48 protein-coding genes (1 of these 48 running past the window's edge) are annotated in these 57,436 nt (G+C 72.4%); 19 read left to right on the top strand and 29 right to left on the bottom strand.

The features are described from left to right. Positions 1 to 468: 468 nt before the first annotated feature. Positions 469 to 1,200, bottom strand: a complete 732-nt coding sequence (locus ACIBST_RS30360) for a hypothetical protein (RefSeq protein WP_397176595.1) — start codon at positions 1,198 to 1,200, stop codon at positions 469 to 471. A gap of 222 nt (positions 1,201 to 1,422) precedes the next feature. On the opposite strand from ACIBST_RS30360, the gene ACIBST_RS30355 reads away from it, so the two are divergent. Together ACIBST_RS30355 and ACIBST_RS30350 are read left to right on the top strand one after the other, a co-directional pair. Beyond that, the gene (locus ACIBST_RS30355; RefSeq protein ID WP_397176593.1) at positions 1,423 to 2,673 is read left to right on the top strand and encodes a Scr1 family TA system antitoxin-like transcriptional regulator; all 1,251 of its coding nucleotides are present in this window, start codon (positions 1,423 to 1,425) and stop codon (positions 2,671 to 2,673) included. 189 nt (positions 2,674 to 2,862) lie between these two features. After that, positions 2,863 to 3,672: an SAM-dependent methyltransferase gene (locus ACIBST_RS30350; protein ID WP_397176591.1), complete on the top strand. Its 810-nt coding sequence runs from the start codon at positions 2,863 to 2,865 to the stop codon at positions 3,670 to 3,672. Positions 3,673 to 3,720: 48 nt separating this feature from the next. On the opposite strand, the gene ACIBST_RS30345 is transcribed toward ACIBST_RS30350, so the two are convergent. The 4 genes from ACIBST_RS30345 to ACIBST_RS30330 are packed head-to-tail and all read right to left on the bottom strand — an operon-like array spanning position 3,721 to position 8,184. Next, positions 3,721 to 5,328, bottom strand: coding sequence for an MFS transporter (locus ACIBST_RS30345; RefSeq protein WP_397176589.1), 1,608 nt, complete (start codon positions 5,326 to 5,328; stop codon positions 3,721 to 3,723). Between the two features lie 50 nt (positions 5,329 to 5,378). After that, positions 5,379 to 5,798: a hypothetical protein gene (locus tag ACIBST_RS30340; RefSeq protein WP_364328875.1), complete on the bottom strand. Its 420-nt coding sequence runs from the start codon at positions 5,796 to 5,798 to the stop codon at positions 5,379 to 5,381. Further along, entirely contained in the window at positions 5,795 to 7,312 is a 1,518-nt protein-coding gene (locus ACIBST_RS30335; protein ID WP_397176587.1) for a hypothetical protein, read from the bottom strand. The genes ACIBST_RS30340 and ACIBST_RS30335 overlap by 4 nt, the downstream gene beginning before the upstream one ends. A gap of 53 nt (positions 7,313 to 7,365) precedes the next feature. After that, positions 7,366 to 8,184 (bottom strand): DUF4253 domain-containing protein, encoded by an 819-nt coding sequence (locus tag ACIBST_RS30330; protein WP_397176585.1) that lies wholly within the window; start codon positions 8,182 to 8,184, stop codon positions 7,366 to 7,368. 117 nt (positions 8,185 to 8,301) lie between these two features. Between ACIBST_RS30330 and ACIBST_RS30325 the strand changes: the two genes are divergently transcribed. Next, the gene (locus ACIBST_RS30325; protein ID WP_397176583.1) at positions 8,302 to 8,895 is read left to right on the top strand and encodes an HAD family hydrolase; all 594 of its coding nucleotides are present in this window, start codon (positions 8,302 to 8,304) and stop codon (positions 8,893 to 8,895) included. 126 nt (positions 8,896 to 9,021) lie between these two features. Here ACIBST_RS30325 and ACIBST_RS30320 read toward each other — a convergent pair whose 3' ends face one another. After that, positions 9,022 to 9,381: a hypothetical protein gene (locus ACIBST_RS30320; RefSeq protein ID WP_357965343.1), complete on the bottom strand. Its 360-nt coding sequence runs from the start codon at positions 9,379 to 9,381 to the stop codon at positions 9,022 to 9,024. A gap of 228 nt (positions 9,382 to 9,609) precedes the next feature. Next, on the bottom strand, positions 9,610 to 10,731 hold the full coding sequence (locus tag ACIBST_RS30315; protein WP_397176581.1) for a TIGR03118 family protein: 1,122 nt from the start codon (positions 10,729 to 10,731) through the stop codon (positions 9,610 to 9,612). 119 nt (positions 10,732 to 10,850) lie between these two features. On the opposite strand from ACIBST_RS30315, the gene ppgK reads away from it, so the two are divergent. The 3 genes from ppgK (at position 10,851) to ACIBST_RS30300 (ending at position 16,263) form a co-directional block, all read left to right on the top strand. After that, a complete protein-coding gene (gene ppgK / locus ACIBST_RS30310) occupies positions 10,851 to 11,582 on the top strand; it encodes a polyphosphate--glucose phosphotransferase (protein WP_397176579.1) in 732 nt (243 codons plus the stop codon). A gap of 111 nt (positions 11,583 to 11,693) precedes the next feature. Beyond that, entirely contained in the window at positions 11,694 to 15,566 is a 3,873-nt protein-coding gene (hrpA, locus tag ACIBST_RS30305; RefSeq protein WP_397176577.1) for an ATP-dependent RNA helicase HrpA, read from the top strand. A 34-nt stretch (positions 15,567 to 15,600) separates the two neighbouring features. Further along, complete coding sequence (locus ACIBST_RS30300) at positions 15,601 to 16,263, top strand: HAD family hydrolase (RefSeq protein ID WP_397176575.1); 663 nt, start codon at positions 15,601 to 15,603, stop codon at positions 16,261 to 16,263. 103 nt (positions 16,264 to 16,366) lie between these two features. On the opposite strand, the gene ACIBST_RS30295 is transcribed toward ACIBST_RS30300, so the two are convergent. The 4 genes from ACIBST_RS30295 to ACIBST_RS30280 all read right to left on the bottom strand — a co-directional run bounded on the left by ACIBST_RS30295 (position 16,367) and on the right by ACIBST_RS30280 (position 21,460). After that, on the bottom strand, positions 16,367 to 16,693 hold the full coding sequence (locus ACIBST_RS30295; RefSeq protein ID WP_397176573.1) for a DUF5709 domain-containing protein: 327 nt from the start codon (positions 16,691 to 16,693) through the stop codon (positions 16,367 to 16,369). 82 nt (positions 16,694 to 16,775) lie between these two features. After that, positions 16,776 to 18,329, bottom strand: a complete 1,554-nt coding sequence (locus tag ACIBST_RS30290; RefSeq protein ID WP_397176572.1) for a gamma-glutamyltransferase family protein — start codon at positions 18,327 to 18,329, stop codon at positions 16,776 to 16,778. Positions 18,330 to 18,338: 9 nt separating this feature from the next. Next, entirely contained in the window at positions 18,339 to 19,607 is a 1,269-nt protein-coding gene (locus ACIBST_RS30285; RefSeq protein WP_397176570.1) for an MFS transporter, read from the bottom strand. 119 nt (positions 19,608 to 19,726) lie between these two features. Beyond that, the gene (locus tag ACIBST_RS30280; protein ID WP_397176568.1) at positions 19,727 to 21,460 is read right to left on the bottom strand and encodes an ABC transporter ATP-binding protein; all 1,734 of its coding nucleotides are present in this window, start codon (positions 21,458 to 21,460) and stop codon (positions 19,727 to 19,729) included. 71 nt (positions 21,461 to 21,531) lie between these two features. Here ACIBST_RS30280 and ACIBST_RS30275 point away from each other — a divergent pair, with 71 nt between their 5' ends. Next, a complete protein-coding gene (locus ACIBST_RS30275; protein ID WP_397176566.1) occupies positions 21,532 to 21,951 on the top strand; it encodes a MarR family winged helix-turn-helix transcriptional regulator in 420 nt (139 codons plus the stop codon). Between the two features lie 38 nt (positions 21,952 to 21,989). Here ACIBST_RS30275 and ACIBST_RS30270 read toward each other — a convergent pair whose 3' ends face one another. Further along, positions 21,990 to 23,117: a hypothetical protein gene (locus ACIBST_RS30270; protein WP_397176564.1), complete on the bottom strand. Its 1,128-nt coding sequence runs from the start codon at positions 23,115 to 23,117 to the stop codon at positions 21,990 to 21,992. Positions 23,118 to 23,246: 129 nt separating this feature from the next. Then, a complete protein-coding gene (locus tag ACIBST_RS30265; protein WP_397176562.1) occupies positions 23,247 to 24,401 on the bottom strand; it encodes a PucR family transcriptional regulator in 1,155 nt (384 codons plus the stop codon). 110 nt (positions 24,402 to 24,511) lie between these two features. On the opposite strand from ACIBST_RS30265, the gene ACIBST_RS30260 reads away from it, so the two are divergent. Together ACIBST_RS30260 and ACIBST_RS30255 are read left to right on the top strand one after the other, a co-directional pair. Next, entirely contained in the window at positions 24,512 to 26,623 is a 2,112-nt protein-coding gene (locus ACIBST_RS30260; protein ID WP_397176561.1) for a M6 family metalloprotease domain-containing protein, read from the top strand. Positions 26,624 to 26,733: 110 nt separating this feature from the next. Further along, positions 26,734 to 29,217 (top strand): ATP-binding protein, encoded by a 2,484-nt coding sequence (locus tag ACIBST_RS30255; protein ID WP_397176559.1) that lies wholly within the window; start codon positions 26,734 to 26,736, stop codon positions 29,215 to 29,217. A gap of 39 nt (positions 29,218 to 29,256) precedes the next feature. Here the strand turns inward: ACIBST_RS30255 and ACIBST_RS30250 are convergent, their stop codons facing one another. After that, positions 29,257 to 30,231, bottom strand: a complete 975-nt coding sequence (locus tag ACIBST_RS30250; protein ID WP_397176557.1) for a hypothetical protein — start codon at positions 30,229 to 30,231, stop codon at positions 29,257 to 29,259. Positions 30,232 to 30,304: 73 nt separating this feature from the next. Between ACIBST_RS30250 and ACIBST_RS30245 the strand changes: the two genes are divergently transcribed. Beyond that, positions 30,305 to 31,087 (top strand): tyrosine-protein phosphatase, encoded by a 783-nt coding sequence (locus ACIBST_RS30245; RefSeq protein WP_397176556.1) that lies wholly within the window; start codon positions 30,305 to 30,307, stop codon positions 31,085 to 31,087. Between the two features lie 45 nt (positions 31,088 to 31,132). On the opposite strand, the gene ACIBST_RS30240 is transcribed toward ACIBST_RS30245, so the two are convergent. Together ACIBST_RS30240 and ACIBST_RS30235 are read right to left on the bottom strand one after the other, a co-directional pair. Continuing rightward, a complete protein-coding gene (locus ACIBST_RS30240) occupies positions 31,133 to 32,173 on the bottom strand; it encodes a Gfo/Idh/MocA family oxidoreductase (RefSeq protein ID WP_397176554.1) in 1,041 nt (346 codons plus the stop codon). Between the two features lie 134 nt (positions 32,174 to 32,307). After that, positions 32,308 to 33,207, bottom strand: a complete 900-nt coding sequence (locus ACIBST_RS30235; RefSeq protein WP_397176552.1) for a proteasome assembly chaperone family protein — start codon at positions 33,205 to 33,207, stop codon at positions 32,308 to 32,310. A 617-nt stretch (positions 33,208 to 33,824) separates the two neighbouring features. On the opposite strand from ACIBST_RS30235, the gene ACIBST_RS30230 reads away from it, so the two are divergent. Then, positions 33,825 to 34,745 carry a hypothetical protein gene (locus tag ACIBST_RS30230; protein WP_397176550.1) on the top strand — a complete coding sequence of 307 codons (921 nt, stop codon included), beginning with the start codon at positions 33,825 to 33,827 and terminating at the stop codon, positions 34,743 to 34,745. A gap of 10 nt (positions 34,746 to 34,755) precedes the next feature. Here the strand turns inward: ACIBST_RS30230 and ACIBST_RS30225 are convergent, their stop codons facing one another. Next, the gene (locus ACIBST_RS30225) at positions 34,756 to 36,804 is read right to left on the bottom strand and encodes an ATP-binding protein (protein ID WP_397176548.1); all 2,049 of its coding nucleotides are present in this window, start codon (positions 36,802 to 36,804) and stop codon (positions 34,756 to 34,758) included. Positions 36,805 to 37,322: 518 nt separating this feature from the next. After that, positions 37,323 to 37,607: a nuclear transport factor 2 family protein gene (locus ACIBST_RS30220; protein WP_397176615.1), complete on the bottom strand. Its 285-nt coding sequence runs from the start codon at positions 37,605 to 37,607 to the stop codon at positions 37,323 to 37,325. Positions 37,608 to 37,893: 286 nt separating this feature from the next. Here ACIBST_RS30220 and ACIBST_RS30215 point away from each other — a divergent pair, with 286 nt between their 5' ends. Beyond that, positions 37,894 to 38,163, top strand: coding sequence for a hypothetical protein (locus ACIBST_RS30215; RefSeq protein ID WP_397176547.1), 270 nt, complete (start codon positions 37,894 to 37,896; stop codon positions 38,161 to 38,163). Between the two features lie 146 nt (positions 38,164 to 38,309). Next, the gene (locus ACIBST_RS30210; protein ID WP_397176546.1) at positions 38,310 to 38,786 is read left to right on the top strand and encodes a VOC family protein; all 477 of its coding nucleotides are present in this window, start codon (positions 38,310 to 38,312) and stop codon (positions 38,784 to 38,786) included. Here the strand turns inward: ACIBST_RS30210 and ACIBST_RS30205 are convergent. The 3 genes from ACIBST_RS30205 to ACIBST_RS30195 all read right to left on the bottom strand — a co-directional run bounded on the left by ACIBST_RS30205 (position 38,779) and on the right by ACIBST_RS30195 (position 42,746). Next, positions 38,779 to 39,627: an ABC transporter permease subunit gene (locus ACIBST_RS30205; RefSeq protein ID WP_352359061.1), complete on the bottom strand. Its 849-nt coding sequence runs from the start codon at positions 39,625 to 39,627 to the stop codon at positions 38,779 to 38,781. The genes ACIBST_RS30210 and ACIBST_RS30205 overlap by 8 nt on opposite strands. Then, entirely contained in the window at positions 39,624 to 42,275 is a 2,652-nt protein-coding gene (locus tag ACIBST_RS30200) for a CocE/NonD family hydrolase (RefSeq protein ID WP_397176544.1), read from the bottom strand. The genes ACIBST_RS30205 and ACIBST_RS30200 overlap by 4 nt, the downstream gene beginning before the upstream one ends. A gap of 63 nt (positions 42,276 to 42,338) precedes the next feature. Further along, positions 42,339 to 42,746 carry a PaaI family thioesterase gene (locus ACIBST_RS30195; protein WP_352321529.1) on the bottom strand — a complete coding sequence of 136 codons (408 nt, stop codon included), beginning with the start codon at positions 42,744 to 42,746 and terminating at the stop codon, positions 42,339 to 42,341. A gap of 25 nt (positions 42,747 to 42,771) precedes the next feature. Between ACIBST_RS30195 and ACIBST_RS30190 the strand changes: the two genes are divergently transcribed. Continuing rightward, positions 42,772 to 44,085, top strand: a complete 1,314-nt coding sequence (locus ACIBST_RS30190; RefSeq protein WP_397176542.1) for a cytochrome P450 — start codon at positions 42,772 to 42,774, stop codon at positions 44,083 to 44,085. A 69-nt stretch (positions 44,086 to 44,154) separates the two neighbouring features. Next, positions 44,155 to 45,339, top strand: a complete 1,185-nt coding sequence (locus ACIBST_RS30185; protein ID WP_397176540.1) for a hypothetical protein — start codon at positions 44,155 to 44,157, stop codon at positions 45,337 to 45,339. Here ACIBST_RS30185 and ACIBST_RS30180 read toward each other — a convergent pair. Together ACIBST_RS30180 and ACIBST_RS30175 are read right to left on the bottom strand one after the other, a co-directional pair. Continuing rightward, complete coding sequence (locus ACIBST_RS30180; protein WP_397176539.1) at positions 45,297 to 46,331, bottom strand: CopD family protein; 1,035 nt, start codon at positions 46,329 to 46,331, stop codon at positions 45,297 to 45,299. The two genes, ACIBST_RS30185 and ACIBST_RS30180, sit on opposite strands and share 43 nt — an antisense overlap. Then, positions 46,328 to 46,927 (bottom strand): copper resistance protein CopC, encoded by a 600-nt coding sequence (locus tag ACIBST_RS30175; RefSeq protein ID WP_397176537.1) that lies wholly within the window; start codon positions 46,925 to 46,927, stop codon positions 46,328 to 46,330. The genes ACIBST_RS30180 and ACIBST_RS30175 overlap by 4 nt, the downstream gene beginning before the upstream one ends. A 51-nt stretch (positions 46,928 to 46,978) precedes the next feature. Between ACIBST_RS30175 and ACIBST_RS30170 the strand changes: the two genes are divergently transcribed. Further along, positions 46,979 to 47,758 (top strand): class I SAM-dependent methyltransferase, encoded by a 780-nt coding sequence (locus tag ACIBST_RS30170; protein ID WP_397176535.1) that lies wholly within the window; start codon positions 46,979 to 46,981, stop codon positions 47,756 to 47,758. Between the two features lie 14 nt (positions 47,759 to 47,772). Here ACIBST_RS30170 and ACIBST_RS30165 read toward each other — a convergent pair whose 3' ends face one another. From ACIBST_RS30165 to ACIBST_RS30150, 4 genes are all read right to left on the bottom strand, one after another. Next, positions 47,773 to 48,570, bottom strand: coding sequence for an SDR family NAD(P)-dependent oxidoreductase (locus ACIBST_RS30165; protein WP_397176533.1), 798 nt, complete (start codon positions 48,568 to 48,570; stop codon positions 47,773 to 47,775). Continuing rightward, positions 48,567 to 49,544, bottom strand: coding sequence for a diiron oxygenase (locus ACIBST_RS30160; RefSeq protein WP_397176531.1), 978 nt, complete (start codon positions 49,542 to 49,544; stop codon positions 48,567 to 48,569). Before ACIBST_RS30160 ends, ACIBST_RS30165 begins: the two co-directional genes overlap by 4 nt. A gap of 69 nt (positions 49,545 to 49,613) precedes the next feature. After that, positions 49,614 to 50,213 carry a TetR/AcrR family transcriptional regulator gene (locus ACIBST_RS30155; RefSeq protein ID WP_397176529.1) on the bottom strand — a complete coding sequence of 200 codons (600 nt, stop codon included), beginning with the start codon at positions 50,211 to 50,213 and terminating at the stop codon, positions 49,614 to 49,616. An 11-nt stretch (positions 50,214 to 50,224) separates the two neighbouring features. After that, positions 50,225 to 51,574, bottom strand: a complete 1,350-nt coding sequence (locus ACIBST_RS30150) for an ATP-binding protein (RefSeq protein ID WP_397176527.1) — start codon at positions 51,572 to 51,574, stop codon at positions 50,225 to 50,227. 164 nt (positions 51,575 to 51,738) lie between these two features. Here ACIBST_RS30150 and ACIBST_RS30145 point away from each other — a divergent pair, with 164 nt between their 5' ends. From ACIBST_RS30145 to ACIBST_RS30135, 3 genes are read left to right on the top strand one after another with little or no spacing between them, the layout of a single operon-like run. Next, the gene (locus tag ACIBST_RS30145; RefSeq protein WP_397176525.1) at positions 51,739 to 52,905 is read left to right on the top strand and encodes an acyl-CoA dehydrogenase family protein; all 1,167 of its coding nucleotides are present in this window, start codon (positions 51,739 to 51,741) and stop codon (positions 52,903 to 52,905) included. Beyond that, on the top strand, positions 52,902 to 53,933 hold the full coding sequence (locus ACIBST_RS30140; protein ID WP_397176524.1) for an acyl-CoA dehydrogenase family protein: 1,032 nt from the start codon (positions 52,902 to 52,904) through the stop codon (positions 53,931 to 53,933). Before ACIBST_RS30145 ends, ACIBST_RS30140 begins: the two co-directional genes overlap by 4 nt. Then, a complete protein-coding gene (locus ACIBST_RS30135) occupies positions 53,934 to 55,442 on the top strand; it encodes an AMP-binding protein (protein WP_397176522.1) in 1,509 nt (502 codons plus the stop codon). On the opposite strand, the gene ACIBST_RS30130 is transcribed toward ACIBST_RS30135, so the two are convergent. After that, a complete protein-coding gene (locus ACIBST_RS30130) occupies positions 55,403 to 56,524 on the bottom strand; it encodes a C45 family autoproteolytic acyltransferase/hydolase (RefSeq protein ID WP_397176520.1) in 1,122 nt (373 codons plus the stop codon). The two genes, ACIBST_RS30135 and ACIBST_RS30130, sit on opposite strands and share 40 nt — an antisense overlap. Before the next feature lie 67 nt (positions 56,525 to 56,591). Then, on the bottom strand, positions 56,592 to 57,436 hold the 3' portion of the coding sequence (locus ACIBST_RS30125) for an Nramp family divalent metal transporter (protein WP_397176518.1). The gene runs 592 nt beyond the window's last position; 845 of the gene's 1,437 nt are visible here — the last part of the coding sequence; its start codon lies off the right edge, out of view; its stop codon occupies positions 56,592 to 56,594.

Below are 57,436 nucleotides of genomic sequence, written 5' to 3'. Positions count from 1 at the left end.
TGTACACCCCCCTCTTCAAAACCTACGCGCTCCCCGGTCTGTTTCCGAGTTTTTTGGGTCGGTTGGGGCCCCCCGCGGGCCCCGCCCCCCTGTGGGGGCGGTCTAACAGTGTGGGGGCGCCCTAAACGCCGACGGCCCCGCCGGGCGGCGCCGCCGTGCGGGTGGCCCCGGCCGGGGAGCCGGGCGGGCCCGCCTCCCCGGCCGGGGAGGCCGCCGCCCGATCACGGGCGGACGGCCGCGAGGAAAGCCGGCCCCAGGCACTACCCCTTGGTTTGGCCGGCACGCCAGCCGCTACCGCGCCGGCCGACAGCACCGTGCCGACTTTGTCGGGCACGTGACACACGGTGCCGGAGGGATGGGGTAGCGCCGGAGCCGGCCGCATGAGGGCCGCCGGCACGGCCGCGCGCGGCGCGGGCGGTGCGGGCGGGCCGGTGGGCGGCCAGGCCCGGCGGGGGAGCGGGAGCGGCGTCATCGCGCCGTCCCCGGGTCGAGGGCGGCGGCGGCCCTGTTGGGCACGCTGACGCAGACCATGCGCTCGGTCAGCCCCGCGCGCGGCCCGCAGGCGCGCGAGCGGGCGGGCGGCGCGGTGCCGGCCACCGTGCGCGCGACCCTGGCGGCCAGCGCCAGGTGCTCGGCGCAGCGCCGGCTCACCGTCGACTCCAGCCCGGCCACCTGGGCCAGCCTGAGCCTGATGGGCTCCAGCGACGACGGGCGTTCGAGCCCGTCGAGGTCGGCCAGCCGGGCGGGCCAGCGCAGCGCGTCGCGGCAGCGCTCGACCACCGCGGCGGGCAGCTCGGCGGCGGACAGCCCTTCGTGCCGCAGCCGGGTGGCGATCATGACGGCCGCGAACGACGTGCGGTCGAAGTGGGCCAGCCGCCCGGACAGGGCCGCGCCCAGCATCCTGGCACGGTGGCCCAGGCAGACCGCGCTCCAGCCGAGCAGCAGCAGCCGGTCGGGGCCGGGCTCGGTGTGCCAGCCGGCCAGCCGCAGCTCGCGGGCCATGCGGTGGTGCAGGCGCCAGCGGTGACGCGGGCTGTCCAGCCAGATCTCGACCCCGCCCAGCGGCAGCTCGGCGACCTGGACGTCGCGGCTCGTCAGCGGGCCGGCGACCCGCGCGCAGATGCGCCGGACCGCCTGCTGCTGCCCCCGGGAGACCGGATCCTCCAGGAAGCGTGAGCCGTCGAGGGAGTCCATGGTCACGTCCGGCCACCTCCTTGCCGGAGACTCTCGCGAATCGTCCGGGCTGTTAAGCCACAGTTACCACGCGCTCCGATACTGTGCTGGAAAGAGGGGCTATGTCAACTCACACTTTGCGAATAAGTTGATACCTACCCGCCGGGCAGAGCTGGCCCGCGTGGCAGGGGACACCGGGGGTCTCGTACCTTAGGCTGGGAAAAGTTCACGGGCGGTAGGAGGTGCGCCGTGGCGAACTTCGCCGAACGGCTCGATCTCGCGCTGACCAAGCGCGGCTTCACGGGCGCCCAGGTCGCCGCCGCCCTCACCGAGGCGGGCATACCCATCACGCGCGCCTACGTCAGCCAGTTGCGCACCGGCAAGCAGACCAACCCCACGCTCCAGGTGCTGCGGGCGCTGGCCGCCTGCCTCCAGGTGAGCGTGGGCTGGCTGGTGGGCGACGAGCACTACGAGTCCGGCGCGGTGGAGGACCTGCAACTGCGGGCCGCCGCGATCGGCCTGTCGGCCTCCGGGCTGTCGGAGGGGTCGCTGGCCGTGCTGCGCGGCGTGGTCGAGCTGGCGCGCCGGGCCGAGGGGCTGCCGGGCGAGCCGGAGCCGGTCGCCGAGATCCCCGACGCCGCCCCGCCGCTCAACGACTCCCAGCGCCGCGCGCTCGGCAAGCGGCTCCACGGCCTGCGCATGGGCGTGCGGCTCTCGGTCGAGCAGGTCGAGGGCGCGCTCGGCAAGGGCGCCGCCGCGATCCCCGCGATCGAGGAGGGCCGCCTCGCGCCCACGCCGATCACGGTCGAGCGCCTGCTCGGCCTCTACGGCGTCACCGCCCCGCCCGTCCGCGAGTACGTGCTCTCGCTGGCCAGGGGCGAGCGCGAGGCCGCCTGGTACGACGCCCAGTCGGTGCCCGTCTGGCTGGCCACGGCCTACGCGCTGGAGCAGCGGGCCACGGTGATCCGCACCTACCATCCCCAGTTCGTCCCGCCGATGTTGCAGACCGAGGACTACGCGCGGGCCGCGATCACCGTGGCCGGGCCGGCCACGCTCGGGCAGTCGTCGGTGGAGGAGGCCCTGGCGCTGGTCATGGCTCGCCAGGAGGCGCTGGCCGGTGACACGGTGTTGTGGGCGGTGATCGACGAGGCCGTGCTGCTGCGCTCGATCGTCGGCCCGCACGCCCAGCTCCGCCAGCTCGACCTGCTGCTCGACCACGCCAAGCGGCCCAACGTCTCGCTGCACGTCGTGCCGATCGACGACCCGGCGTACGTGCCCCGCACCGGCCCGTTCACGCTGTGGCGCTTCGCCGAGGCGTTCGAGCCCGACGTCGCCTGCGCCCACGGCGTCGAGGCCGACGAGCTGATCACCGACGTCGCCGCCGTCGAGACCTACCATCAGGCGTTCACGAAGCTGTCGGTGACGACCACCACCCGCGAGGAGACGTACGAGGTGCTGGAGGCCCACCGCGAACGCCTCTCGCGCTCGACCGGGAAATGATCTCCGGCCGGCGGTCATTCAGGTAAGGCATATTTCCGCAGAATTCATGCTTTTCCTGTTGTCTTCCGGCCGGTAACGAGGATCATATGGTCTGGGTCATCGAGTGGGGTCCGAAAGGACCGGCTTTTCCCGAGATAGTGGGCGAGGGGAAAGGGGCAACACTCAATGCGTCAGCGTGCCATCCGAAACTTGGCGAAGCTGGAGATGACCCGAGCCATGACCACCCGGGTGCTCGACGCGGCCGCGGGCGGGAAGAACAACTTCTCGGCCGACCGCGATCTGGTACGCCGATATGACCAGGCCGCGTCCGTGACGACCACCGCCGCGCGGGCCGTGCTGCAGTTCCTGGTGCGCGTGGTCCGGCATCTGGCGGCCGAGGGCGTGGACCAGTTCGTCATCGTGGGCAGCGGCGTGCCCAGCGGCCTGCCCCCGGGCGGACGCCTGCACGACGTGGCCGCGGGCGGCCCCGGCGGCGTGCCCGCGCGGGTGGTGTACGTCGAGAACGATCCGATGGTGCTGGCCGGCGCGCGGGCCACCATCGAGCCGGGCACCGATCTGGTCCGCGTGGTCGAGGGCGACGTGCGCGAGATCGACGCGATCCTCGGCGACCGGGTGGTGCGCGCCTTCCTCGACTGGGACCGGCCCGTGGCCGTGCTGCTGCTGTCCACCCACAGCCTGGCCGACGACGAGTACGTCCACTACGTGATCAGGCGGGTCCGCCAGGCGGCGTCCGACGGCAGCTACCTGTCGCTGCTGCAGACGACCTTCGACGGCGTGCCGGGCGAGCTGCTGCCGGCGGTCCGGGACCTGCTGGCGATGACGCTGCCCGGCCACGCGATCCGCGGCAGGCGGGAGGTGGCGGCGCTGCTCGACGGGCTGGTGCTGGTCGATCCGGGGCTGGTGTGGGTCCCGGAGTGGCGGCCCGACGACCACGGCGCCGCCTGCTCCGCCCGGCCGAGCTCGTCGGGCACGTACGGCGCCGTCGCGCGCGTCCCGTGAGCGACCGGAGGCCCTGGGCGTCAGGCCCCTGTGAACGCCGAAGCGCCCTCAGGCCCTGGTCGAGGCGGCGGCGGGCGTGGCCGGGTCGCCGGCCGCGCCCTTGGGCGGCTCGACCCCGAAGACCAGCACCGCCACCACCGCCAGGACGAGCGGGACCGCCCCGAGCAGCGCGGTCGTGCCGATCGACGGCGCCGCCGCCCCCGCCACGAGCACGGCGGTCACGGCCACGCCGCCGGCCTTGCCCATCCCCGCCGACAGCCCGGAGCCGCGCGAGCGCACCCGGGTCGGGTAGATCTCCGAGCTGTAGGCGGCAAGCACCGCGGCGATCGTCGCCGTCCCCACGATCGGCCCGGCCAGCAGCAGGTACAGCCAGGTACGGTCGTGCGCCAGCGTCTCGCCGGAGAAGGCCAGCACCGCCAGCGCCACGCCGACCAGCGCCGACAGCGTGACGATCGTCTTCTTCGCGCTCCACAGGCCGTACATGGCGGCCGAGACGAAGATCAGCGGCAGGCCCAGCAGCGTCGAGTCGCGCAGCGCCCGGTCGGCCGTCTGCTGGTCGAGGCCCAGCTTCTGCAGGTTGGACGGGATCCACAACTGGAAGCCGTAGGTGACCAGGCCGATGCTCAGCCCGAGGATCACGACGGCCACCGTCAGCCCGGTGAACGGACGGCGGAACAGCCGCGAGTAGCCGCCCGCGTGCTCGTCCTCCACCCGCTCGACGCCCGCGGTGGCCTCCTCGGTGGTGGCGGCCGCGCCGTACCTGGCCAGGACCGCGCGGGCCTCGGCGTCGCGGCCGTGCGCGAGCAGGAAGCGCGGCGACTCGGGGATGAACCGGTTGAGCAGGATGAGGAACACGCCGGTCGGCAGTCCGACCAGCCACAGCACCCGCCAGGAGAACGTCGGCGCCAGCGACGCCGACAACCAGCTCGCCGCCAGGTAGGCGACCGCCAGGTTGCCGCCGATGAGCACCATCACCCAGCCCTTGTGCCGCGGCGGGATCGTCTCGGCCAGCAGCGAGAACGTGATCGGCAACATGCCGCCCGCGCCCAACCCCATGGCCACGCACATGGCCAGGTTCCACTCGAAGTCCGGCATGACGCCGCAGATCGCGGTGCCGATGAACAGCACCCCGGCGAACAGGATCGACGGCTTGCGCCCGATCTTGTCGCCCATCCAGCCCCACAGCAGCGAGCCGAGCACCGTCCCGGTGAGCCCGGCCAGCGGCAGCAGCGCCACGGGCAGCTCGCCGGCCGGGTTGAGCGCCGACTTCAGGCCGTACTCCTTGGCCATGCCGGGCGCGACGAAGCCGAGCGTGATCGGCTTCATGGCGTCGATGATCACCGCGACCGACATGACCACGATCAGCCCGATGTGCGCCGGTCGCATGCGCGCGTCGTCCAGGGCGCGGACGCGTACCTCGGCGGCCGGCCTGGCCGTCAGCGCGCCGGGCGGGATCAGCCCGTACGCGGTGACCGCCAGCCCCACGACGATCAGCCCCATGCCGATCGTCATCGGCAGGTCCATCGGCATGCCCGCCAGGCGGTAGTGCATGTCGGCGCCGTGCAGGTACATCGGCAGATGCAGCACGACCCCGGCCACCGTGGCCAGGAAACCGAGCCAGAAGTACAGCGGTCGAGCCAGCTCGACGCCCCCCATTGCCCCCCCCGTAAGCAGAACCGTAAGCAGAACCGTGAGCAGATACCTGATCAGAGCAGGCGGCCGCCGCGCAGCCGCCATTCGACGAACAACACCCGCATCGGCCCGTTCACGAACAACCACTGGCCGAGCCAGACGAAGGCGAACATCACCGCGAACGCCCACGCCCTGACCGGGCCGGCGACGCCGGGGACGAGCCCGCCGTCCAGCAGCACCCACATCAGCAGCCCCTCGGGCACGGCCGTGACCAGCCCGAACAGCGTCGGCCAGTCCTTGTCCCAGCGGAACTGCATGAGCAGGTGGTACAGCAGCTCCCACCCGGCGCCCACGACGGCGACGGCCAGCAGCACGAGGAAGGCGTCCCGGAAGGACATCGGCAGCACCAGCGTGATCAGCGCGGTGAGCGCCGCGCCGACGGTGGCCAGCGTGAACAGCCGGGTCTGCAGCCGCCCGGCCAGCGTCGGGATCAAGCGAGCCTCCTGTTCCCCGCCCACCGCAGCCACTGGGCCGTGGACCGCACCGGCCCGAGCCCCTTGCAGAACCCGCGCCTGGTCAGGTCGGCGGCGATGTCGAGCGCGGCGGTCTGCATGCCGAGGAAGCTGTCGACGGCCAGGAAGTGGTTGCCGGCCGTGGCGGCGCCGGAGGCGTACAGGACGCCGCCCTCGCTCTCGGCGCCGAGCACCTCGAAGTTCTGGCCGACGCTCAGCCGGCCGGCCTTGTTGGGCCGGGCGCCGCCGTGCCGCAGCAGGTCGTCGAGGACGCGGTGCTCCGGCATGTCGGCCTCCAGGCCGGTGCAGTCGATGATGAAGTCGGAGACGTACTGCATGGCGGCGGCGTTCACGCTGCGGGTGTGGGTGACCAGGCGGCCGTCGGGGGCCCGTTCGATGCGGTCGACGACGGCCTGCGTGGGGTGGTACCAGTTGCCCTGCCGGCCCCTGCGCATCTGCTCCTGCCAGCGGGCCAGCTTCGGGGTGGTGGTGCCGGCCACCGTCTTGGAGATCACGGCGCGCTGCTCGGGCGTGGCCTTCCTGAACCGGGCCTTGAGCTGGCCGCCGAAGGCCGACTTGGGCATCGTGAACGCCTGGTAGGCCCAGCCGTCGCCGCCCTTGCGCCGCATGAACACGCTCGGGCCGTGCGGGCCGGCCACGTACGTGCGGAACAGGTGGACGATCTGGGTGTGCAGGCCGTACCGCTCGCGGTCGTCCATCAGGCGCTGGAGCACCCGCGAGGCCACGATCCCGGCGCCGCGCACGACCACCACGCCGGGCCGCTTGCGCAGCTGGTCGTAGACGTGCTCGTGCGGCTCGTAGGCGTTGACCACCCGGTACCGCTCGCCCTGCGCCTGCCGGAACTCCTGGAGGTCGTCGAGGAACTTCAGCCCCGGGTAGCCGACGGCCAGGTGCACGTACTGGGAGCGCAGCACCACCCGCTTGGTCGGCGAGGTGCCCGGCGGCGGCGTCAGCACGGTGAAGTAGCCGCCGCCCAGCCGCTTCCTGACCATGCGCACCTGGCCCTTGGCCAGCATGTGCCAGTAGCCGATGCGGTCGGCCTCGCGCCGTACGGTCTGCGTGACCAGCCCGGCGCGCGGGCTGTAGAAGTCGGTGAACAGCGGCTCGGCGAGCACCTGGAGGATCGGCTTGAGCGAGCCGTCCTGCCAGGCCTCCTGCACCGCGTAGGAGGGGAAGCCCCAGATGTTGTCCGGACGCGCCCCCGCGTCGGACCGGATGCGCTCGTGCGCGGGCAGCTGGGAGACGCGGGTCAGGTACTCCCACGTCTGCCAGGGGGTGTCGCTGGTCGAGAGCACCCGCATGGCCGGGATCGGCACGCCTCTGATGCGCAGCACGTCGACCAGCGTGAACGAGCCGAGCCCGCCGCCCACCGACACCAGCGGCACGTCGTGGACGGGGATGCCGGCCGACTGCACCAGCCAGTCCGTCCAGGACGAGGAATGCAGTAGCTCCGGAGTCAGGTCTCCCCGTGACATGCTGTGACCAAGCCCTCCCTGTCGCGGTTAAAAGTAGCGTAAAAGCCGGGGATTCAATCCCACCAGAACGACCAGGCGTGTCGCCCGATGATCTGGTCGGCGTACCCCTGGAGGTCGCCCGGCCCCTGCACGACGTTGTCGGGGCAGAACGCCCAGTGCTCGGCCGCGACGTGGAGGGCGTGCTCGGGGTCGGCCGGCGGCGCGGCCACGCTCAGGTCGAGCGTGTTGAACCCGACGCTCACCACGCGGGCCCCGAACCGGTCCTCCCAGCTGCGCACCACGGCGGCCATCGGCACCATCCACTCGTTGTGGTGCAGCGCGCCCTGCCAGCCCATGACGGCCAGCGCGTCGGCCCCCCGGCCGGCCGCGACCAGCCCGAGCGGCATGCCTCTGGGGGCCAGCTCGCGGGCCAGCCAGTCGGCCACGTCGCCGGGGTCGGCGCGGGGCACCCCCGGCGGCGCCAGCCCCGGGCAGAGCGCCCCGTACGGCTCTAACTCCGCCAGCGCGTCGCGCGGCATCTGCGAGACCCACTCCTGCCACACCTCGGTCATGAACCCCTCGGCGGTGAAGTGGCCGATCAGCATCGGGTCGTCGGGCACGATCTGCCCGATCGCCCACGGCTGGGCCGACTCGTCGAGCAGCACCGGCCACAGGCCGCTGTGCGCGTGCCAGACCCGCATGAACGACCAGTCCTCGCCGGCGGCGTGCTCGTCGCTCATCCAGAACGCCGGCCGGGCCGCCACGACCTGCCGGGTGTAGGCGGGGTCGGGCCAGACCACGTCGCCCGCGGGCAGGCCCGGGGGCAGTCTGCGCCCCCTGCCGCCGTCGGCGAACAGCTGGCACAGCTCAGGTGGCAGCTGGTGATCGTCCATGCCCTACCGTTCCGATACCGAATCCTGTCTCGGAGATGGTAGTGCCGCCGGTCGCCCCGGGGCTTTGGTGGCACGCGAAACCTTCTCGGACCAGCGGATGCGGTACTTCACGGCACAATGATGGCTGTGTTCCCCTTTGATGCGGTTCTCACCGATCTTGATGGCGTGCTCCGCCTCTTCGACCACACCGTCCAGGCCGAGATCGAGGCCCGGTACGCCCTGCCGCTCATGGCCACGGCCTTCGCCCCCGAGCTGATCGAGCCGGCCATCCTGGGCCGGATGACCGAGCGCGAGTGGCTGGACGCGGTCGCGGTCGCCCTCGGCGGCGACGAGCGGGCCCGCCGGGCGGTGGCCGAGTTCGGGGCGGTGCCGTTCCGGGTGGACGAGGAGGTCAGGGAGCTGCTGGCCAAGGCGCAGCAGCACGTGCCGGTGGTCATCGTGACCAACGCCATGGACACCGTGGAGGAGCACCTCGACCGGCTGGGGCTCACCTACTTCGCCGACGACCTGGTCAGCAGCGCCAGGGTCGGCGTGATCAAACCCGACCCGCGCATCTACGAGATCGCCGCCGAACGCGCCGGGGCCGACCCCGCGCGCTGCCTGTTCGTCGACGACCGGCTGCCGAACGTGGAGGCCGCCAGGGCGCTCGGCATGACGGGCGTCCACTACCGCGGCGTCGCCGACCTGGCCTCCGTGCTCGGCGGGCTCTGAGGACGGGGCTCTGAGGACGGGGCTCTGAGGACGGGGCTCTGAGGACGGGGCTCTGAGGACGGGGCTCTGAGGGGCGGGCATGCGTCGGCCCCGCCCGCGGGAGCGCGGGCGGGGCCGGCGGGTGAGTCAGTCGGCGCAGATGGCGAACACGCTGATGCCGACGTCGTTGTAACCGATCTGGCGGCCGAGGGCGATCCAGCCGCGGGCGTCGTCGGTGGGGAACGACCCCACCAGGATCGCGCCGTTGCCCCGGGCCTCGCCGCCGCCGCCGAGCACGTGCTTGGAGCCCGGGCAGTAGACCGTGCGGCGCTGGAAGTTGGGGACGTTGGAGTTGGGCAGGGTGACGAGCTGGTAGCCGGGCGGCAGCGCGGCGCGGGTGGCCGCCGAGACGGGACTGGACGCCTGGAGGGCCACGACGGTGGCCGTCACGCAGGCCGCGGTGGCGAGGGCGATGACGGAAAGGAACAGAGACTTCTTGGCTGGCATGGTCTCTCCTTGTCCTGTTCCCTGACAGGCACGGGTTCCGGGCAGCACGCGACACGCCGGCTCATGCGGTGCTTAAGGGGGCGACGTGAGAGCAGGGATGAGGGTGTTGACACGTTGAGTATCTGCTCCGTCGCATTCCGTGTCCATATGTGGTTCGCAGGTTTTCCGGAAATCCGGGTTTCCGGCGCGGCCCGCGCCGGCCGCGCCGGAAACGTCGAGGGGCCCCTGTCAGTAGCCGCCGCCGTAGGGCGACTTCGTCTTGGGGGCGGCCGAGCGGGTGGGCGCCGGCGTGCTCGCGGGGGCGGCGGCCGTGGAGGTCGGCTTCGTGCCGGCGGGGGCGATCACGCCGATCAGGCCGTGCTTGGCGCCCTCGATGCCGGCCGAGAACCACAGCGTGTTCACCCCGCCGGTGGCCGCGGTGCCGGGTTCGAGGTCCCACAGGCCGGGGAGCTTGACGGGCCGGCCACCGGACGTGGTGATCGCGCCCAGGTGGCGGTTGTTCTTGTAGGCGTGCACGGTGCCGTCGCCGAAGTTGCCGACCAGCAGGGCGCCCGCGTACTGGCCCCAGCCGCGCGGCGCGGCGGTCATGGCCCAGGGGGCGTCGAGCCCGACCCTGGAGATGCGGCCGGTCAGGCGGCCGTCGGCGTTGAAGCGGCTCACGAAGCCCTTGCCGGCGCCGAAGACGGGCTTGCCGGTGGTCCGGTCGCGCAGCGCGTACGCCACCCACACGCTGCCGTTGACCACGGCCACGTTGTAGGCGTTGTAGCCGCGCGGCACCCGCGAGTCCTGGAACTGCCAGCCGGCCAGGCGGATGCGCCGGAAGTTCTCGTCGAAGGCGTGCACCCGGCCGTGGGCGAAGTCGGCGGCCAGCAGGAACTCGCCCTCGCCGGTCCGTACGAGCTCCAGGCCCTTGTAGTCGGCGCCGCGGGTGAACGCGGCGATCACGGCGTTGGCCGGGTCGGCCTCGGCGTTCCAGCCGGTGATCGCGCCGCTCGGGCTGCAGAAGATGAACGTGGCCGGCCTGCCCTTCACGGTGAAGCCGTCACCCGGGTTGAACACCTGGCCGGTCGGGGAGCCGCCGGGGATCCACACCTCCGTCTTCTCCTTACGGCCCGTGCCGGAGTAGACGGTGGCGGTGCCGGTGCCGGTGTTGGAGACCCACAAGGTCTTGCCCATGGCCAGGCCCCACGGGTTGACGACCTTGGGGTCGGTGACCGGGGCCTTGCCCTTGACGTCCGACACAAGGTTGATGACGTCGAAACGGGTCCTGGTGGTCGCCTGCGCGGGGGCGGTGAGGGTCGTCCCCGCCACGACGGCGACAGCGCAGAGCGTGATGATGCGGAGCCGCATCCGTGCCTCCTAGTGAGCGCTTGTGACGCGAGATACGCGGTGGGCGCGGAGCGGGTTCAGCCGGGCCGGAAATATGGGCGCGCGAGTTTTCCCGTCCAGGGCGGGGGAGAAGGAGAGTCATGAACGTGTTGGGCATCGACATCGGCGGTTCGGGAATCAAGGGCGCCCCGGTCGACACCGAGGCCGGAGAGCTCGTCCAGGAGCGGTTGCGCATCGCCACGCCCCAGCCGGCCAAGCCCGAGGGGGTGGCCGAGGTGGTGGGCGAGATCGTCAAGCATTTCGACTGGGACGGCCCGGTCGGCGTCACCTTCCCCGGCGTCGTCGTCGACGGGGTCGTGCAGACGGCGGCCAACGTCCACCACTCGTGGATCGGCGTCGACGCCGCCGCGCTCTTCGGCGGCGCGACGGTGCTGAACGACGCCGACGCCGCCGGCATCGCCGAGATGACCTTCGGCAGGGGCCGCGACCAGAAGGGGACGGTGCTGATCCTGACCTTCGGCACGGGCATCGGCAGCGCCCTGTTCGCCGACGGCACACTCGTCTGCAACACCGAGCTCGGCCACCTGGAGCTGCGCGGCAAGGACGCCGAGGAGCGCGCGTCGGCGCGGGCCCGCGAGGAGCACGACCTGAGCTGGGAGAAGTGGGCCGAGCGGGTCGAGGAGTACCTCAGGCACGTGGAGATGCTGTTCTCGCCTGGCCTGATCGTGATCGGCGGGGGCGTGAGCAAGAAGGCCGACAAGTTCCTGCCGCACGTCACCCTCGACACCCCCGTCGTCCCCGCCGCCCTGCAGAACGAGGCCGGCATCATCGGCGCCGCCCGCCACGCCGCCACCACCAGGCCGGCGCGGTAGGAGGCTCCGGCGCCGCGGGCCCGCCGATATTGGGATGCGGAAGGCGGGCCGCGTCGGGCACCATGGGCCGTTGGCTCCGGGGCCACGGGGCTCAAATATCCTGAAAGCAGTATGGGAACGCCTTCGTTGTCCTCTCCGCTCGCCGACCTCCAGTCCCGCCTGCCCGAGCTCATGCCGCGCGACCAGCGGCGGCTGCGGCGCAGGCTCGACGGCATGCGCCGGGTCCGCTCCCGCGACGCCCGGGACAAGATCGTCACCGAGATCCTCGCCGACGTCGAGCGCGCCGAGCAGCGGCTGGCGCGCCGCCGTGAGGCCGTGCCGCAGGTCCGCTACCCGGAGAACCTGCCGGTCTCCCAGCGCAAGGACGACATCCTGGCCGCCATCCGCGACCACCAGGTCGTGATCATCGCGGGCGAGACGGGCTCCGGCAAGACCACCCAGATCCCCAAGATCTGCCTGGAGCTCGGGCGCGGCGTGCGCGGGCTGATCGGCCACACCCAGCCGCGCCGCATCGCCGCCCGCACCGTCGCCGAGCGCGTCGCCGAGGAGCTCGGCACCGAGCTCGGCGAGGTCGTCGGCTACAAGGTGCGCTTCACCGACCAGGCGAGCGACCGCACCCTGGTCAAGCTGATGACCGACGGCATCCTGCTGGCCGAGCTGCAGAACGACCGCATGCTCGACCAGTACGACACCCTGATCATCGACGAGGCCCACGAGCGCAGCCTCAACATCGACTTCATCCTCGGCTACCTCAAACAGCTTCTCCCGCAGCGCCCCGACCTCAAGGTCGTCATCACCAGCGCCACCATCGACCCCGAGCGCTTCTCCCGCCACTTCGGCGACGCGCCGATCATCGAGGTCTCCGGCCGCACCTACCCGGTCGAGGTCCGCTACCGCCCGCTGGCCGAGGACGACGACCAGACCGGCGGCATCGTCGACGCCTGCCGCGAGCTGGTCACCGAGGGGCCGGGCGACATCCTGGTCTTCCTGTCCGGCGAGCGGGAGATCCGCGACGCCGCCGACGCGCTGACCAAGGCCGACTTCCGCAACACCGAGATCCTGCCGCTCTACGCCCGGCTGAGCGCCGCCGAGCAGCACCGCGTCTTCCAGCGCCACACCGGCCGCCGGATCGTGCTGGCCACCAACGTGGCCGAGACCTCGCTGACCGTGCCCGGCATCAAATACGTGGTCGATCCGGGTTTCGCCCGCATCTCCCGCTACAGCCACCGCACCAAGGTGCAGCGCCTGCCCATCGAGCCCATCTCGCAGGCCAGCGCCAACCAGCGCAAGGGCCGCTCGGGCCGCACCTCCGACGGCATCTGCATCCGGCTCTACGAGGAGGAGGACTTCCTCTCCCGGCCGGAGTTCACCGACCCGGAGATCCTGCGCACCAACCTGGCCTCGGTCATCCTGCAGATGACCTCGATCGGGCTGGGCGACATCGAGGCGTTCCCGTTCGTCGAGCCGCCCGACCGCCGCCAGGTCAAGGACGGCGTCAACCTGCTCCACGAGCTCGGCGCGTTCGACGCCCAGGGCAAGCTCACCGGCGTCGGCCGCAAGCTGGCGAGCCTGCCGGTCGACCCGCGCCTGGGCCGCATGGTGCTGGAGGCCGAGAAGAACGGCTGCCTGCGCGAGGTCATGGTGATCGCCGCCGCCCTGTCCATCCAGGACCCGCGCGAGCGGCCGTCCGACAAGCAGCAGCAGGCCGACGAGAAGCACCGGCGCTTCGCCGACCCCGAGTCCGACTTCCTGACCTACCTCAACCTGTGGAACTACCTGCGCGACAAGCAGAAGGAGCTGTCCTCCAGCGCCTTCCGGCGGCTGTGCAAGGCCGAGTTCCTCAACTACCTGCGGGTCCGCGAGTGGCAGGACATCTACAGCCAGGTCCGCCAGGCGCTCGGCGCCCAGCCCGGCAGCGCGCCCGCCGACCCCTACCAGGTGCACGTGTCGCTGCTGGTCGGGCTGCTGTCGCACATCGGCGTCAAGGACGTCATGGACAAGCAGCGCGCGGCCGACGGGCGGCGGCCGATGCAGGAGTACCTAGGCGCGCGCAACGCCCGCTTCGCGATCTTCCCCGGCTCGGCCCTGGCCAAGAAGCAGCCGCAGTGGGTGATGTCGGCCGAGCTGGTCGAGACCTCGCGGCTGTGGGCCCGGGTCAACGCCAAGATCGAGCCCGACTGGGTCGAGCCGCTCGCCCAGCACCTGGTCAAACGCACCTATTCCGAGCCCCACTGGGAGAAGAACCAGGGCGCGGTGATCGCCCTGGAGAAGGTCACCCTGTACGGCATGCCGCTCGTGGTCGGCCGCAAGGTCAACTACGGCCGCATCGACCCCGACCTGTCGCGCGAGCTGTTCATCCGGCACGCCCTGGTCGAGGGCGACTGGGACACCCACCACCGCTTCCTCAAGGACAACCGCCGGCTGCTCGAAGAGGTCGAGGAGCTGGAGAACCGGGCCCGCCGCCGCGACATCATGGTCGACGACGAGGCCCTGTACGACTTCTACGACCAGCGCGTCCCGGCCGACGTCGTCTCGGCCAGGCACTTCGACTCCTGGTGGAAGAAGGCCGGGCAGGAGCAGCCGGAGCTGCTCACGTTCTCGCCGGAGATGCTGGTCAACGAGGGCGCCGACATCAGCGCCCGGGACTATCCCGACACCTGGAAGCAGCTCGGTCAGCGGATGAAGCTGACCTACCAGTTCGAGCCTGGCGCCAACGCCGACGGCGTCACCGTCCACGTGCCGTTGCAGGTGCTCAACCAGGTCAACTCCGACGGCTTCGACTGGCAGATCCCGGGCCTGCGCGAAGACCTGATCACCGCGCTGATCCGGTCGCTGCCCAAACACCTGCGACGCAACTTCGTGCCCGCCCCCAACTACGCCAGGCAGGTGCTGGCCGGGGTCAGGCAGGGCGGCGAGCCGCTGCTGGAGGCCGTGGAGCGCGAGCTGCTGCGGCTCACCGGCGTACGGGTGCCGCGCGAGGCGTGGCAGCTCGACCAGGTGCCCGACCACCTGCGCATCACCTACCGGGTGATCGACGAGCGCAAGCGCACGGTGGCCGAGGACAAAGACCTCGACGCGCTCAAGCGCCGGCTCGCGCCGCGCCTGCGCAAGACCCTGTCGGAGGCCGGCGACGACCTGGAGCGCACGGGCCTGCGCACCTGGAGCTTCGGCGCCCTGCCCAAGGTGTTCGAGCAGGGCCGGATGAAGGGCTACCCGGCGCTCGTCGACGCGGGCGAGTCGGTCTCCGTCAAGATCTTCGAGACGGCCGCCGAGCAGCGTCGCGCCCACTGGCCCGGCACCCGCCGGCTGCTCCTGCTCAACGTCACCAACCCGGCCAGGTCGCTGCTCGGCGGCCTGTCCAACCAGGCCAAGCTGGCGCTGTCGCGCAGCCCCCACGGCGGCGCCGTGGCGCTGTTCGACGACGTCGTCAACGCGGCCGTCGACAAGCTCATGCTCGACCTGGGCGGCCCGGCCTGGGACCCGGCCGGCTTCGACCGCCTCCACCAGCACGTCCGGGCCGAGCTGCACGACACGGCGGCCGACGTGCTGGCCAAGGTCGAGCAGATCCTGAGCGTCTGGCACGCCGTGGGCACCCGCCTCGACGGCCTGCGCGCGAGCGCCTCGACCGACGACGTGCGCGACCAGCTCGGCAAGCTCGTCTTCAAGGGCTTCGTCACCGCCACCGGCACCCGCCGCCTGCCCGACGTCCTGCGTTACCTGCGGGCCATCGAGCGCCGTCTCACCAAGCTCCCGGAGGAGCCCTGGCGGGACGAGGAGTGGATGGACCGCGTGCACAAGATCGAGGACGACTACCACGACCTGCTGGCGAGCCTCCACCCGGCCCGCCGGGGCGACCCCGACGTGACGGAGATCCGCTGGATGATCGAGGAGCTGCGGGTCAGCTTCTTCGCCCAGCCCCTCGGCACCCCCACGCCGGTGTCGGAGAAGCGCATCGCCAAGGCGATGGAGAAGCTGCGGCCCTGAGCTCGGGGCGGCACACGGACGTACAGGGGGAGTGATGGGCAAGGCCGTCAAAGCCGTCGTGCTCGACGTCGGCGAGACGCTGATCGACGAGACGCGCATCTGGTCGCGCTGGGCCGACCGGCTGGGGGTGAGCAGGTTCGTGCTCATGGGCGCGCTCGGCGGCATGGCGGCGCTCGACCGTTCCCACCGCGAGGCGTTCGAGCTCGTCCGGCCCGGTCTCGACGTGGAGGCGGAGATCGCCGCTTGGGAGCGCGACGACCCGGCCGGGCTGCGCAACCACTTCGACGCCGACGACCTCTACCCCGACGTGCGGGAGGCTCTGGCGGCGCTGCGCGCGGCCGGGTTCCAGGTGATCATCGCCGGCAACCAGCCGCGCAGGGCCTTCGACGCCCTGGTGGCGATGGATCTGCCGGTCGATTCCGTGCACACCTCCGAGGGCTGGGGGTTGTCCAAGCCCGCCCCCGAGTTCTTCGCCAAGGTGGCCTCGGTGGCCGGTCGCGAGCCCGGCGAGATCCTCTACGTCGGCGACCGGCTCGACAACGACGTGCTGCCCGCCGCCCGTGCGGGCATGCGCACGGCGTTGCTGCGCCGCGGCCCGTGGGGGTTCCTGCACGCCGAGCGCCCGCAGGCGAAGGCCGCCGACCTGATCGCCGACGACCTGCACGCCCTGCTGCCCGCCCTCCGCCGGCTCGCCTGAGGCCCGCGAGCAGGCCCGTGAGCCAGGCCCGTGAGTGAGGCCCGCGAGCCAGGCCCGTGAGGGCGCTGTGCGGGTCAGGTGAGCCGCGCGAGGGCTCCGCGGGTCAGGTGAGGTCCTCGTCGGGGTCGATGCGCAGGGCGCGCTCCTCGGCCGACAGGTCCTCCCGGTCGGCGTCCCAGTCCACGCCGATGGCCTCGTCCTCGGTGTCGGGGTGGGCGCCCTCGTCGGGCTCGGTCAGGCGGTGCTCCTCGCGCGGGGCGCGGCGCGGGCGGTCGGGCAACTCCTGGCGCAGCCGTTCGTCGAGCGTGGCCTCGTGCTGGGGGTCGTCCTCTTTGACCTCGTGGTTCAGGCCGAGGTCGTCGGTCCACTCCCTGACCTCGATGTCCTGCTCGTCGGCCATGCCGAATCGGTCCGGAGGTAGTTCGCTCATACTGCGCCCTCTACCCACCGTACGGACCGGAATCCTACGACTTGGCCCGGCTTAGGGCCTCCGGTAGCCCATCCTTGTCCATCTAGCGGCCGATCGCGGCGCCGACCAGGGAGCGGGGGTCGGATGCCCCGGCCAGCATGCCGTCGGGGCGCACGTCGATGAGGTGGGCGTGGCCGAAGGAGCCGCCGTACGGCAGCGTGCGCACCGGGTGGCCGAGCGCGGTCAGGCCGTCGGCCCAGGTCGTGCCCTCCTCCAGGTCGAGCACGGCGTCGTCGGGGGCGTCCCAGGTGTCGAAGCCGGTGCCGCCGCCGCCCAGCCGCCAGCGCGGCGCGGCGAGCGCCTGGCCGGGCTCCTCGCCGTGGCGCAGCAGGCGGGTGATGACCTGGGCCAGGATCTGCGGCTGGGCGTCGCCGCCCATCGTGCCCACGACCGTGCGCAGCCCGCCGCCGGGACGGGTGATGAGCGCGGGGGCCAGGGTGTGCGGCGGACGGCGGCCGGGGCCGTACTCGGCCGGGTGGCCGGGACGCAGCGAGAAACCGATGCCGCGATTGTGGAGGTTGATCCCGGTACGCGGCTCGAAGAGCATGCCGCCGAACCCGGACGCGTTCGACTGGATCAGCGACACGCCCATGCCGTCGCCGTCGACCGCGCACAGGTACGTCGTGTCACCGTCGCCGGACGGGGCCCGCAGGCGGCTGCGCCTGACCGGGTCGACCAGGGCCCGGCGGCGGGCGACCTCGGCGGGGTCGAGCAGGTCCTTGGCGTCCTCGTGCAGCAGGTCGAGCCGGTCGTGCCCGGCGGCCCTGGCGGCCTCGGCCAGCAGGTGGGCCCAGGCCGGATGGCGGGGCGAGCCCGGCAGGTCGAGCCCGTCGAGGACGGCCAGGGACATCAGCAGCAGGTAACCCTGGGAGTTGGGCGGCATCGACCAGACATCGTGGCCGAAGGCGCGCACCCGCAGCGGCTCGACCCAGTCGGCGCCGGGGGCGGCCAGGTCGGCGGCGGTGTACTCGCCCGCGCCGAGCTCGATCAGGCCCTGCCCGAACTCGCCGAGGTAGAAGCCGTCGCGGCCGCCGTCGGCCACGGCCTGAAGGGCGCGGGCCACGCCGGGGCGGGTGATCCGGTCGCCGGCCTGACGCACGTGGGCGAAGTCGCCGCCGCCGGGCCGCGCGGCGGCCGTACGGGCGCCGGGGACCAGCAGCGGGGAGGCGGGGAAGCCGTCGCGGGCCAGCGCGATCGCGGGCCGCAGCAGCTCGGCCATGGGCAGCCGGCCGTGCCTGGCGTGCAGGGCGAGCCACCCGTCGACGCAGCCGGGCACCGGCACGGACCTGATGTCGTGCAGGTGCGGCATGCGGGTGTGCCCCTCGGCGCGCAGCTTGGCGGGGTCGGCGCCGGACCCGGCGCGGCCGGAGGCGTTGAGCGCGGTGACCGTGCCGGTGACCGTGCCGTCGTGGACGAGCGCGAACAGGTCTCCGCCGAGCCCGCACATGTGCGGCGCGACCACGGCGAGCACGGCGTTGGCCGCGATCGCCGCGTCGGCCGCCGACCCGCCGCGATCCAGCGCGCCCACCCCGGCGGCCGAGGCCAGGTGGTCGACGCTGCAGACCATGCCGTTCGGGGCGTATCTGGTGTTGTGCACGTGAAGAGACTAAGCCCGTTCCGGGGCCAGCCGGTTCTCCAGGCGCGGGCGGAAGGCCGCCTGGCGGACGGTCCGTCCGGACAGGCGGGCCAGCGCGAGCGCCGCGAGCAGCGTCGCGGCCACGCACGACACGCCGCCGATGCCCAGCGACAGGCGCGGCCCGAACGCGTCGCTCAGCCACCCGAGCAGCGGCCCGCCGATCGCGCCCGCGCCCGCGCTCACCATGCCCAGCGCGGCGATGACCCGCCCGCGCATCTCGTCGGGGCTGTCGAGCTGCGCCCGCGCGGAGACCGTGGTGTCGATGAGCACCGCGCCCGCCGCGATCGGCAGCATCATCGCGGCGAACGTCCCGAGGGCGGGCATCAGGCCGCTCAGCGTCTGCGCGACCCCGGTCAGGAACGCGGTGATCAGCAGCAGCCGGATCGTCAGGTGCGGCCGGGCGGCGGCCAGGAAGCCGCCCACGACCGTGCCGGCGGCGAACACGCTGGACAGCAGGCCGTAACCGGCGGCGCCGGCGGCCAGCGGGCCCGCGCTCATGGCGGCCATGGTGACCTGGTAGTTGCGGCCGAGGCTGCCCAGCACGAGCGAGAGCGCCAGGACCACGAGCAGCCAGGGGGTGCGCAGCACGTACCGCAGGCCGGCCGCGACCGCGCCGGGCTGCCGCTCGGAGCCGGCGAGCCGGTGGAACTCCGCGCGCCGCATGAGCGCGACGGCTGCGATCACGACGAAGAAGGTGGCCGCGTTGAGCAGGAAGAGCCCGCCGTTGCCGGTCAGCGGCAGTAGCACGCCGGCCAGGCTCATGCCGAGGATGCGTCCCGCCGAGTTCAGGATCGAGCCGAGCGCCATGGCGTTGGGCAGGTCGGCCGGTGGCACCACCTCGGCTCCGAACCGTCCGAGCGCGGGCCCGCCGAGCGCGGAGACCACGCCGCCGGCCAGCGCGACCGCGTAGATCGGCACGACGGAGCCGGCGCCGGAGAAGGCGATCACCGCCAGGACGACGGCCAGCGCGGCCTGCGCGAGCTGCGCGGCGACGACGACGGGCCGGGTCGGCAGCCGGTCGGCCAGCGCGCCGCCCCACATGCCCAGCAGCAGCGTCGGCAGCGCCTGCATCACCAGGCTCAGCCCCACGCTGGTGGCCGACCCCGTCATGGTGAGGATGAGCCAGTTCACCCCCAGGACCTGCATCCAGGTGCCGGTGACGGAGACGATGTCGGCCCCGGCCCAGAGCCGGTAGTTGTGGTGGCGCAGGGCGCGGAAGGTGGAGGAGCGCGGTGGCAAGACTGGTCCTAGCCTCGGTATGGGGAAACGCGGGAGTCAACGCGCCACACGATCGCGACGATTCCGATTTGCCCGAAATGTGAGGTAAGACACGGTTAAAACAGGTTTAGCGTGAAAAATTAGACCAGTTCGAGGGGGCGGTCCCGGTCCACCAGGGCCGCGTAGTGGCCGCCGAGCGCCATCAGCTCGTCGTGCGTGCCGCGCTCGACGACCTTCCCGTGGTCGAGCACGACGATCTGGTCCGCGTCGCGGACGGTCGACAGGCGGTGGGCGATCGTGATCGTCGTACGCCCCCGCGCCAGCGTGTCCAGGGCTTCCTGGACGGCTCGCTCGGTCTGGGTGTCGAGGGCGCTGGTGGCCTCGTCGAGGACCAGCACCGGCGGGTTGCGCAGCAGCGTGCGGGCGATGGCCAGGCGCTGCTTCTCGCCGCCGGAGAACCGGTAGCCGCGCTCGCCCACCATCGTGTCGTAGCCGTCGGGCAGCGAGGCGATGTGGTCGTGGATGCGCGCGGCCCGCGCCGCCGCCTCCAGCTCCTCGTCGGTGGCCGCCGGACGGGCGAAGCGCAGGTTGTCCGCGATCGAGGCGTGGAACAGGTACGTCTCCTGCGAGACCACCCCGACGACCTCGCTCAGCGTCTCGAAGGTCAGGTCGCGCACGTCCACGCCGTCGATGGTGACCCGGCCGCCGGTCACGTCGTACAGGCGGGGGAGCAGGTAGCTGAGGGTGGTCTTGCCCGAGCCGGTCTCGCCCACGACGGCCAGCGTCGTGCCCGCGGGGACGGTGACGTCGACGGCGTGCAGGGTGCGCTCGTCCTCGTAGGCGAAGTCGACCTGCTCGAAGCGCACCTCGCCGCGTACCCGGTCGAGGGTGCGGGTGCCGGGGTGGATGTCCACCGACAGGTCCAGGTACTCGAAGATGCGGCCGAACAGCGCCAGCGAGCTCTGCACCTCGACGCCCAGCCGCAGCAGTGACACCGTCGGCCGGAACAGGCTCGACTGGAGCGTGGTGAAGGCCACGAGGGTGCCGACGGAGATGATGCCGGTGTGGCCGACGGCCCAGTAGATCAGGGCGGGCATCGCGGCCATGATGATCTGGATCGACGACTGCCGCCAGCGTCCGGCCATGCTCGTCCGTACGCCGAGCTCGGCCAGCTCGTCGGAGGCGCGGCCGAACCGGTCGGTCAGCTCGGCGGAGCGGCCCATCGTCCGGCCCAGCAGGACGCCGCTGATCGACAGCGACTCCTGGACCATCGAGGAGATCACGGCGAGCTTGCGCTGCCGTTCGCTGGTGATGCGCTTGCGCTCGGCGCCGACCTTCCTGCTGATCCACACGAACACCGGCAGCAGCAGCAGCGAGATCACCGTCAGCCGCCAGTCGAGGGCGAGCATGGCCACGATCGCGGCGATCACGGTGGTGAGGTTGGAGATGATCGAGGTCGCGGTCGAGGTGACCACCGACTGCATGCCGCCGATGTCGTTGGCTATGCGCGACTGCACCTCGCCCGTCCTGGTGCGGGTGAAGAAGGCCAGCGACATGCGCTGGAGGTGGGAGTAGACCGAGATGCGCAGGTCGTGCATCACCCGCTGGCCCACGGTGGTGGAGATGAGCGTCTGCAGCACGTCGAACACGCTCGTGGTGACCGCGACCGCGACCATGCCGAGCGCCAGCAGCGTGAGCAGCAGCGCGTCGCGGGACGGGATCGCCACGTCCAGCACCTCGCGCAGCAGGAACGGCGAGGCCAGCCCGACCAGGGACGACAGCAGGATGAACGCCCCCACCAGGACCAGCCGGCCGCGGTAGGGGGTGAAGAGTCCGATGATGCGCCGCACCGGCGCGCGTGGTTCGTCGGCCAATATGGGGCCTCCTTTCGGATGTCCACTCAAACAGAGGTTAACTCATAATTGTTCCGGCTAAAATCGTCGGTATGGGAGAGAAGGAGCTCGCGGAGCTCTTGCACCTGGTCAGCAGGCGTCTGCGGCACGGATACGTCCATGGGCTGGTGCCGCTCGGGCTCAATCCGGGGCAGGCGCGGGCGTTGCGCGCGCTCGGCGAGGCCGGCCGGCCGCTGCGGATGGTGCAACTGGCCGACGAGCTGCGGATCGTGCCGCGCTCGCTGACGCCCGTCGTGGACGCCCTGGAGGAGGCCGGGCTGGTGCGCAGGGAGGTCGATCCGGCCAACCGCCGCTCGACGCTCGTCGTGATCACCGACGCGGGCAGGGCCATGGCCGAACGGGCCAGGGACGCGCGCAGGGAGGCCGGCGAGAGCCTGTTCGCGGTGCTGTCCGAGGAGCAGCGCGACCAGCTCAGGGATCTGCTCGGCGCGGTGGAGGGCCAGTTCAGGTGAGCGCGCCGCCGACTGGGCTCAGGGGCCGGTGAGCGTGCTCAGGGTCCGGTGAGCGCGCCGCCGACGACCGTGGCCAGGCAGGGTGGGCGGGACAGCAGGGCCGAGTACGGGTAGCGTCCCCGGGCGTCGAAGACGGCGAAGTCGGCCCGGCTGCCCGGCCCGAGGGAGCCGATCCGGCCCGGCCCGGCGTCCAGGCCCAGTGCCCGCGCTCCGCCCAGCGTCGCGGCCTCGACCAGGCGGCGGTCCAGCCCCCGCACCCGCAGCCCGAGCTCCCGGGCCCGCCGCCGGACGCCGGCCGCGAGCCCGAGCAGGTCGCCCGGCCCGAGCAGGTCGCCCGGCCCGAGCAGGTCGCCCGGCCCGAGCAGGTCGCCCGGCCCGGCGCCGGCCGGGCCGAGGCTGCCGGGGTCGAGCCTGCCCGGGTCGAGGCGGCCCGCGGCGAGGCGGCCCCGGGCCGGGTGGTCAAGGTCGGGGTGGTCGAGGTCGGGGTGGCCCAGGGCGTGGCTGCCCAGGGCGAGGTGGTTGCCCTCCTCCAGGAGGGCCAGCACGTCGGCGGCCTGCTCCTGCCCCGGCGGGCAGATCGCGACCACGCTCCGGCGCAGGCGCAGCAGCTTGCGCTCGCCGGGGTCGAGCGGCCGGGCGCAGGCCACGTGGCAGTGGGGGCCGAGCGCGCCGGCCTCGTCCAGCGCCATGGGCGAGTGCCGGTCCAGCCCGGCCAGCAGCCGCAGGCCGAACGTCCTGGCCAGCACGGCGACCTCCTCCAGCACGTGCGGGTCGCGGGTCCGGGCCGCGATGCCGACCGGGCACGGCCGGTCCACCTCGCGCAGGGCCGTGATCAGCGCGTCCCGGTCGTGGTCCTCCCACTCCTGCTCGCCGGCGCTGGACGCCTCGACGTACGAGATGCCGGGAACGCCGGCGAGATCGGCGGGGTCGGCCACCACGGCGGCCCGCGTGGTGACGCCGGGGCCCGGGGGCGTCGGCGCGCAGCAGGCGTCCACCAGCCCGGCCACGATCATGCCCGGCCAGCGGACCTCCTCCGTGACGCGGAAGCGGGACAGCAGCTCGGCCCGTGAGCCGACCTGGAGCACCCGCCCGCCCCTGATCACCACCGTCCCGTCGCGCACGGGCTCGGCGCAGACCGGCAGCACCAGGGGAGCGGAATGGGCCACGACGGGCGAGGGCGCGCGCCTCCCCGGAAACGGCCCTCGAACCCGCGCAGCACGCTTCGCACCCGCCATCGGCGCTCCCGTCGGATTTGCCCTTTTGGCATTAAACGCGAGCGACGGCGGCGAAGGCAATCAGTCGCCGCGGGCGTCCCGGGGCTGGTAGCGGCCGGACAGCCGGGCCAGTTTGAGGCCGAGGTGCAGGGCCAGCCGCTCGCCGCCGTCCTTGAGGTCGGTACGCGCCAGCTCCTCCACCCGCTGCAGCCGGTAGTACAGCGAGGTGCGGTGCAGCCGCAGCGCCCGGGACGTCGCCACCGCGCTGCCCGCCAGGTCCAGGTACGTCTCCAGCGTCTCCAGCAGCGGCAGGTACTGCTCGTCGGCCAGCAGCCCGTCGAGCCCGGGATGCACCTCCTGGTCGGCGAGCTGGGTGAGCATCCGGTAGACGCCGAGCCGGGCCCATTCGGCCGACCGGCCGAGCCCCGGCACCCGCGCGGTCACCTCCGCCGCGTGCCGGGCCTCCGCGTACGACCCCGCCGCCTGCGCCAGTTCGAGCCGGGTGCGCCCGACCCCCACCACCACGGGCACCGGCATGGCCGCGTGCAGCTCGTCGGGCGGGACCGGCGGCCCGGCGGTGAGCAGCACGGCGTGGTCGTAGCGCACCAGGTGCAGCGGGTGGTGGCCGCTCAGCCGCCGGCGCAGCGCCAGCAGCCCCTGTTCGAGCGCCAGGCGCAGCCCCTCGTCGGGCTCGGCCGAGCGGGGCCGCGCCACCAGCACGGTCACCGGCTGGCCCTGCGGGAAGGCGCCCGCCTCGATGAGCTGCCTGGCCGCGTCCCGCTCGCCGCGCAGCAGCCCGGTGACCGCCTCCAGCTCCCGGTGGGAGGCCAGCCCGGTCGCCAGGCTCTCGTGGAACAGCGCCAGCGCCAGCCCGGGGACGGCCGCCGCGGCCTCGGCCACCCTCTCGTCGGACATGGCCGGCCCGGCGTCGATGAACCACAGGAAGCCGAGCAGGCCGTCGGCGTGCCGCAACGGGACGCACACGCGCGGCAGCAGGCCCAGGTGCGGCGCGCCGGCCGTGCGCAGCGGGGCCTGCGCCTCGTGCACGCCGGCCGCCCGCAGCCACTCGCGCACCTCCGGGGTGGTGTGCCGGCGCAGGATGGAGTCGCGGCGGATGTCGTCCATGGCGCCGTTCTGCTCGCTGTAGGCGATGACGCGCTGCACGCGGTCCTCCAGCAGCAGCGGACGCCCGAGACGGACGGCGAGGTCGTCCACGATCCGCTGGAGATCCGCCACAGCTCCACCTAGGTCACGCTGGATATTTCGACAAATGTCGGAAGGGTTGCTACACGTCTTCCCTACAGCTGATCGGTGATCTCCGTCAATAACGTCTATACCGTCAATCCGTGAATGCCCCGAAGAAGCTGCTGAAGGGTTTGCTGGCGGCCATCGTGCTGTTCCCGGTGAGCCTGATGGCGACCCCTGCTTCCGCAGCACCCCCCACCGTCGATCCCGAGTTCCCCTGGCGGCAGAACCACTGGCCGCAGACCCAGCCCTGGCAGCAGGACGAGTCGGCCGACGCCCAGACGTTGCGCGCCCGTCCTCCCGGCGGCCTCACGCCTCTCGATCCGCAGAACTGGGAGAACCCCGACCACATGACGTGGGCGGACTACAAGAAGCCTCCCGGCACCAACTGGAACGACCCGGCCGTCAAGGGCTCCAAGCGCACCTTCAAGGGCGCGCTGGTGTTGCTCGACTACCCCAACCAGGCGTTCGTCGTCACCCAGCCCAAGGGCTCGACGATCTACGCCAACCCGAGCGCCGAGGCCCACGACGTCCCGCGCGACCAGGTGGCCAAGTTCTACCAGGACTTCCTCAACACCCCGAACGACCTCAACAAGGGTCACACCATCCACGAGTACTGGATGGAGGACTCCGGCGGCCGGTACGGCGTCGAGCTGACCGGGTTCGGCCCGTACACGATGCCGGGCAAGGACCACGAGTACGCGCTGGAGCCCGGCTTCAACGGCACCTCGGGCTGCCCCGCGGGCGACACCTGCAACAGGAACCTGCGCACCGACGGCCACAACGCCTGGATCAACGCCGTCGGCGAAGAGGTCGCCAAGCAGTACGACTTCGTCTTCTACCTCAGCGCCGGCCAGGACGAGTCGTCCACCTGGCAGGAGTTCGGGATGATGAAGTTCCCGACCAAGGAGGACGTGCCCGACGAGTGGGGCCCGCCCGACCCGGCCCTGCCCAACTGGCTGAAGACGCGCTACGTCGAGTGGTCCTCCTGGCAGGCGGCCTCCAACTTCTGGCCCAACGCCAACATCGGCGTCGACTCCGTCCAGGCCGAGAGCTCCGGCATGGCCGTCTACGCCCACGAGTTCAGCCACATCCTCGGCGTGCTGGACAACTACAACAACCCGTACGGGGTGCCGCCGGTCCGGGCGTACACCGGCGTCTGGGAGATGCTCAGCCGCGGCAGCTTCAACGGCCCCGGCGGGCCGCACTCCCGCTGGCTGATCCCGCCCACGGCGGGCGCGTCCATGGGCGCCCAGCACATGCTGCGCAACAAGCTCAAGCTCGGCATGGTGGACGAGCAGAACGTCCTGCGCCTGTCGCGTGAGGCGCTCGACGAGTCCGGCCTGGTCACGGCCAAGATCCTGGCCCGCGCCGTGCGGCCGGGGCAGGGCGACCTGTCGGGCGTCAACATCTCCTTCGACGCACCCGGCGACAAGAGCACCTGCTCGGCGACCGACCCGCTGTGCGACCGCGGCGGTTACCAGAACTACACGGTCGAGGTCGTGGACCGGATGGGCTCCGACTCCTTCACCCCCGACTCCGGCGTGCTCCTGGCCAAGACCAAGAACGAGGACCGGGCGCCGTTCGAGTGGGTGATCGACGCCAACCCGCAGGACATCGGCATGACCGACTACGTGATGCCCGACGGGACCAAGGTGCCGATCACCGTCGGCGACTACCGCCAGCTCTCCGACGCCCTCTTCCACGCCGGGACCGACTCCGGCAGCGAGTACGAGTACGTGGACCAGGCCAACCGCCTGCACTTCTACGTCACCGACCTCAAGCGCAACCGGAACGGCGAGCTGTCCTACACCGTCGCCGTCCGGTCGCTGGACGGCTCGGGCCCGCAGAAGCGCGGCGTGCGGGTCCTGCCCGCGGCCGGCGTCCCCACCGGCAAGAACGTCTCCACCTGCACGTTCCCGGTGTTCAACACCGGCAGGGCGGCCCCCGCCCAGGGGCAGCACCCCGAGGACGTCAGCGCCTACCTCAACTCCGACGTCTACCGGGTCAAGGCCGAGGTGCAGGGCAAGGGCTGGACCGCCCAGGTGCCCAACGCCCTGGCCTCCGTCGCCTTCGGCAAGCAGGCGCCGGTGACGGTCAACGCGGTGCGCGCGCCCGGCGGCGACCGTCTGGCCCGGGTCAAGCTCACCGCCGTCTCGGAGAGCGACCCGACCAAGACCGCCACGGCCACCTGTCACGTGATCGGCCTGTAGCGGAACGATGGGGCACGGCTGGCGCTCGCCGTGCCCCATCGGCTTGAATCACCCCCGGAAGGGGGTGTTCGGTGCCGGGAAACTTACCGGACAAACCGCGACGTAAGCGGGTGACATGGGCGGCGCCCGTCTCGGCGGGGCTCGCCGCCGGCGCCGCCAGCGTGCTGGCCGCCTCGCTGGAGTGGGACATCCCGCCCATGGCCAAGATCGGGGTGACGCTCGCGGCGGCGCTGCTCGTCGGCGTCACCACGTGGGCCACCACCGAGGCCACGCCCCGGCGGCGCGCCGCGCCCGCGCCCGAGCCCGGCGGGCGGCCGCCCGACCAGTGGCCGCCCGTGCCCGAGCACTTCACCGGGCGCGCCGACTCCCTCGCCACCCTGCGCGAGGTCTTCGCCGCCCGCCGCAAGTCCTCCGACCTGTCCCCGCCCCTGGTCGTCTCCGTGTACGGCCGCGGCGGCGTCGGCAAGTCGGCGCTGATGACCAGGTTCGGGCAGGAGGTCGCCGACTGGTTCCCCGACGGCCGGCTGCACGCCGACCTGCGCGGCGGCGTCGACGCCCCGGTACGCCCCGAGGAGGTGCTGATCGGCTTCCTGCGCGGCCTGGGCGTGCGCCTGGCCACCGACCCCGGCGGCCTCGACGAGCTGCGCACCCTCTGGCTGACCTGGACCAAGGGCCGCAAGATCCTCATCGGCCTGGACAACGCCCACGACGCCGCCCAGGTCAAACCGCTGATCCCGGCCGAGCCGGGCTGCGCGGTGCTGGTCACCTCGCGCTCCCCGCTGTTCCTGGACGGCACCCACGACACCCGGCTCGGCGTGTTCACCGAGGCGCACGGCGTGGAGCTGCTGGCCCGGCTGGCCGGCGGCGCGCGGGTGGTGGACGACCTGGAGTCGGCCAAGGAGATCGTCCGGCTCTGCGACCACCTGCCGCTGGCGATCAACATCTGCGGCGGCCGGCTGGCCACCCGCGAGCAGTGGACCCTGCGCGAGATGGCCGGGCGGCTGACCGACGAGCGCCGCCGTCTCGACCAGCTTGAGGTGGCCCAGGGCGTGGACAAGAGCGTGCGGGCCTCCGTGCAGCTCAGCTACGACGACTGCACCGGCATCCAGCGCCGCCTGCTGCGCCTGCTCAGCGCGCTGCCGGCGCCCGACGTGCCGGGCTGGGTGGCCGGCGAGCTGCTCGACATCTCCGGCCTCGACGGCGCCGACCAGCTCGAAGCGCTGATCGACGCCCAGCTCGCCGAGTGCTCCGGCACCGACCAGACCGGCGCGATGCGCTACCGCCTGCACGACCTGGTCCGGGTGTTCGCCGCCGAGCTGGCCGGCCAGGACGAGGAGGAGCGCCGCAGGGCCGCCGTCGAGCGCGTCCTGCACGGCTACCGCCGCCGGGCCGAGGAGGCCGCCCAGAACCGCTGGCCCCAGGACTGGAGCAAGGGCGGCCGGCGTGCCGACGCCGAGGGGCAGCTCGGGGCGGGCGACTGGCTCAACGCCGAGCGGCTGTCGCTGCTCGGCATGATCAACCTGGCCGCGCAGCTCGGGCTCTGGGAGCTGACCTGGGGGCTGTCCAGGGCGTTCTGCTCGTTGTGCCACTCGCTGCGGGCCTACTGGGCCGACTGGGCGGAGGTCGCCGACATCGGCTGCGAGGCGGGGCGGCGTACCGGCGACCGGCGCGCGCTGGCCATCGCGCTGCTGAACAGCGCGATCGTGCGCGGCGGCATGGGCCTGCGCGAGCGCGCCCTGCACGAGGCCGAGCAGGCGCTGGAGATCTTCGGCGACCTCGGCGAGACCTGGTGGGCGGCCCGCGCCATGCGCACGGTCGGCATGACGCTGATCAGCGGCGGGCACCTCGACCGCGCCCAGGACTACCTGATCGGGGCGATCAACGCGTTCAAGGGCGAGGACGACCTGTGGTGGATGGCCCGCACCCAGCGCAACCTGGCCGAGATGCGCATGGCGGAGCGCCGTCCCGAGGAGGCCCGCGACCTGCTCGAAGACGCCCTGGAGATCTTCCAGCGGGCGGGCAACCGCTACTCCGAGGCCCAGACCCTGCGCGTGTACGGCGAGGTGCTGGCCGCCCAGGCGCGCGGCGAGCGCCGGGCCGGCGACCACCGGGCCTCCGACGCCCTGTTCGTCCGGGCCGGGTTCAGCCTCGACCGGGCGGCCGAGATGTTCCGGCAGCGCGGCGAGCTGTGGGAGGAGGCCCGCTGCCTGCGCGCCGCGGGCGAGGTGGGCGATCCGGCGGGCGGTCTGCGCGAGCTGGAGTACGTCCGGCGGGCCGAGGAGATCCTGGTGGCGCTCGGCGACTCGTGGGGGGTGGCGCGCACCGCGGTGTCGGCCGGGCGCGCGCTGGCCCGGCTGGGCCGGATCGAGGAGTCCGGGCACGAGCTGCGCCGCGCCGTACGCGGCTTCCAGGAGCTGGAGGACCGCTGGTGGATGGCCAGGAGCCTGCGCTACCTCGGCGAGGCGCACCTCGACGCGGGCGGCCCGGACGCGGCGGTCGGGCCGCTGGAGCAGGCCAGGGAGATCTACCGCAGCCTGGGCAACGAGGCGGGCATGCGCCGCACCCTGGAGCTCCTGCGGCAGGCCCGCCCCTGAGCGCCGCAGATCATCAGGCGGGCGAGGGGGTGCCGGAGGTCAGGAGTCGCGTGAGGGGTGCCGCTGGGGGCCGGTCGTGCGGTGCGCGGCGCGGTCGTGCCCGCCCGTGCGGGGGCCGAGCGCGCCGGTGCCGTAGGCGTCGCTGAAGGGGCTTCTCAGCAGCTCGCCCGCCGCCTGCCTGGCCTGCAGCACGCTCTCCTCGAACAGCTTGCGCACATGGGCCGCCTGGTCGGACAGCTCCCTGATGCGCTCGCGCGCCAGCTCGTCCCGTACGGTGTCGGCGAGGAGCTGCTGGTATTCGGGGGTCTTGGCGGCCAGCGCCTCCAGGCGTTTGTGCGCGTGGTACACCTTGTCGGCCTTGAGCACCTGCTTGGCGTACTTCTCCAGGTGGCGTACGCGGTGCGAGAGCGAGGTCCAGGCGGCGTCGAGGGCGCTGGTGTACGGCTTGAAGGCGTCCTCCATGCCCGGCGGCAGCTCATGGGGGATGAGCCGGCCCTGCTCGGCGTGCATCGACGACAGCCGGCGCAGCCGGTGGGCGATCTGCCAGACCTCCTCGGGCAGCGACACCTGGTTCTCCACCGAGTCGATCAGCCCGGCCTTGTGCACCTTGGAGTTGAGCACGGCCGTGGCCGCGTCCTGGGCGCGGCGCAGCAGCACCTGGCAGGGACGGTCGAGGTCCTCGGGCAGGACGTAGCGGTCGGCGTGGGCGGTGGCGAGACGTAGCCGTCGTTTGACGACCCGGTGGGAGCTGTCCAACGCCATCCACCGGATCAGGGCGATCAGCCCCATGCCGAGCCCGGCCACGAAGACGGCCTCAAGCTCGCCGGTCACGACCAGGACCATCACCAGCAGGGCCGGAAGCACGAAGAGCAGGGCGGGGCTGAAGTTGGGATCCATCCGCCTGCCGGAACGGGCCATGTGAAGGATGTGCGGGCTCGACCGCAACTCGACCGAGACGTCCGGGGGCAGCGATGGATCGATCACCAGCCGGGGAGGCAGCGCGCGTGGATCCATACGTTCATGCTGCGTTATGAACAAGGAATCCGCTCATGATTGGCCGACATATAAGGTCGAAGTAATGGATGAGATGACAAGATGGATCGATCTGGAAGGCGCCGTCAACGTACGTGACCTGGGCGAGCTTCCCACCCGTGACGGCGGGCTCACCCGCCGCGGCCGGATCTTCCGAGCCGACAACCTGCAGGGCCTCACCCCGGCGGACGTGTCGCTCCTGGTGGGCGAGCTGAACCTGCGCCATGTCGTGGACCTGCGCTCGACCGCCGAGGTCAACCTGGAGGGCCCCGGCCCGCTCACCCGGGTGCCGGAGGTGACCCACCACCACCTGACGCTGTTCGCCGAGGGCGGCAGGCACACCGACGTCGAGGCCGACTCCATCGACATCGACCGCGTGCTGCCCTGGCAGGACCGGGGCGTCGACGAGGAGCTGCGGGTGACCGGCTTCTACTTCGGCTACCTGCGCGACCGTCCGGACGCCGTCGTGGCGGCGCTGCGCGCCATGGCCCTCGACGACGGCGCCGCGCTGGTGCACTGCGCGGCGGGCAAGGACCGCACCGGCGTGCTGTCGGCGCTGGCGCTGGAGGTCGCCGGAGCCACCCGCGAGGCCATCGTGCGGGACTACGTGGCCACGGGCGAGCGCCTGGAGCTGATTCTCAAGCGCCTGCGCGCCAGCGACACCTACCGGGACGACCTCGACTCCCGCCCGGCCGACGACCACCGGCCCCGCGCCCGCTACATCGAGCAGTTCCTCAAGGTGCTGGACGACCGCTTCGACGGCCCGATGGGCTGGCTGCGCGGCCACGGCTGGACCGACGCCGACAATACCGCCCTGCGCGCCCGCCTGCGCGACTGATCGCCACGATCAGCTCAGGTGTCGGCCCGGGTGCCGGCCCGGGTGTCAGCCCAGGTGGACGACCATGCGCTGGGCGGCCGACAGGTGGGCGGCCTCGATGACGGCCAGCGTGTCGATCGAGCCGCGCGGGTCGACCGGCGGCGGCGCGCCCTCGCGCACGGCGCGTTCCACCCCGCGGTAGAAGTCCAGGTACGCGCCCGGCTCGGTGGGAACGGGCCGGGCGTCGTCGTCGGTGCCGAGCCGCCCCCAGCGGCTCTCCTCGTCGGCGCCGAAACCGGGGGAGTCGGGGGTCAGGCCCGCCCGCAGGCGCTCCTCCTGCACGTCCATGCCGTGCTTGACGTACGCGCCCGCCGAGCCCAGCACCCGCAGCCGCGGGCCGAGCCGGGCCGTCACCGAGCTGGCCCACAGGTGGGAACGCACCCCGCCCGCGTGCCGCAGCGCGATGAACGTGTCGTCGTCGGAGGCCACGCCGGGCCGCCGCACGTCGCTCTCGCAGTAGACCTCGTGCGCCGGGCCGAACAGTTGCAGCGCCTGGTCGACCAGGTGGCTGCCCAGGTCGTAGAGCAGGCCGCCGATCTCCTCCGCGCCGCCGGTCTCCCGCCAGCCGCCCTTGGGCACCGGCCGCCAGCGCTCGAACCTCGACTCGAAGCGCAGCACGTCGCCGAGCCGCCCCTCGGCGATCAGCCGCCGCACGGTGCGGAAGTCGCCGTCCCAGCGCCGGTTCTGGAACACGGTCAGCATGACGCCGGCCTGCTCGGCCAGCCGGACCAGCTCGCGGGCCTCCTCGGCGGTGCGGGCGACCGGTTTGTCCACGACGACGGGCAGGCCCTCGGCGAGCGCGGCGGCGGCCATGCTCACGTGCGTGCGGTTGGGGGAGGCGACCACCACGAGGTCGCTGTGCTGCCACAGCTCACCCACGTCCGGGACGCCGGCCGCGCCGTACCGGTGGGCCACCTCGGCCTGCCGCTCCGGGTTGCGCGTCACGACCGCCGACAGCCGCAGGCCCGGAGTGGCGTGGACGAGCGGGGCGTGGAAGTACGCGCCCGCGGTGCCGTATCCGATCAGGCCGACCCGGATCTCGCTCATCCGCCCAGGTTATCCGGTACGGCCCGGGCCGCCTGCCGCACGTCGTCGCGTCGGGTTCGGACCGCCTGTCACTCGTCGTCGCGCTCGGCCCGGACCGCCTGTCACTCGTCGTCGCGCTCGGCCCGGACCGCCTGTCACTCGTCGTCGCGCTCGGCCAGGAAGCGTTCGAACTGGGCGGCCAGCTCGTCGCCCGTGGGCATCTGGGTCGTCTCGGCCATCAGGTTCTCCCGCTCCGCGCCGCCCGCGAACGCGTCGTACTGCTGCTCCAGCCCGCTGATGGCGGTCGACAGCTCCGAGGACGCCTGGATCTGCTCCTCGATCTCCGCCGTCGTACGGTGGGCCGCCTCGCGCAGCGCCTCCATCGGGAACACCAGGCCGGTGCCTCGCGTCACCGCCTCCAGCCCGGTCACCGCCGCCGTCGGGTACTCCGCCTGCGACAGGTAGTGCGGCACGTGCACCGCGTACCCGACCGCGTCGTGACCCTTCGCGCCCAGCCGCAGCTCCAGGAGCGCGGCCGCGCTCCCCGGAACCTGGACCCGGCCGAAGGCGCTGGTCTGGGAGTTGATCAGCTCGGGGCGGCTGGCGTGCATGGTGATGCCCAGCGGACGCGTGTGCGGCACCGCCATCGGGATGCCGTGCAGCGTGACGATCTTGCTCACCTTCAGCCGTTCCAGCAGCTCTCCCACCGCGCGGGTGAACAATTCCCACTCCCGGTCCGGCTCCGGGCCGCTCATCAACAGGAACGGCGTGCCCGTGGCGTCATGGGCGACATGGACGGCGAGCTCGGGGCTCTCACACTCGACCCAGCGGTCGGTGTCGAAGGTCATGATGGGCCGCCGGGACCGGTAGTCGAGCAACCGGTCCACGTCGAACGTCGCCACGACCCGGTGCTCCAGCTCGGCCAGCAGGTGGCCCAGCGCGAGGCGTCCGGCGCCGCCCGCGTCGACGAAACCGTCGAAGTGGTACAGCAAAACCGGATCAGTCAGCTCGGGCGCGTCGTCTGCGAGCCTGTAGAGATCCTTCGGGTCGAACACGGTTGGACAGCCTTTCCCTAGGTACTCTTCCCCAGAACCTATGGCGAGTCGGATCGATTCCGCGCAAGGCACCCTATCGAGGCACAATCCGGCATCCGGTCGGAGGCGGGGGTCCGCCCTGGCCGGCGCGGCGGCTCCAGGATGTCGCCCGCCGACGCCGGAGGCTGCCGTTCCGGTCAATCTCGCCATCATCAAAGGTGACATTTTGCTGATGGTGGCGACCGATCATGGTCGCGGGGAGCCCGGTGAATGATCGTCGCGTCTGAATTCGGCGCCGGCCGCGCCTGCGGCCGCGCGCGCGGGCCGCTTCCCCGGGGCGCGCTCACGCAGGAGTCGGCCGTGGTCAGAGCGCTGCCGGGGACGGGAGTCGATCAGCGGGACGGCCCCCCGTCGGCATTGGACCCAGCCTGAATGTTGGCAAATGCCCAGTTTATCCACCAGTTCCCTTGGAGGGATCCATAGTGTGAAAAAGGCATTAAAGGGCTCCAAGTTGACGAGTGTGGCCTTTTGAACAGCCGATCGTCATGCTGAAGGACGTGGCAACTTCTGCGCATTCCTTCAGTAGGCGACCGCTCCACATCCCTCCGCTGCCGTGCCCGTTCCCCAACGAGATCAACGTGCATGCCGCGGAGGTCGACGCGGAGAGCCATACGTGGCTGGCCGCCTCCAACATGCTCAAGGACGCCGACACCATCGAGCACTTCCGGCGTTCCAAGATCGGCCTGCTCGCCGCCCGTACCAACCCCGAGGTGCCGCGTGACAGCCTCCGGCTGATCAACGACTGGTACAACTGGCTCTTCGCGTTCGACGACGCCTTCTGTGAGGGTGAGCTGATGGGCCACCGGGCCTCCGCGCTGGCCCGCGCCCTGCCGCCGCTCCTGGAGATCCTGGACGACCGCAGGAAACCCGACGACGACGACCCCTTCGGGCTCGCCCTCAACGAACTCCTCCACCGCATCGTCTCCACCTCCACCCCGGCGCAGGTGGACCGGTGGCGCATCACGGTCAAGGAGTACCTGTTCGCCCAGATCTGGGAGGCGGCCAACCGCGAGGCCGACCTGATCCCCACCCCGCAGGACTACATCCTGATGCGCCGCATCACCGGAGCCACCTACACCTGCTTCGCCCTCATCGACGCCGGCGGCGGCTACCGTCTTGAGGCCGAGGAGTGGCACCATCCCGACGTACGGATGTTGTCGGACCTGGCCTGCGACCTCATCGGCTGGGACAACGACCTGCTCTCCTACGCCAAGGAGCGCGACAACGACAAGGCCCGGCACAACCTCGTCACCGTGCTGGCCACCCACCGCAACCTCAGCCTCCAGGACGCCCTCCTGGAGGTCTCCGACATGCACAACCAGGCGCTCGCCGCCTTCCTCGACCGGCGCGCCGCGCTGGAGAAGTGGGCCCCGCCGCCCGTCCGCACGTACGTCCGCGGCCTTGAGCACTGGGTGCGCGGGCACATCGAGTTCTCGCTCGGCAGCGCGCGTTACGTGCACGCGTGGCCGGAGGGCACCTGCTGGCCGCAGGCCGTGTGAGGCGCCGGGATCAGTCCTCGGCCGGGGCGTCCAGGTCGCCGAGCGCGAGCGTGGACGCCTCGTCGAGGTCGAGGCGGGCGCCGTTCTCGAAGGCGTTCTTGTAGGCCAGGTCGCCCATCATCGACTTGCAGTCCTCGACGCACGCGTCGTGGTCGTCGGTCAGGAACGGGGCGCCCATCTGCGGCAGGCCGGCCGTCCGCCAGTTCTGCTGCAACGCGCCCAGCAGCTTGGCCGCCGTCGGCGCCTGCTTGAGCGCGATGAGGATGCGCGCGGTCGTCTCCAGCACCAGCAGCGTGCCCAGCGTGTCGTGGAAGTGCCGCTTGATCCGCAGGCCCTCGCGGGCGTTGTGCAGCGCCTCGCCCGGCCTGCCGGTGGCGAGCCTCGTGCGCGACATCGCCCACTGGGCGTACGAGCTGACCCACAGCTCGCCGCGCTCCCGGCACACCTGAAGGCAGTCCTGGAGCAGCGACTCGGCCTCGAACAGCTCGCCCTGCGCCGACAACACCAGCGACAGCTCGACGATCGCGGGCAGCAGGCCCGGGTTGAGCTCCTTGTTGTCGGTGTTGAACTCGATCGCCACGCCCAGCAGCGCGCTGGCCTTCTGCAGGTCGCCCTGGAGCAGCGCGGCCGTGCCCTGCATCTTCGAGGCCAGGATCACCGCCCTTGAGTCGCCCACCCGGACGGCCTCCGTGCTGCACTGCTCGGCCGCCGCCAGCGCGCCCTCGCTGTCACCCTGCGCGCTGCGCACGTAGGACAGCACCCACAGGGCCTTGCAACGCTCCTTGCTCGGCGAGGGGTTGGCCTCCAGCGCGCGTTCGAGGTAGAGCCGCCCCTCTCGGACGAAACCGCAGCACACCCACATGAACCACAACGACGCCAGCAGCGTGAGCGCCGAACCGCTGCGCATGGACGAGGCCAACGCGTGCTCCAGCGCGACCCGCACGTTGTCGTGCTCCTGGCGCATGCGTACGAACCAGTAGATCTGCCGCGGACCCGACCACGCGTCTTCGCTGCGCTGGGCCAGGCTCAGGTAGTACTCCAGGTGGCGCTGCCGCATCTGCTGGGCCTGGCCGAGCTTGTCCAGCCACTCCTCGCCGTACTCGGCCAGCGTGTCGATCAGCTTGTAGCGGACGCCGGAGTGGTGGCTCCTGATCATCAGGATCGACTTCTCCACCAGCCCGGTGACCAGATCGGTGATGTCCTCCGACGGCAGGCGCCCGTCGGAGCAGACGAACCTGGCCGCGTCGAGCTCGAAGTCGCCGGCGAACACCGACAGCCGCGCCCACAGCAGCCGCTCGGCGGGCTCGCACAGCTCGTGACTCCAGCCGATCGCCGCCCGCAGCGTCGCATGGCGCGGCAGCGCCGTACGGCTCGCGCCGGCCAGCAGGCTGAACCGGTCGGCCAGCAGGCCGAGGATCTGCTCGACCGACAGGGCGCGCAGCCGCACCGCCGCCAGCTCGATCGCGAGCGGGATGCCGTCGAGCCTGCGGCACAGCTCGGCCACCGCGCCGATGTTGTCCTCGTCGAGCTGGAAGTCGGGCACGACCGCCCCGGCCCGCAGCGCGAACAACTGCACCGACTCGTTGGTGAACAGGTTCTCCGCCGGGTCGTCGCCGGGCACCAGCAGCGGCGGCACCGGCACCACCTGCTCGTACGGCAGGTGCAGCGACTGCCTGCTGGTGGCCAGCACCTTCAGGTTGGGCGCGGCCTCCAGCAGCTCGTGGACCAGCTCGGCGCAGCCCTGCACGAGGTGTTCGCAGGTGTCGATGATGAGCAGCATGTCGCGTTCGCCGACCCACTCCGACAGCGACTCCGACTCCGCCCGCGAGGACTGGTCGGCGATGCCGAGCGCCGAGGCGATCGTGTGCTTGACCATGCCCGCGTCCTGCAGCCGGGCCAGGTCGGCGAACCACACGCCGTCGGGGTACTGCGTGCGGACCTGGTGCGCCAGCCGCAGCACCGTGCGCGACTTGCCCACCCCGCCGATGCCCGTGACGGTCACCAGCCGGGACTCGGCGAGATGCCGCTTGAGGTTGGCGAGTAACCGGGTCCGCCCCACGAAGCTGGTGAGCTCCGCCGGTAGATTGCCTTCTCTCCGCCAGCCTGTAGGGGTGGCCATGCGCAGCCTCACGGGGGATCGGCGACACCTGCCCTGGCATCGTACCGCCGGGCGCGAGGGCTGTCCGTGGAGCCGGGAAGACGACCGGTGTTGGTTTGTACATCTCGGTAGCATGTTTTCCGTGGACGAATTTCTCCCGGAGCAGACTTCGGACGACACCGACCTCGGCTGGGGCGACTGGCGTGAAGCCGACCCCGACGCCTTCTACCTCGACAACAAGCCTCCGCACTGGGGCTGACCTGGCCGCCCGCGCCCTCCTGCGGCCGGGCGCCCGCCTTCCTGAACCCGGGCCGTTCCTGAATCGGCCCTCCTGATCCCCCTTTCCGGCCCATCGCCCTCCGGCCCGCCCTATCCCGGTACATCACCTCCTGTCGCGCCGAATCCCGCCTGCCCCATTCATGGAACCTCCGGCGCCGGGACGCCGATCGCGGAACGGGCGGAGGTCCGCTGCACGCGCCTCAGAACATCCCGGGCGGAACCCGCGCCGCCTCCGGCACCGGCTGCACCACGTCCCGGTGCTCGACGATCCGCCCGTGGGCCAGCCGCCAGATGTGGACGACGGCGACGCCGCGCGGGTCGTCGTCCGTGGTCATCAGGTGGTGCGGCACCACGTGATCGTCGTCGGCGACGACCCGCTTGAGGTCGAGCCGGGCCCGCGCCACGGGAGCCGCGCGGATGTGGGCGATGAACGCCTCCCGCCCGGAGGGGTTGCCCGGGCTGTGCTCGACGAAGTCCTCGTGCAGCAGTGTGCACGTCGATGTCCCCGGCCGCGAACCGGGTGAAGCCGTCGAGGACCAGGCGCTTGTTGCGGGTGGTCGTGCTGCTGTCGTTCATGGGGGACACCGTCGCGGCGGACCATGCCGAGCAGTGCGATGGTGCTGCGTCTGGCCGGGCATCCGGGCGTCCCGCTGCGGGAGCGCAACCGCCTGCCGGTCGCGGCCGGTCACGCGCCGGTGGTCCGCGAACGGCCGCGGGCGGGCCCGCACCTGGCCTCGGCGCGGAACGTCCTGGAGCAGATCCGCCCGCCAGGTGGCGCGGAGCGGCGACGCCGAGCTGAGCGCGCTGTACGAGGAGGTGCTGTCCTACGGCCTCGCGGGCCATCCACGGCCACCGGATCCGGCCGAGATCGCGCTGCCGGTCCGCATCGGCCACCGCGGAGCGGAGTTGCGTCTCGTCGACACCATCACGACGTTCGGCGCGGCCTTCGACCTCACCCTTGAGGAGATCGCCGTCGAGGCGTGCTTTCCCGCCGACGACGACAGCGCCCGCTTCTTCAGGACGCCGTCCGTCCCGGCATGACCGCCCTTCCCGGATGTCTCAGACTTTTTCCAAAATTCTTCGGGACGCGTGTCGATCCGCCCCCGTCCCGTTCGACGCGTCGATGAAAGAAGGGGGACGGGCACGGACCCGCCCCCGCGACACGCCTCGAAAGGACGACCGGCGACATGCAGAAGATCACGACGTACCTGTGGTTCGACAACCAGGCCGAAGAGGCGGCCGAGTTCTACACCTCGATCTTCGCCGACTCCCGCATCCTGGACGTCCAGCGCTACCCCGAAGGCGCCCCCGGGCCTGCCGGGCAGGCCATGGTGGTCTCCTTCGAGCTGGCCGGACAGCGCTTCCTCGCCTTGAACGGCGGCCCCCAGTTCACCTTCACCGAGGCGATCTCCCTCTACGTCGACTGCGGCTCCCAGGAGGAGGTCGACGACCTGTGGGCCAGGCTCACCGACGGCGGCGAGGAGTCGCAGTGCGGCTGGCTGAAGGACCGGTACGGCCTGTCGTGGCAGATCGTCCCGAGGGCGCTTCAGGAGCTGATGAGCGTGCCGGACCCGGCCGCCGCCCAGCGGGTGATGCAGGCCATGCTGGGCATGCGGAAGATCGAGATCAAGGGCCTGGAGGACGCCGCCAAGGGCGTCAGCTGACCACGTCCTTGCGCCGGAACCTGCGGAAGGCCACGGCGATGAGGATCGCGGCATAGGTGATCGACACCGAGGCGCCCTTGGCCATCCCGCTCCAGTCGAGCTCGGGGGCCAGGGCGTCCAGCCACGCGTTGTTCCAGAACGTCGGCAGGAACTCGCGCAGCGTCCCCAGCGCCTCGACCGCCTGCAGGATGGTGCACACGATCCACAGGCCCACCGCCCCGCCCACCGCGCCGAGCGGCGAGTCGGTCACCGTGGAGACCAGGAACGCCAGGGCCGCCACCACGAGCTGGCTGACCAGGGCGTAACCGATCACGATGCCGAACCGGGGCAGCACGTCGAGCGCCGGGATCGTCTCGCCGGTGCCGGGCACCTGGATGTCGTGCCAGCCGAACGCGACCGTGCCGGCCAGCAGCGCCATCAGCGGCAGGCAGATCACCGCCGCCGCCGAGAAGCCGAGCGCCACGATCAGCTTCTGGCGCAGCAGGCGGTCGCGGGGGACCGGCGCGGCCAGCAGGTAACGCAACGACGACCAGTTGGCCTCGGCGGCCACCGTGTCGCCGCAGAACAGGGCGACCGCCACCACCAGCAGGAAGCTCGCCGACACCGACAGGGCGAAGGCCGCGAAGTTCAGGCCGCTCGCGGTGGCCAGGTCGCTGATCCGCACCGACGACTGCCCCTGGTTGCCCGACTGCGGCCCGAACTGGAACGCGATCACCAGCACCCACGGCAACGCCAGCAGCAGCCCGAACATGACCAGCGTCCGCCGCCGCTTGAACTGCCTGACGATCTCCACGCGCAGCGGCAGCGTGCGGCGCGGCGCGTAGCCGGGCGCGGCGGTCATGATCTGTCTCCGATGAGGTCGAGGAACACGTCTTCCAGGCGCGGGCCGCCGTGCCCGTTGCCGTTGCCCGCCGCCGAGCTCAGCAGCCGCGACACGGGCCCGGTGGAGACCAGCCGGCCGCGGTGCATGACGACCACGTGACTGCAGGTCTGCTCCACCTCCGCCAGCATGTGGCTGGAGACGATGACGGTACGGCCGTCGCGCGCGTAGCGCTTGAGCACCTCGCGCATCTCCCGGATCTGGGGCGGGTCGAGACCGTTGGTGGGCTCGTCGAGCACCAGCAGGTCGGGCAGGCCGAGCATGGCCTGGGCGATGGCCAGCCGCTGGCGCATGCCCTGGGAGTAGGTGCGCACCGCGCGGTCGAGCGCCTTGCCCAGGCCCGCGATCTCCAGCGCCTCCTCGAAGTGGGCGTCGGCGGCGGGACGGCCGGTGGCGGCCCAGTAGAGCTCGATGTTGTCGCGACCGGACAGGTGGGGCAGGAAGCCGGGGCCCTCCACGAACGAGCCCAGCCTGGACAACACGGGCGCGCCTGGCGTGACGGGGTCGCCGAAGATCCGGATCTCGCCGGAGTCGGGGCGGATCAGGCCCATCATCATCCGCATCGTGGTCGTCTTGCCGGCGCCGTTGGGACCGAGGAGGCCGAGGACCTGGCCCTGCTCGACCCGGAACGACAGCCCGTCGACGGCCCGCTCGCCGTTGCGGTACGCCTTGGTCAGCCCGACGATCTCCAACGGCACCTCACGCCCGCCGTCACCGCCGGGCGTCCGCGACGCCGGATCGCCGTCACCGCCCGGCGCCTGCGACGCCGGGTCGTCGTCCGCGCTCGCGCCGGTCTTCCCAGCCGGGCGGCGGCCCGCGGGACGGCCGGTGGCCAGGAGGACGGCGGCGGCGAGAACGGCGGCCAGCGGCATCGCCCACACCCACCAGGCCACCCCGGTCGGCGGCGCGGCGAGCGTGCGGACCGTGGGCACGGCCAGCGCGGGCGAGGCCAGGGAGACGCCGAACGCGGCGGGCTCGGCCGGGGTCGCGAACCCCATGTCCGTCGTGGTCACGACCAGCCGCAACCGGTGGCCCACGGCGAACCGGTGGTCGACGGCCGGCAGGGTCACCGTGGCCTCGGCCGACCCGGCGCCCTCGGGGATCGTGACCCGGAACGGCGCCACCAGCCCCGCGGGCAGCGCCGGCGGCTGGACGGCGTCGGCGACGTCGTAGAGCTTGGCGAACAGGGTCGCCTGGCCCTTGCCCGACACCTTGACCTTGACCGTGGGGCTGCCGGTGAGCTGGAGCGGGGCGGTGAGCGGCGGCGACTCGAACGCCGCGCTCTGGCCCGGCATGTCGATGGACAGACCCGCGCCGCCGCCCTGGCCGCTCAGCAGCCCTCCGACGCCGGGGACGGTCGAGATCGAGGCGGGGGCGCCGCCGGGCGGGTTGACGACGTTCTGCTCGGGGCCGGTGAGCTGCACCGTGGCGGTGTCGGTGCCGGAGAGGCCGGGGTAGGCGGCGGCCTCGGGGTGGAGCCTGATGCGCTGGCGGGTGCCGGGGTCGCGGCCGCCGTCACGGGTGACGGTGAACGCGCTCACCGCGGGCGCGGCCTCGCGCTTGAGATGGCGGGCGAACCAGGCCGAGGACTGGTCGTAGAGCCAGTCGGCCTCGCCGTTGCCGCCGTCGTGGCCGCCGTCGAACCAGGCCATGCTCACCGGCGTGCCGGCGGCGGCGATGGCCCTGGCGTTGGCGTCGGCGTGGGCGAGCGGGAACAGGGAGTCGCGCTGGCCCTGCAGGAGCAGGGTGGGCGCCTTGATCCGGCCGGCCACGGTGACCGGGCTGGATCTGCGCAGCAGCGCGACGGCCTCGGGCGTGGCCCGGCCGGATTCGGCGACCTGCTGGTAGATGTCGCAGATCGCCGGCAGGAAGCGGCCGCACCTGGCCTGCTCGACGGTGAGCGGGGCGGCGGCCTCGCGGCGGGACTGGGCGGCGAAGGTGTCGAGGGAGACGCCCTGGCCGAAGAAGATGCCCGCCCACATGCGCTTGAAGACGCCGTCGGCCACGCCCTGCCCGATCGCGGCCTGGGCGCCCGGCCCGGTGGCGGATCCGCCGGCGGCGTTGGGGAAGAGGGCGTCGGCCAGGTCGGCCCAGGTGATCTGCGGGACGATGGCGTCGACGCGCTGGTCGTAGGCGGCGGCCATCAGGGCGATGGCGCCGCCGTACGAGCCGCCCGTGATGCCCACGCGAGGGTCGCCGGCGGTGTCGAGCTGCACCTCGGGCCGCTTGGCCAGCCAGTCGAGGAGCTGCTTGACGTCTTTGACCTCGTAGTCGGGCGAGTTGAGCGCGATCTCGCCCGTGGAGCGGCCGAAACCGCGCGCGGACCAGGTCAGCACGGCGTAGCCGTCCTGGGCCAGGCGCGCGGCCTGCTGGCGGACGCTCTGCTTGCTGCCGCCGAACCCGTGGGCGACCAGCACGGCGGGCGCCTTCCCGCCGCCGGCGGGCGGGAAGAAGGTGGCGTCGAGCTCCACCCGCTGGTCGTCGGCGGGCCCGTCGACGACCGTGATCCGCTGGTCCTGACCGCGCGCCTGCGCGGCCGACGGCCACACCAGCCACGTCGTCACCCCGATGACGGCGAGCACCGCGACCAGCGCGGCCACACGTTTCATGGCGGTGAGCCTACTTTCCGCACCTGAGAGATCCCTGAGACGGCCGTCGCCGGGCGGCCGTCGTCAGCCGAGGATCGCGTAGACGGTCGAGGCGTGCGCGGCCGGGTCGCCGTCGCCGTCGGGCGTCAGCGTGACCTCCGAGAAGGCCAGCGAGCGCCCCAGCTTGGTGACGCGCACGTCGAGCAGCACGTCGCGGCCCACCACCGGCCGCTGGAACGTGGTCGACTGCTGCACGGTGGTCATCGGCACGAACCCGCCCCTGGCGGAGGAGATCGCGACGACGGTGGCGGTGTCGGCGGCGGCCATCATCGCCTGGCCGCACAACCCGCCGCCTTCCCTGGCCAGGGAGTCGGACCAGGGGAGCCGGACGACGGCGTGGCGCTCGCCCACCTCCTCCACCCGCAGCCCGAGCTCCTGGATCCAGGGAGCGAAGTATTGACGGAGAATCGCCTGTGCGTCTTCTGGAGTCACGCGCTCATCATGCACGCTGGAGGGCATGGCGGAGGAGCGGAGCGAGCGTCCTGTGGATAACTCCGAGCAGCGGGAGGAGGAGCGCGACCTGGCCGAGGTGTTCCTGCCGTCCACCTACGCGGCGGACGTCCCCTACGACCTGTACGCCCGGCTCCGCCGGGAGAGCCCCGTGTGCTGGATCCCCGAGCCGGCCGTCGGCCCCTGGCGCGAGGGCCCCGGCTACTGGGGCGTGTTCCGGCACGCCGACGTCAAGCGGGTGCTGCGCAGCCCCGACGACTTCTCCTCCCACCTCGGCGCCACCCAGATCCGCGACCCTGACACCCCTGCCGACCTGGAGTTCGTCCGGTCGATGATGCTCAACATGGACCCGCCCGACCACTCCAGGCTGCGCCGGATCGTGGCGGCCGCCTTCACGCCGCGCGCGGTCCGCGCCCTGGAACGCACGATCAAGGACCGGGTGGCGGCGCTGCTCGCGCCCGGCGAGTGCGACTTCGTCGAGGTGGCCGCCGACCTGCCGGTCTGGACGCTGGCCCACGTGATGGGCGTGCCCGAGCAGGACAGGCGGCTGCTGTACGACTGGGCCTCCCGCGTCATCGGCTACCAGGACGACGACTACGCCGGCCTGTCCACGGCCGAGGTCGAGTCCCTGACGCCCGTGGGCCGGCTGGCGGTCGCCGCCCGTCCCGAGCTCGAACCGGGGATGAACCCCAGGTCCAGGGCCGCGCTGGCGGACATGTTCGCCTATGCCCACGCCCTGGCCGACACCCCGCACGAGTCCGTCATGTCCGCCATGAGGAAGGGCGGCCTGACCGGCGCCGAGTTCGAGAACATGTTCTTCCTGTTCGCCGTCGCCGGGAACGAGACCCTGCGCAACGGCATCCCCGGCGGCCTGCTCAGCCTGCTGCGCCACCCCGCCGAGCTGGCCCGCCTGCGCGCCGACCCGTCGCTGCTGGAGTCCGCGGTCGAGGAGATGCTGCGCCACTGGCCTCCGGTGATGGACTTCCGCCGTACGGCCACCCGCGACCTGACGCTCGGCGGCCGGCGCATCCAGGCAGGCGAGAAGGTGGTCGTCTACCACGCCTCGGCCAACCGCGACCCGGCCGTCTTCGCCGACCCCGACCGCTTCGACGTGGCCCGTACCCCCAACGACCACGTCAGCTTCGGGTTCGGCCCGCACTTCTGCCTCGGCGCCCACCTCGCCCGCGTCCAGCTCCGGGCGGTCTTCACCGAGCTGCTCGCCTGGGACGTCGAACTCGCCGGCCCCCCGGTACGCCTCACCTCCAACTTCCAGAACGGCCTCAAACACCTCCCGGTACGCCTGACCCGCCGCCCGGCCTGACGGCCCCCTCTCGACCAGACAAATGAGACATCTGAGACCGATGGGCCGGATGACCGTAAGATTTGCGCCGTGAAGTCACCAGCATCGTTCAAGAAGGCCGCAGCGTGGGCCTTGCCGTACTGGACCAGAGGCCAGGCGGGGCGCGAGACGCCGCAAGACCTGTTCCGGGTGCTCTACTTCGGATGGCTGGTGGCGCTCACGCTCAAGCTCCTCGGCTCGGCCTGGGACGTCTCGTGGCACTTCAAATGGCTGCGCGACGACCTCGCCCCGCCGCACCTGCTCAACTCCGCCGGCACCGCCCTCGTCGTCGTGCTGACCGTCGTCCACGGCTACACCGGCTACGGCGTCGACAAGGCGGCGCTGCGGCTCATCCAGTGGGGAACCGGGATCTTCCTCGTCGCGGTGCCGCTCGACCTGATCAACCACCGCGTCAACGGGCTCGACATCACCTCGTGGAGCCCGTCGCACATCATGCTCTACGTTGGAACGTTTTTCATGATCATGGGCGTGATCAGGGGCTGGTTCATGGGGGCGCCCCCGGGCCGGGAGCGCACGGTCGTGCTGGGCGCGTTCCTCGCGTTCTTCCTGGAGAACGTGCACTTCCCCGAGCAGCACCAGGAGTACGGCATCCTGTCGCTCGGCGCCTGGGACAACCACGCCACCTACGCCGAGCCGATCCTGCTGCGCTTCGCCGCCGACCAGATGGGCCGTCCGGTCGACCGGATCATGATGGCCGGGTTCACCCTGCCGGTGCCCGACTACCTCTACCCGGTCTACGCCGTCGTCGGCGGGTTGTCGGTGCTGGTCGCGGCCAGGCTGCTGATCGGCAGGTTCGGCGCGGCGACGCTGGTGGCCGGCGCGTACGTCGGGTTCCGCACGCTGATCTGGCCGCTGCTCACCTTCGGCGGCTTCCCGCCGTCGGCGGTGCCGTTCTTCTTCGTGGCGGCCGGGCTGCTGGTTGACCTGGCGTTCCTGGTGCGCGTCCCGGCCGTGCGCGCCGTCGTGGGGGCGGCCGCGGTGACCGCCGGCGCCTACGGCGCGCTGGTCGTGCAGAACGCGGCCCTGGGGCCGGTCTACGGCGCGATCAAGGGCCAGACCGGCCTGTACGGAGCCCCGCCCCTGGTCACGTCGTCGGCCCTGTGGGCCGGGCTCGGCCTGATGGTCGCCTGGCTGGCCGCCGAATGGCTCGCCGGGCGGCGCGACCGGCGGGCTCAGCCGATCGAGGCCCGGGTGATCGCGACCGCCACCCCGTAGGCCAGGCCCATCACGCCCACCTCGGCCGCCGTCCAGCTCACCAGGGCGGTGGCCCCGCCGCGGCGGATCACCGGCAGCAGGCGGAAGCGGATGTGGGCCGCCAGCGGCACCAGCAGCGCCACCAGCGCCGTCTTGATCACGACGAGCACGCCGTAGTGGCTGGTCACGATCGCGCCGGGCAGCTCGACGCCGGGCGTGAGGGCCATCGTGCCGAGCCCCGTGACCAGCCCGGACAGCGAGACCAGCAGCAGGCAGACGGTGGCCATCCTGGAGAACTTCGGCAGCGCCACGGCCAGCAGCCCCCGGTGGGGGGCGACGAACACGGCCGTGGCGGCCAGGCCGCCCGCCCAGGCCGCCGCGCCCATCACGTGGATCTCCATCGAGATCATGATGGGGTCGTGCCAGACGGAGTTGACCGCGTGCCCGGTGACCGGGATGGGCAGCAGCCCGAACAGCGCCACGATGATCCGCAGCTCCGCGGGCACCTTCTCGCCGAACCTGACCGCCATCAGCCCGATGCCCGCCGCCGCCAGCGCGCACGCCGCGCTGAACAGCAGCCCCTGCCCGGTGCCGACCTCCTCGACGTAGGAGGCGATCAGGCCGAACGTGGGCACCCGGCCCGGATTGAGCTCGGCCGTCTGGAACACGATGGTGAGCAGCGCGCAGATCGCCCACGCCCAGGCCGCCAGCACGGCGAGCGGACGCACCCGGCGCAGCACCGGCTCGGTGGCCTCGGGGTCGTCGAAGCCGAGCAGCTTGGGCACCAGGCTCAGGCCGACCACGGCGACGGCGGCCAAGTCGAGCAGCACCCGGACGACCGGCAGGCCGTAGGCCACGACCGGCCCCGGCATGGGGATGCCCGGCACGGACTCCTGGGCGGTGAACGTGGAGGCCGCCACGGCGGCGACGATCCCGCACACGACGAAGGCGCCGGCGACGAGCCGCCCGCCCACCACCTGCTGCCCGGAACGGGAGGAGACGGTCGCGGTCACGCCCGCGTCCCCTCCGACTCCGATGCCGGCTCCGGCTCCGGCTTCGACACCGGCTCCGCAGAGGCGGGCCCGGGAGCCGGGGCGGCGCGGCGGAGGGCGACGGCGGTGCCCGCGGCCAGCAGCAGCAGCGCGGCCACGATCCACACGACGGCCATGCCGGCCCCGCCGTTGGCCGCCGCCTCGGCCGCCTCGGCGCTGTCGCCCTGCTCGGCCTGCCCGGCCGAGACGCCGGTCGCGGAGGCGGCCATGGTGAAGCTGATCTTCCCGGTCACCGGGTGGCCGTCGGAGGACAGGATCCGGTAGCCCACCACGTACGAGCCGCCCGCGGGCAGCGGCCTGACCTTGACGGAGACCCGCTCGGCGGCCACCTCCGCCGCGCCGTCGGCCCACGCGGAGCCGTCCGCCCCCGTCACGCCCACCTGCGCGTAGCCCTGGCGCACCGCCTGGTCGAACACCAGCGTCACCCGCGCGGGCGAGGCGGACAGCGTGGCGCCGTCCTTCGGATCGCTGCCGACCAGCACGTTGTGCGCCTGCGCGGGCAGGGCGAACCCGACCGCGGCGCACGCGAGCAACAGGACCGTGAGTAGCCGCCTCACCGATCAAAACCTTCCATCGAACGAGTCTCGAACCCGTATATGGTCCCACCCATGACGGACCTCTTCGGCGGCGCGGCGCCCTACTACGCCAAGTACCGGCCCGGTCACGGCGATCCGGCCATCGATCGGCTGGCCCGCGCGTTCGGCCCGGACGCCGTCGTGCTCGACCTCGGCTGCGGCCCGGGGACGATCGCGATCCCGCTGGCCGGGCGGGTGCGCGAGGTGCTCGCCGTGGACCCCGACGAGGAGATGCTGGCCGAGGGGCGGCGGCTGGGGGCGGGCGTGCCCGGCGTCCGGTGGCTGCGCGGCGACTCGACGACGCTGCGGGAGCTGCCGCCGTTCGGTCACGTCGTGATGGGCAGGTCGTTCCACTGGATGGACCGCCGCGCGGTGCTGGCCGACCTCGACGCGCTGCTGCCGCCCGGCGGCGTCGTCGCCCTCGTCGGCCCCACCCGCGACCCCGCCGAGGAGCCGTGGGAGCCGGTCATGCGCCGGGTGCGCGAGGAGTTCGGGGTGAACACCTGGACGGCCGCCGGCTCCTTCCAGCAGACCGGCGAGCACCACCACGACGTGCTGGCCGCCTCGCCCTTCGCCGACCTGGAGTCCGGCCGGTACGAGCAGCGCCTGGCCTACGACCTCGACGCCGTGCTCGGCCTGCAGCTCTCCTACTCCTACACGGCCCCGGCCAGGCTCGGCGACCGCCTGCCCGCGTTCGTCGCGGCGGCCAGGGCTGCCCTGGCGGCCGCCGAGCCGTCGGGCCGCTGGGAGCTGACGGCGACCACCGAGGTCCTCATCGCCCGCCGTCCCGCGCCTGACAGCCGTCCCGCCTGACGGGCGGCCGGGGCTCAGCGCCGGGTGAGCCGGCGGACGGCGAGGCCCGCCACCCGCACCGCCGCCGACGGCCACAGCCGGGCGGCGCGCCAGGCGATCCGCCCCGAGGCGGGCGCCACGATCAGCGCCTTGTTCCTGGCCACCCCGCGCAGGACGTCCGCGGCCAGCGCGTCGACGGGGTAGAGCCGCCCCTGCGCCCGCACCGCCGCGCTCCTGGCATGGGCGGCGATCTCGTTCTGCGGCAGCCCCGGGTTGGCGTGGTCGAGCAGCGGCGTGTCGATGAACCCCGGGCAGACCACGCTCACCCGCACCCCGTACGCCGCCGCCTCGGCCCGCAGCCCCAGCGAGAGCCCGACCACGGCGTGCTTGCTCGTCGTGTACGGCAGCATCAGCGGCGCGGGCACCAGCCCGGCCAGCGAGGCGGTGTTGACGATGTGCCCGAAGCCCTGGTCCACCATGATCGGATAGGCCGCGTGCACGCCGTGGACGACGCCGCGCAGGTTGACGTCGATGGTCCGGTTCCAGTGGTCGAGCGTCAGCTCACGGGTGCGGCCGCCGACCGCGATGCCGGCGTTGTTGAACAGGAAGTCGAGCCGCCCGCGTTCGGCCTTCACCCGGGTGAGCAGCGCGGCCACGGCCTCGGCGTCGGTGACGTCGAGGCGGGCGAACTCCAGCCCGAGGTCGGCGGCGGCCTGCTTACCGGCCCGCTCGTCGACGTCGGCGATCACCACCGTCACGCCCCTGCGCCGCAGCTCCCGCGCCACCGCGCGGCCGATCCCGGACGCGCCCCCGGTCACCACCGCGACCTTCACCGGCGCGGCTCCGCCCATATCCCCATGGCCTGCCACACCTTCCTGCTGACGACGTTGACGAGCCCGATCTCGGCGCACAGCTCGCGCGTCCGGCTCACCGAGTCGCGGATCTCCCGCCGGGCGGCCGGGTTGTCGCGGTAGATCTCCGCCACGACGCGGGGCGGGACGCGGAAGTGCCTGATCAGCGGGCCGGGCGGCGCGAGCATGATGCGGGCCATCACGCCGAGCACGACCGGCGAGATCAGGCTCAGCAGCACGCGCCGGTGGCGGGGCATGCGCGGCACCCGGCTGCGGAGGTAGTGGCGGGCGAAGGAGATGTGCCTGGCCTCCTCCGCGATGTGGATGCGCATGATCGTCTCTTCCAGCGGATGGTGGGCCCGGCCGTCCTTCAGCACCTTACGCTGCACGTGGTCGATCGGGTCCTCGCCACCCAGGACGAAGACGAAGAACAGCTCGGTGGAGACCAGCGGGATCCAGGGCGCGATCTGGGCGACCAGGGACAGCGGCCGCGGCATGCCGCGTATCGGGAGCTTCGTGCGGTTCACGAACTCCTGGAACATCATCCCGTGATGTCCCTCTTCGATGGTCTCGTGGTAGACGTACCGGAACTCGGGGGAGCCGTTCGGCAGGCGGTAGGCGTAGTTGAGCAGGCCGCGCTTGAGCAGGTTCTCGAACTGCAGGCCGATCTTCATGGCGGTGGCGACCCGCCACAGGCCGATCCTGGCGCGGACCTCGGGGGAGCGGCTGCGGTACCAGGGGTGGCCGCCCAGCTTGTCGACCTCGGGCAGCTCCCAGCGCGGATCGGCCTGGTCCACGAGGAACTCCGGGTCGTCCCACGGGATGTCGCGGTAGGGCTCCCAGTGCTTGTCGACCGACGCCTTCGACAGGCGTTCGACGACCGCCTCGTAGGCGCTTCGGTCGGTGACCCTCTCGTCGTTCTCCCTGGCGGCGGCAGAGCTCGGTGCGGATGTCATCGCGGGTGCTCCTCTCCTCGCCCCAACAATTGTACGAAGGATCCAATAGGCGGGGAAGAGGTGCCCGGGTCACAGGTTCTCGACGGGCAGCCCCAGCTCTCCGGCGACCGCCGTACGCAGCAGGACGGCGGCCCGGCGGCGCGAGAGCACGTGGGGATGCACGTGCGTCTGGACCGCCAGGCCGTCGATGAGCGCGAAGATGCGCCAGGCCGCCTCCTCCGGGTCGCCGCAGGCGAAGGCGCCCGAGCGGACGCCGTCCTCGATGATCGAGCGCAGCAGCGAACGGCTGCGCGCGTCGATCCGGCGGGAGATCTCCTCCAGCTCCGGGCTGCGCATCGCCTCGGCCCAGGCGTCGATCCACAGCCGCCACTCGTCCGAGGGGATCGCCGGCGAGCAGCGCCGCAGCAGGGCGCGCAGGCGTTCGAGCGGGCCGGCGGGGGAGTCCTCGATGTCGGACAGCGCGTCGAGCTGCAGCCTGGCCGCGTAGCCGAACGCCTGCGCGAACAGCCGGTCCTTGGTGTCGAAGTGGTAGAAGAGCAACGCCTGGCTGACGCCCGCCGCGCGGGCGATGTCGAGGGTCCGGGTGTGACCGAACCCCTGCTCGGCGATCACTTCGCAGGCCGTCTTGAGGAGGTCTTCGCGCCTTAATCGGCTGAAACTGGGTGTCACAGCGAGTAACTCTAACTACTGATCAACGGTATTTGTAGGACAAACCGGGCGCCGCGTTCGGAGGGCTCGATGGTGAGCGTGCCCTCGTGGGCCTCGGCGATCTCGCGGGCGATGGACAGGCCGAGCCCGGTGCCCCCGGCGTCCCGGCGGCGGGAGTCGGCCAGCCGGGTGAACCGCCGGAAGACGGCTTCGCGCTGGTCGGGGGCGATGCCCGCGCCGTCGTCGAGCACTTCGAGCACCGCCTGGCCCTGCTGTTCACCCACAGTCACAGTGATCATGGTATCGGCGTGCCTCTCGGCGTTGTCGAGCAGGTTGGCCAGCAGGCGGGACAGCCGCAGCGCGTCGCCCTCGACGACCATGCCCGAGCGCAGCCGCGTCTCCACCGGCTTGCGCTCCGGACGCCGGACCAGCTCCTCGCGCACCAGCCTGGCCAGGTCCACCGGCTCGCGGCGGCCGGGCGCGCCGGCCTCCAGCCGGGCCAGGGTCAGCAGATCGCCGACGATGTTCTGCAGGCGGTCGAGGCCCTCGATCACGCGCCGGCCGGTCCGGGGCCAGTCGGCCTCCTCGGGGGCGAGCATCGCCTCCTCCACCTGCGTCCGCATCGCCGCGATCGGGCTGCGCAGGTCGTGGGAGGCGTCGGAGGCGAACCTGCGCTGCTGCTCCACCGCGCGTTCGAGCCGGTCGAGGGTCTCGTTCACGGTACGGGCGAGGTCGTCGAGCTCGTCCCGGTGCCGTCCTCTGGGCACCCGGCGGCCGAGGTCGGTGGCGGTGATCTCGGCCAGTTCGTTCCTGATCGCCGAGACCGGGGTCAGCGCCTTGCGCGCGGTCAGCCAGGCCACGCAGGCGGTGACGGCGGCCAGCAGCAGCACGCCGAGCGCGGTGACCGGCAGGTACAAGGGGCTGATGTACCAGGGAAGCGCGGGGGTGTAGGCGTAGACCATCCAGGGCCGGCCCTCGACGTGCGCCCGGAAGCCGACGGTGATCAGGCAGTGGACGCCACGCAGCCGGTTCGTGCAGGTCGTGGTGTCCAGGCGGGCGTCGTCGCCGGTGGCGGTGTCGGAGCTGAGCGGCGGCAGCCCCGTCAGGCGGGGGCTGGCCTGCCGGATCCGGCCGTCGGTGTCGACGACCTGGATGAGGTCGGTGCCCTCGGTGACGGCCACGGGCCGCAGGCGGCCGGGGGCGTCCCGCTCGACGACGAAGGCGATGCGGCGCGCGGCGCCGGCGGTCTGCTCGACGAGGAAGCCGGTGGCCAGCGTGTGCACGAGCGGCATGACGAGGAGCGCGGTGACGCCGTAACCCGCCAGTGCGCACAGCAGGGCGGCCAGCGTCAGCCGCCGTTGCACGGACCAGCGTCTGAACATGCGCACGCACCCCTCCGACGACCAGGTGATCACAGGAGGCGGAAGTGGTCCTAATTAGCGGAGTTTCGGCGACAAATGCGGCCGAAAGGCGCTCCAGAGCATTGCTCTATGCGTGCCGCCGCGACCTGACTAGAGTAAGTGAACACTGATGCCAAGGAGTCGATGTGGACCTTGCAGAGTATCGGCGTGCCGCCGCGGAGTGGCTGCGCGACAACGTCCCGGCCGACGATCAGTCAGGGGACGACGCCCTCGCCCGCGCCAAGGAGTTCATGGCCAGGCTCTACGACGCCGGCTACTCCGGCATCACCTGGCCGCGGGAGTGGGGCGGCCAGGGCCTGACGCAGGCCGAGGAGCGCGCCTTCGCCGCCGAGGCCCGTGACTACACCCTCCCCACGTACGTCTTCTCCATCGGGCTCGGCATGACCGGGCCGACGCTGGTGGACCGGGGCACCGACGCGCAGCGCGAGAGGTTCGTCCGGCCGCTGCTGCGCGGCGAGGAGGTCTGGTGCCAGCTGTTCTCCGAGCCGGGCGCCGGCAGCGACGTGGCCAGCCTCCAGACCCGCGCCGTGCGCGACGGCGACACCTGGGTGGTCAACGGCCAGAAGGTCTGGACGTCGGTCGCCCACCACGCCGACTGGGGCCTGCTGCTGGCCCGCACCGACGTCGAGGTGCCCAAGCACCGCGGCCTGACCATGTTCGTGGTGGACATGCACCACCCCGGCGTGACGGTCAGGCCGCTCAAGGACATGTCCGGCCGGGCCAACTTCAACGAGATCTTCTTCGACAACGTGACGATCCCCGACGAGCACCGCATCGGCGAGGTCAACGACGGCTGGAGCGTGGCCGTCACCACCCTGCTGCACGAGCGGCTGTCGATCTCCGCGGGCGTCGGCATGGGCGGGCAGAAGGACAACCCGGCCACCTTCGAGGCGCTGCGCGAGACGCTCGACACCAGCGACCCGCTGGTCCGTGACCAGCTCGTCGAGCTGCACATCCGCAGCCGCGCGCTGGCCCTGTTCAACCAGCGGCTGGCCCAGGAGACCAGGGCGGGCATCTTCCCCGGCGCCCGCGGCAGCGCCGCCAAGCTGCTGCTGGCCGAGCTGACCCTGTTCCAGGCCGACCTCGCCACCCAGCTCGCCGGCCCGGAGTCCGTGGTCGGCGACCACCCGCTGTCCCGGTCGATCTCGCTGGCCCCCGGCATGGCGCTGGGCGGCGGCACCAACGAGATCATGCGCAACATCGTCGGCGACCGCGTCCTCGGCCTGCCGCCGGAGCCGCGGACGGACAAGACCGTGCCGTTCAAGGACCTGAAGGTGGGGACGCAGGGGTGAAGCTCGTACTCAGCCAGGAACAGCGGCAGCTCCGCGAGGCCGCGCGCGACTTCCTGAGCGCCGCCTCGCCGCTGCGCAAGGCCCGCGAGGGCTACGACCCCCAGGTGTACGCCCGGCTCAACGGCGAGCTCGGCCTGTCCGGCCTGGTCGTCCCCGAGGAGCACGGCGGCGCCGGGGCCGGGCTCGCCGACCTCGCGGTGGCCCTGGAGGAGACCGGCGCCGCGCTGCTGCCCGGCCCCTTCCTCGCCACCCAGTTCGCCGCGCTCGCGCTCACCCAGGTGCCCGACAAGGAGCTGCTGGGCGGCATCGCCGAGGGCCGCGTCGCCGCCACGCTCGTCCAGCCCGAGAGCGACCTCGCCTTCGACGGCACGGCCGTCACCGGCGACCTGCCCCGGGTGCTGTCCGGCATGGAGGCGGACGTGCTGCTCGCGCCCGCGCCCGGCGACGGCGGCGTGCTGCTGGTGGCCGTCGACCTGGCCGGCCCCGGCGTCACCCGGACGCCGCTGGAGACGCTCGACCTCACGCGCGGCCAGGCGCGGGTCACCCTGGAGCGCGCCCCCGCCCGCGTGCTCGGCCGTCCGCCCGCCGGCAGCGGCATCGGCGACCGGCTGTGCGTCGCGCTCGCCGCCGAGCAGCTGGGCGTGCTGCGCGCCTCGCTGGACGCCATCGTCGCCTACGCCAAGATCCGCGTCGCCTTCGGCCGCTACATCGGCTCGTACCAGGGCGTCAAGCACAAGCTCGCCGACATGCACGGCAAGCTCGAACAGGCCGAGTCGATCGTCAGGTACGCCGCCTGGGCCGCCGACGAGTCGCCCGCCGAGCTGCCCGGCGCCGCCGCCCTGGCCCAGGCGTACGTGGGCCGCGCCTGCTTCGAGGTCGCCCGCGACCACCTGCTCCTGCACGGCGGCATAGGTTTCACCTGGGAGCACGACGCGCACCTGTTCTACAAGCGGGCCAAGACCGACGAGGTGCTGCTCGGCCCGCCCCGCATCCACCGGGCCCGTCTCGCGGAACTCCTGGAGTTGTAGATGGACATCAGCGGCCTTCCCGGCTTCTACGCCATCGCCGCCGCCGACCCCGGCCGCCTGGCCGTGATCGACACCGACGGCACGCGGACCACGTACGGCGAGCTGCTCGCCCGGGTCAACCAGGTCTCCCACGGCCTGCGGGCCCGCGGCCTCGGCAAGGGCGACGTGGTCGCCGGCGTGCTGACCAACGGCATCGACGCCGTCGTCATGCTCATGGCGACCGGCCAGATCGGGCTCTACTACGTGCCGGTCAACTGGCACCTCACCGAGTCCGAGGTGTCCTACATCCTGGCCGACTGCGACGCCAAGGTCGTGGTCACCGACGCCGCGCACGCCGTGCCGGGCGCCGAGATCGGCACGTCCGGGCTGGCCGAGGGGCAGCCCGCGGACGCCCCCGGCGACCGCACGGCCGGGGCGGTCATGTGGTACACCTCCGGCACCACCGGCTTCCCCAAGGGCGTGCAGCGCGCGCTGCCCGACGCCGAGCCGGAGGCCATTGTGCCGCTGTACACGTGGTTCCTCGGCGAGGTCGTCGACCTCACGCCGGGCGACGGCGTGCACCTGGTGACCTCGCCGATGTACCACTCCGCGCCCTGCGCGCACACCCAGTTCGCGCTGCACCTCGGGCACACGGTGGTGATCACGCCCAGGTTCGACCCGGTCGACATCCTGGAGCTGATCCAGCGCCACCACGTCACCAACGCCATGATGGTGCCGACCATGTTCCACCGCATGCTCCAGCTCCCCGAGGACGTCCGGGCCAAGTACGACGTGTCAAGCCTGCGCCAGGTCATCCACACGGCCGCGGCCTGCCCGGTCGCCGTCAAGAAGGCGATCATGGACTGGTGGGGCCCGGTGCTGTACGAGTACTACGGCTCCACCGAGTCCACGATCGCCTTCTCCGTCAAGCCGCACGACTGGCTGGCCAGGCCCGGCACGGTGGGCCGCCCGGCGCCGACGTTCGAGGCCAAGGTCTGCGACGAGAAGGGCGAGGAGCTGCCGCCGGGCGAGCCCGGCATGATCTACGTCAAGTCCTCGATGGGCTCCTTCGAGTACCGCAAGGACCCGGCCAAGACCGCCGCCAGCATGCTGGGCGATTGGTACGCCCCCGGCGACATCGGCTACCTCGACGACGACGGGTTCCTGTTCCTGTGCGACCGGCGCACCGACCTGATCGTCTCCGGCGGGGTGAACATCTACCCCGCCGAGATCGAGGCCGCGCTGCTGGAGCATCCCGCGGTGGCCGACGTCGCGGTCATCGGCGTGCCCGACGAGGAGTGGGGCCACAACGTGGTCGCGCTCGTCCAGCCCGCCGAGGGCGTCGAGCCGGGCCCCGCGCTCACCGCCGAGCTGCTCGAACACTGCGGGCCGCGGCTCGCCCGGTTCAAGCACCCGAAGGTCGTCGAGTACCGCGACCGGCTGCCGCGCACCCCCACGGGCAAGCTGTCGCGCTCGAAGGTGCGCGAGGGTTACCTGGCCGAGGCGGGGAACACCAGCTCCTCGCTGTAGTCGCGGCCGTCGCCGAGGTAGAAGCGGGTGGCGAGGGTGCGGCCGGCGGTGTCGAAGAGCGTGGTCCACAGCGTGCGGAACGGTACGGCGGCCTCCTCCGCGGGCCGCACCGCGCGCAGGCTGTCCCGCAGGTCGCCGGCGGACATGGTGGCGCCCTTGCTGCGCTCGTACAGGGTGCGCAGCCGGCCGTAGGTGCCCAGGCTCGCCGGGGTGTCGGCGGGCAGGGCCGTCGGGTCGGGGTGGCGGTGCAGGAGGTGGTTGGTGACGCACAGCGGGCCGTCGCCGAACTCGACGGCGTGCTCGGTGCCGTCCGGGCCGCGCTCCCACACGAACGCCTGGCCGTGGGCGTCGGCGATCAGGTAGTGCAGGGGCAGGCCGAGGTCGTACTGCTTGGCCCCCAGCAGCGCCTGCCTGGCCTGGGCCGCGGTCTCGCAGGTGTCCATGAGGAACCGGGGCAGTTGCAGGCTGCCGAGCCCGACCTGCGGGGCGTCCTGCCGCGGCGGGGTGGCGGTCTCGGCGTCGGCGATCAGCAGCATGACGGCCAGGCCCGCCTCGTTGATCCCGTCGATGCAGCCGTCCAGGCCGTTCATGGTGATGACGGTCGAGGCGAGCCCCTCGTCGGGCACGGTGCTGATCACGTACGGGCGGGCGGCCATGGGCAGCTCGCCGGGGAGGGCCGGCTCGCCCATGAGCCGGCTGGTGGTGTCCAGGAAGAAGTCGTAGTTGCGGCCCACCCTGCCGCGCCCGTCGGCCGAGGCGGACGGCGGGCACCACAGGGCCGAGCAGGCGGCGCCCACGGGCACGAAGTTCCAGCCGTCGAGGGCCAGCTCGTCCTGGTCGGGGTCGAGGCCGAGCGCCGCGGCGGCGCCGTCCATGCGGGCGTGGTGCTGCGGCCAGTTCCGTTCGAACCAGGACATCCTCGCTCTGATCACCGCCGGGTCGGCGGCCCTGGGCGACCAGCCGAGCCTGCGGGCCTCCTCGGTGAGCACCCGGCCGATCTCGAACTGGCTGCCGGTGACGGTCAGGTGCGTGACAAGCTGGAAGTCGTCATTGCCGCCGGCCACGTAGGTCATGTTCGTCATGCCGCCGATGCTGCCGCCGCCCGCTGACCGGGCTCCTACCGCCCGCTGACCGCCCGGCGGAAGGCGATCAGCCGGTCAGCTTCTGCACCTGCTGGACGACCACCAGGACGGTCAGCGTCCCGAAGAACGCCACCGACCAGACCAGCGCCCCCAGCCGGTACGACCTGACCCTGATCGCCGCCGGCAGCGCCCGCCGGTTCAGCACGATCAGCAGGATCGAGTACACGAACATCATCACCGCCGCGAAGCACGCCGAGAACACCAGCAGGATCAGCGGCTGGTCGAGCCCGAGCAGCAGGATCGCGATCCCGACCAGCGTCATCGCCCAGACGGTGACGAAGTACACCCGGTTCACCGAGACGGGCCGGTCGCGCAGGTAGACCGTCTTGATGGTGTCCGAGGCCAGCCGCGAGGTGTAGTCGACGATGCCCATGGCCGAGGCGAACAGGGCCAGCGCGCCGATCAGCCAGAACAGGATCCCGAACCACGTGCCGACCGCGCCCTGCAGCACCTCGCCCTCGACCTTCAGGAAGCCGATGTCGTTCCTGCCCGCCACCTCCGGCCGGCCGAAGACCGTCGAGTAGGCCAGCATCGACATCAGCCCGATCGTCAGGAACGACACCAGCGCGAACGTCGCGCCCTGCTCGGCGTTGGCGAAGCGCCACCACCGGCGCCAGCGCGCCAGGTTGTCGTGCGTCGGCGGGAACTGGAAGCCGGTCGAGGCGGCCGCCTCCTCCTCGCCGGTGACCGGGCTGACCAGGCGCGGGACGTACGAACCCATGCCGAAGCCCTTGTCGCGGATCCAGTTGCTCTGGCACAGGTTCTGGCCGCCGCCCGCCCCGGCGTAGGCGACGGCGCCCATGAGCACGGCGATCCCGAGCTCCCCGGCCGGGAAGCGGGCGCCGACGGTGA

It is taken from the genome of Nonomuraea sp. NPDC049684 (genome assembly GCF_044465345.1).
Classification (GTDB): Bacteria; Actinomycetota; Actinomycetes; order Streptosporangiales; family Streptosporangiaceae; genus Nonomuraea.
The sequence above is the reverse complement of the archived record's forward strand: the minus strand, read 5'-3'. Positions and strand labels throughout refer to the sequence as shown.

Bases quoted from the DNA above. Each gene is read 5' to 3' on its own strand.
- ACIBST_RS30345 (WP_397176589.1), bottom strand. From the start codon at position 5,328: ATGGGGGGCGTCGAGCTGGCTCGACCGCTGTACTTCTGGCTCGGTTTC.
- ACIBST_RS30335 (WP_397176587.1), bottom strand. From the start codon at position 7,312: ATGTCACGGGGAGACCTGACTCCGGAGCTACTGCATTCCTCGTCCTGG.
- ACIBST_RS30330 (WP_397176585.1), bottom strand. From the start codon at position 8,184: ATGGACGATCACCAGCTGCCACCTGAGCTGTGCCAGCTGTTCGCCGAC.
- ACIBST_RS30325 (WP_397176583.1), top strand. From the start codon at position 8,302: ATGATGGCTGTGTTCCCCTTTGATGCGGTTCTCACCGATCTTGATGGC.
- ACIBST_RS30320 (WP_357965343.1), bottom strand. From the start codon at position 9,381: ATGCCAGCCAAGAAGTCTCTGTTCCTTTCCGTCATCGCCCTCGCCACC.
- ACIBST_RS30315 (WP_397176581.1), bottom strand. From the start codon at position 10,731: ATGCGGCTCCGCATCATCACGCTCTGCGCTGTCGCCGTCGTGGCGGGG.
- ppgK (WP_397176579.1), top strand. From the start codon at position 10,851: ATGAACGTGTTGGGCATCGACATCGGCGGTTCGGGAATCAAGGGCGCC.
- hrpA (WP_397176577.1), top strand. From the start codon at position 11,694: ATGGGAACGCCTTCGTTGTCCTCTCCGCTCGCCGACCTCCAGTCCCGC.
- ACIBST_RS30300 (WP_397176575.1), top strand. From the start codon at position 15,601: ATGGGCAAGGCCGTCAAAGCCGTCGTGCTCGACGTCGGCGAGACGCTG.
- ACIBST_RS30295 (WP_397176573.1), bottom strand. From the start codon at position 16,693: ATGAGCGAACTACCTCCGGACCGATTCGGCATGGCCGACGAGCAGGAC.
- ACIBST_RS30275 (WP_397176566.1), top strand. From the start codon at position 21,532: ATGGGAGAGAAGGAGCTCGCGGAGCTCTTGCACCTGGTCAGCAGGCGT.
- ACIBST_RS30250 (WP_397176557.1), bottom strand. From the start codon at position 30,231: ATGGATCCACGCGCGCTGCCTCCCCGGCTGGTGATCGATCCATCGCTG.
- ACIBST_RS30245 (WP_397176556.1), top strand. From the start codon at position 30,305: ATGACAAGATGGATCGATCTGGAAGGCGCCGTCAACGTACGTGACCTG.
- ACIBST_RS30240 (WP_397176554.1), bottom strand. From the start codon at position 32,173: ATGAGCGAGATCCGGGTCGGCCTGATCGGATACGGCACCGCGGGCGCG.
- ACIBST_RS30210 (WP_397176546.1), top strand. From the start codon at position 38,310: ATGCAGAAGATCACGACGTACCTGTGGTTCGACAACCAGGCCGAAGAG.
- ACIBST_RS30205 (WP_352359061.1), bottom strand. From the start codon at position 39,627: ATGACCGCCGCGCCCGGCTACGCGCCGCGCCGCACGCTGCCGCTGCGC.
- ACIBST_RS30200 (WP_397176544.1), bottom strand. From the start codon at position 42,275: ATGAAACGTGTGGCCGCGCTGGTCGCGGTGCTCGCCGTCATCGGGGTG.
- ACIBST_RS30190 (WP_397176542.1), top strand. From the start codon at position 42,772: ATGGCGGAGGAGCGGAGCGAGCGTCCTGTGGATAACTCCGAGCAGCGG.
- ACIBST_RS30170 (WP_397176535.1), top strand. From the start codon at position 46,979: ATGACGGACCTCTTCGGCGGCGCGGCGCCCTACTACGCCAAGTACCGG.
- ACIBST_RS30160 (WP_397176531.1), bottom strand. From the start codon at position 49,544: ATGACATCCGCACCGAGCTCTGCCGCCGCCAGGGAGAACGACGAGAGG.
- ACIBST_RS30150 (WP_397176527.1), bottom strand. From the start codon at position 51,574: ATGTTCAGACGCTGGTCCGTGCAACGGCGGCTGACGCTGGCCGCCCTG.
- ACIBST_RS30135 (WP_397176522.1), top strand. From the start codon at position 53,934: ATGGACATCAGCGGCCTTCCCGGCTTCTACGCCATCGCCGCCGCCGAC.
- ACIBST_RS30130 (WP_397176520.1), bottom strand. From the start codon at position 56,524: ATGACGAACATGACCTACGTGGCCGGCGGCAATGACGACTTCCAGCTT.